This is a genomic window from Dactylosporangium darangshiense (assembly GCF_039537565.1).
Lineage (GTDB): Bacteria > Actinomycetota > Actinomycetes > Mycobacteriales > Micromonosporaceae > Dactylosporangium > Dactylosporangium darangshiense.
This window is the reverse complement of the sequence record NZ_BAABAT010000027.1, coordinates 1-55,985: the sequence shown is the minus strand read 5'-3', so window position 1 is coordinate 55,985 and position 55,985 is coordinate 1. Positions and strand designations below refer to the sequence as shown.

Here is a 55,985-nt window from a genome sequence, read left to right as displayed (position 1 = left end):
CGACCAGCGCGGCGCGGGTCTGCCGCTTCTTCTCCTCGCGCAAGCCCATGGCGCTATCCTACAGTACGGTGTAAATTTGCATCGTGATGCAAAAAGAGGTCGTCAGGGTCGAAGGGCTCCGGGTGCGCTACCCCGGCGCCGCGCGCGACGCGGTGGCCGGCATCGATCTCGCGGTGGCCGCCGGCGAGGTCTTCGGGCTGCTCGGGCCCAACGGCGCGGGCAAGTCCACCACCCAGCGGGTGCTGACCGGGCAGCACCGGGAGTACACCGGCGGCGTGCAGGTGCTCGGCAGGCCCGTCGCCGACTGGGGACGGGACCTCTACGAGCGGATCGGCGTCGGATTCGAGCTGCCGGCGTACTTCCCGAGGCTCACCGCCCGCGAGAACCTCGCCGCGTTCGGCGCGCTGCACCGCCGCCCGACGGACCGCCCGGAGCGCACGCTCGCCGCGGTCGGGCTCGCCGACGCCGCCGACCGGCGCGCCGCCACGTTCTCCAAGGGCATGAAGATGCGGCTGAACCTGGCCCGCGCCATCCTGCACCGCCCCGACGTGCTCTTCCTCGACGAGCCGACGTCCGGCCTGGACCCGGCCAACGCCGCCGACGTGCGCGCGGTGATCCGCGCGCAGGCCGACGCGGGCCGGACCGTCCTGCTCACCACCCACGACATGCCGGCCGTCGAGGAGCTCTGCGGCCGGGTCGCGTTCATGCGCGACGGCGCCGTCGTGGCCGTCGACACCCCGCGCAACCTCCGGCTCGCCCACGGCCGCCGCACCGTCGTCGTCGAGCACGCCGAGGACGGCCGGCTGCTGCGTACCGAGTTCCCGGCCGCCGACGACCCGGCACTGCTCGCGCTGCTCGCCACCGGGCGGGTGCAGACGGTCCACACGCGCGAGGCGGCCCTGGCCGACGTGTTCATCGCGGTGACCGGGGCGGCATCGTGACCGCCCTGCTCGCCCTGGAGCTGCGCCTGCAGTGGCGCCAGCGCGTCCCGGCCGCACTGCTGGGCCTCGCGGTCTGCTGGTCGGTCCCGCTCGCCCTGCTGCCGGCGGCGCCCGCCCGGGCCGTCTCGCCGTACCTGCTGTTCGTCGAGGTCATGACCGCCGGCACGCTCTTCGCCGGCGCGCTCACCGTCACCGACCGGTCCACGGGCGCCGCCGCCGCGCTCGGCGTCAGCCCCGCGCGGCCGTGGCAGCGGGTCGCGGCGCGGATGGCGCCGCTGGTGCTGCTCGCCGTGGCCGGCGCGGTGCCGGTCCTGCTCGCCGGCCGCCGCGCCGAGCAGCTCGGCGTCGCGCTGCCCGCGGTCGCCCTGTCCGCCGCGCTGCTGCTCGCCGTCGCGGCCGCGGTCGCCGCCCGCCGCGACGAGTTCGTCGGCTTCATGGCCGCGCTGCCGCTGCCGATGGCCGCGCTGTTCGCGGTGCCCCTCGCGACGTCGGCGGGGCTGCTGGGCGGCCCGCTGTGGTACGCCGTGCCGACCACCGGCGCCCTCGCCCTCCTGCGCGGCGAGTCCCCGTACCCGGCCGTGCTCGTCCTGGCCTACCTGGCGCTGTGGGCGCTCGCCGCCGTCGTCTTCGCCGCCCGCCGCCTGCGCGGCAAGGACGCCGCGCCCGGCCGGCCGGCGGCACGGGCCCGCCCGCTGCCGGCCCGCCCGCGCTGGCTCGTGTTCCCCCGCGCGGACCTGCGCAACGTGACCCGCGACTCGATGCTGGCGGCCGTGGCGCTGAGCCCGCTGCTGCTGGCCCTGGGACTGCGCCTCGGGTTCGCGCCGCTGGCCGCGTGGCTGCGGCACCACCGCGGCGTCGACCTCGCGCCGTACGCGCCGGCGCTGGCCATCGTCGCCGTCGCCGTGCACGTGCCGGTCGCCTTCGGCATGACCGGCGCGCTCGTCGTCCTCGACGACCTCGAGGACGGCACCCTCGCCGTCGTGCGGACGTCGCCGCTGGGCGTGCGGCGCTACCTCGCCTACCGGCTGACCGCCGTCGCGCTCCTGGCCGCCGCCGGCCTCGCGGTAGCCGCGCCGCTGTCCGGTCTGGTACGCGCCTCAGCCGCCGGCTCGCTCGTGCTGGCCGCCGCGCTCGCCCCGCTGGTGACGCTCGCGACCCTGGCGGTGGCCCGCACCCGCGTCCAGGGCGCCACCGCCGACAAGGCCCTCGCGCTCCCGCTCTACCTGCCGGTCGCGGCATGGTGGCTCGCCGGCCCGCCCGCCTGGCCCCTGGCCGCGCTCCCGACCTTCTGGATCGTCCGCGCCTGGTCCGGTCCCGATCCGGCACACCTGCTGCTCGGCGCGGCCTGCCTCGCGGCCTGGACGATCCCGTTCGCGGGCCGCGTGATGCGCCGACTCGCGTAGGTACAGAATGGTGCCATGACGGCATGGCGTGACGTCGAGCAGGCGGAGCCGGAGTTCGCGGCCCGGGTGCAGGCCCTGTTCGACGCACACCGGCACAAGACGATCGCGACCCTGCGCGCCGACGGCGCGCCGCGCATCTCGGGCATCGAGGTCGTCTTCGAGTCCGGCGAGCTCGTCTTCGGCTCGATGCCCAACGCCCGCAAGGGCGCCGACCTGCGCCGCGACCCGCGCTTCGCGCTGCACAGCGCGACGGTCGACCCGATCGAGGGCGCCGAGTCGGGCTGGCCCGGCGAGGCCAAGATCGCCGGCCGCGCCCGGCCGGCCGGCGCGACCACCGAGGGCCCGGAGGGCGACCGCTTCCACGCCGACATCACCGAGGTCGTCCACACCCACCTCAACCCCGAGGCCACCCTCCTCGTCATCGAGTGGTGGACCCCCGCGACCGGCCTGCACCGCGCCGAGCGCGCGTAGGTCAGGTGGTCTGCAGCGATGCGCGGACGTGGCGGCGGGCGTCGTGGATGCGGGACTTCAGGGTGCCGACCGGCACGGTGAGATGCTCGGCGATCTCCTCGTAGGTCAGCTGGCACACGTCCCGCAGTACCAACGGCGCAACCAGCTCGGGGCGGTGCGCCTCCAGCTGCTCCAGCGCCTCGAGCAGGTCGAGCCGCGAGCCCGCGATCACACTCGTCGTGCGCGGGTCGGCGGCGTCGATCGGCAGGACCGCGGTCGGCCGCTCGTCGGCGCGGCGGCGCAGCGAACGGTAGGTCTGGCGCGCGCAGTTGGCCGTCACGGCGTACAGCCATGTGGAGAAACGCGACCGTCCGCCGAAACCGCCGATGTTGCGGGCCACCTGCAGCAGCGTGTCCTGGCACGCCTCCTCGGCGTCCTGCAGGCACGGCAGGAACCGCAGGCACTGGCGCAGCACCTGAGGGCCGATCCGGGCCAGCAGCGCGTCGAGCGCGTTGGCGTCGCCCGACGCGGCGCGGCCGGCGAGCTCCTCGAGGTCAAGATCGTCCGGCATGGTTGGGGTCCCCGTTCATCTTCAATGTGTGGGCCATAATACGGGCGTGCCAGTACCGGAGAAGATCGGCCGATATCGCGTGGTGCGGCGCATCGGCTCCGGCGCGTTCGCCACCGTGTGGCTCGGCGCCGACGACGCGCTGGACGCGTTCGTGGCGATCAAGGTGCTGGCTGACAACTGGTCGTACCATCCGGACCTGCGCGAGCGGTTCGAGCAGGAGGCCCGGATCATGCGGCGCACCGACTCGACCCTGCTGGTGCGGGTGCTCGACGTCGGCGAACTGCCCGACGGCCGGCCGTATCTCGTGATGCCGTACGCCGCCGGCGGCACCCTCGCCGACCGGCTCGCCGAGGGGCCGCTGCCGGTGCGCGAGGCGCTGCTGGTGGCGACCGACATCGCCGGCGCCGTCGCGGTGCTGCACGAGGCCGGGGTGCTGCACCGCGACCTCAAGCCGTCCAACGTGCTGTTCCAGCCGGGCGGCGAGCGCGACCGGGTCCTCGTCGCCGACCTCGGCCTGGCCAAGGCGCTGGCCAACGCGTCCGGGTTCACCATCGCCGCCGGCACGCCCGGGTACATGCCGCCCGAGCAGGCCTCGATCGGCGGCGGGCTGGACGCCCGCGCGGACGTGTACGCGGTCGGCGCGACGCTGTACCACATGCTCACCGGCCGCCCGCCCGAGCGCACGCTGGCCCGCCCGTCCCGGCTGCGCCCGGGCGTTCCGTCCACAGTGGATAATGTGGTACGCCGGGCGCTGCACCACGACCCCAGGCAGCGCTGGGCGTCCGCCGAGGCGCTGATCGAGCAGCTGCGTCGGGCGACCGCGGCCATGGAGCAGGTCCACCACCGCGCCCGATCCCGCCGCCGGCTCCTGCGGATCGCCGGCGCCGCCGTCGCGCTCGCCGCCGTCCTGGCCGCCGGCGCCTCCGCCGTGCTGCCCCGCTCGGGCTGGGTGCGCGTGCGCGACAACACCGGCGCCATCTCCGTCGCCGTGCCGCCGCGCTGGGCCGGCCAGCTGCGCGACGCCGGCTGGAACCCGGCGGCGCTCGGCCTGCCTGCGGGCCACGAGCCCGGCCTCGTCGTCGCGCCGGACCTGGCCCGCTGGACCGACCCGGCCAGCGCCATGCCCGGCGTCTTCGCCGGTGCGAGCCGCGCGCTGCTGCCCGGCAACCCGGACCCCGCGCTGCCCGGCCACGCCACGTGCGTCCGGCGGCCGGACCGCACGGTGGACGTGGCCGGGACCCCCGCCCTGGTGCGACGGTGGACGTCGTGCGGCGCCGCGGTCTCCTACAGCGAGGTGGTGTTCGCGGTGCCGCAGCGTTTCGGGGTGTACATCCAGATCAAGCAGGTCGGCGCCTCCGACGTCACCGACGACGTCCTGGCCGGCGTGCGCCTGTCCGGCTCCTACTCGTAGCAGTCCTGGTTCTGCAGCTGCAGCGTCAGCTCGGTGACCACGCCGTTGCGCAGGAAGATGCGGTACACCGTCTTGTGGTCCCCGCCCGGCGCGAACACCCCGCCGCGGCCGTTGTTCTGGTCCCCGTCGGTCGGCTCCCACTCGGGGTAGATCCTGTGCATGTCGGCGGCGGACGTGCCCACGTGCACGCCCTCCGGCGTCTTGATGCTGCTGTTGTACGCGTCGATGGTCGCGATACCGCGGGCCGCCGACAGGTGCACATACCCCTTGCCGCTCGGCGCGTCGCGCAGGTTGCCCAGCTTGCAGCCCGAGGCGGGGGTGCTGTCGAACGGCACGACCATCCCGGTCGCGTTGGCCTGCTGCCGGTTCATCCCGAGCTTGAGCGACCCGAAGCCGAGCGGCCCCAGCACGAGCGAACCGCCGGCGGTGTTGGTGGTGGTCGCGGTGGACGGCGACAGCGCCGTCCCCGGCGACGTGGGCGTGACGGTGGTCGGCGCACTGGCCGTCACCTCGGGCGACCCGGCCGGCGCCGCGTCGCCGCTGTGCACCTGCACCGGCTTCGGCCCGCACGCGGCGAGCAGCAGGACGGTCGAGACGGTCGTCGTGAGGGTCAGGGCCTTGGGCATTGCACGCATTATGGCTCCCCGGAAGTTCGGTTGGCTTGGTGACGTACCGTTCGATGCACCCTCGGCAAGGTTGGTTCGCCGCGCAGAGTCGCCAATCCGTCACGCACCCCGACAACTTGCAGGCCACCCACGAGCGTCGGCGGGCGCCGGGGCGGTAGCCGGAGCGGGTGGGCCGATAGTGCGGCGGCACGGGCCGAACGGGGTTCGCGGCGCGCCGGAGTCGGCACGGGGACGGTGACTTCCGCCGATACCGCGGCATTCCATCGACTTCCTACGCTGGTTGGCGGGTGCGGTTCGCCGAGTCTGCGGGGAGTGCCGTGCATTTCATCATCCATCTGCTGCTGAACCTGTTCCTGATCGTCGGTTCCTTCGTCCCCTTCCTGCTTTCCGCGCTGCTCATCATCTATCGCACCCGCAGCATCGTGGAGCGGATGATCCGTGGGCTGGCGCTGTTCGCCGGGACGCTCACGGCGGTGGGGGTCGATGCCGCGGGCATCAGCGTCGCGCGGTTCACGGTCGACACGCTGGCCACCACCGGGTTCGCCGGGTTCGCGGTCAAGGCGTTCGTCGCGGTCGTCGTGGTGGCGGCCGGCTACGGTGTCGGCAAGTACCTCATCACGAAGCTGCGCACGAGCCGGAACATCGCCATCCGCGGCATGATCTTCATCGGGATGATCGTGCACATCGAGCTGCTCGAGATCTACGTGGACGCGGTGCGGCGCAACGGGTTCACGATCGGGTCGGGCGCGATTCCCAACGCGGGGTTCATGGTCGGGCTCATCGCCTACGTCGTGCTCAACTACGACCCGCAGAACCCGCAGGAGCGCGTCTCGGCCGTGCTGCGTGACGTGTGGCGAAACCGGTCCGGCGCCGACCCGTACCCAGGGCCCGTCCCGCCGCCGAGGCCGCGCCACGCGCCCCGCGACGACCAGCCGCCGCCCGCCGATCCCGGCTACCACGGGCCGTACACCGACCACTTCCCCGAGCAGCGGTGACCGGGCGATGGGCCTGATCCGCCTGCAGGTCGTCTGCCCGTACTGCGACGCCCGGCTGCTGCTCAACGACTGCCCGATCGTGGCGACGAACTACGAGGTGCCGGCCGGCTCGTTCAGCGCCGGCAAGGACCAGCCGGTGCCGCGGCCGGTCTCCGGGCGCGAGCCCCATGGCGTGCTCGCCGGGCGCCCGGTCCTGTGGCGGCCGGCGCCGCCGCGGCCCGCGCCCCAGAAGGCGGCGCCCAGCCTGATGCAGGAGCTGCGCGACATCGTGACGGGCACCGGCGTCGAGGAGGATTACGACCGGTACGAGCGGGAGCACCCCGTCTCCGACTACGCCGTGTACGAGGACCTGCCGGCCCGCGCCTGCAAGCAGTGCGGCGAGCCGTTGCCCGATGAGATCGGCTCGCGGCGGGTGTTCACCATCGGCGTCGTCGGCACCACCGGCGCCGGCAAGACGCACTTCATCGCCGCGCTGATCGAGGACGGCTTCCACCGCCAGCGGCTGCGCGACTGGGGCGTCGAGGAGTTCGTGCCCGACGAGAACTCGGCCGAGCGGTTCCGCGCGTCCTACCAGTCGTTCTTCACCGAGCGCAAGGCGCTGGGCGCCACCAACCCCAGTGCGGAGACCGACGTCCGGCTGCGCCCGATGATCATCAAGGCGCGCTTCCGCGGCGGGCCGCCGGTGCTGCTGCTCATCCACGACATCGCCGGCGAGACGCTGATGTACCAGCGCAGCCGCGCGCGGTACGCGCCGTTCCTCTCGCGCGCGTCCGGCCTGATCTTCCTCATCGACCCGTTGATGATCGAGCCGATCCGCAGCCGCCTGCCCGGCGAGTTCGACATCGGCCGCCACGTCAACCAGGCCGACCTCGTCAACGCCTGCCTGGCCGACCTGCGCCGCCAGCAGCGCGACCCGCACCGGGTGCCGGTCGCGATCGCGATGTCGAAGTCCGACCTCATCGAGGAGGCCCTGCCCGGCGTCGACGTCGGCTTCCGCCGCCCGCCGAGCGCGGACCGGCGCCTGGCCGAGCAGGAGATGGCCCGCATCGACGGCGAGGTGCGCAACCTGCTGCGGTGGGCCAACGCCAACGACCTGCTCGCCGTCGCCGCCCAGCTCGGACACGAGGTACCGCTGAGCTTCCACGCGGTCGCCCCGATCGGCTACACCCCGCGCGAGGTCCCCGGCAGGCCCGACGACCGCGTGGTCGAATCGATCGCCTCGCTGCGCTGCCTCGACCCGCTCATCGCCGTGCTGCGCAACCTGCGGATCGCCCCGCCCGAACCGCGATGATCGAGCAGTTCTGGTACACGCGCCCCGCCGGCCGCGGCGGTACCCCCGGCTTCCAGATCGTGGCGGCGTCGCCCGGCCTGCGCGACCGCCACAGCTCGACCGTCGCCACGGCGCTGCGCCTGTGCCGCTACGACCCGCCCGCCGACCCCGACCCCGGCGCCGAGCCCCCGCCGTCGTTCGGCTGGGTCGACGCCGACGGCCTGCGTTACTGCTTCCGGCGCGTGCCCGCGGGCGTGGACGAGTACGGCCGCCCCGGCAACCTCGCCGCGCACATCCTCGTCGCACCGCGCGAGCTGCTGCCCGCCGCCGAGCTCGCGGCCCGCTTCGCCTCGCCGTGGTGGTGGCGGGGGAGCGCGGTGACGACCGCGGAGCTTCCCTGCCTGTCCGGCCTGGCATCGGTACCGCGCAAAGACCCACCCGAACCCGCCGGCCTGCTGCCCCCGTTCCTCGACGCGATCCTCGGCCGCGGCCCGCGCACCCTCGTGGCGGTGCCGTCCGCACCGCAGGTCGTGGCCGGCCTGGTCGCCGCCGTCGAGCGGCGCTTCGCGGGCCTCATGGACGAGTTCGCCGTCTCCACGTACGAGGGCCCGGACACGGCCCTGTGGTTTGACATCGTCGGCGCGGTGAAGCCCCCGCCCGGCGCCCTGCTCGTCACGCCCGGCGGCGACGCGCGCACCGCCGCACCGGTCGCCCGGGCGCGCACCCTGATCCTCGCCCCTGCCCCGCGCGCGCTGGCCCTGGCGTCCCGGGCGGCCGGCATCGGCACGCCGGAGGCCGACGTGAGGCCGCTCGCCGCGTTCATCGGCGGCTACGACGACCTGATCCACGGCGCCCGCCCCGGCGACGACGTGCTGGCCGCGCTGCTGGGCCGCCCGGCCGTGGTCGACGCGACGCTGCAGGAGTTCCCGGCGGTCCGCGCGGAGCTGGCCCTCGCCCTGGTACGCGGCGCGGCCGAGCCGGTCGCGGCGGCCGTGCGATCCGGCGCCGGCGCGCCGGCCCTCGAGGCGGTGGGCACCGCGATCGCCGACGCCCTGACCGGCAACGAAACCGCCGCGCCGGGGCGATGGGACCCCGTGCTGGCGCGGCTGCCCGGGCTGAGCGCGGTGCTGGCCGCCGCCTGCGAGCGCGCACTGCTCGATCGGCTGGCCGGGGAGCCCGCGCTCGTGGAGGCCGCCGGCCCTCGCGCTCGGCTCGCATTGCTGCACCGGGCCGCGGGCGATGGGCTGCGGCCGTTCGACTCCGCCGTGCGCGGCCTGCTCGACGGGCTGGGCACCGACTGGCCGACGGTGGCCGACGACTCGCGGTTCGCCTCCGAGTGGCGCGGGCAGGTGCTTGCGGCCGCGCTCGGCTCCGGACGGGCGGCACCCGCGGACGTGGCGGCGCGCCTGGTGCGCCTCCCCGAGCTCGTTCCGCACGCAGTCGGGCACCTCGCCGGCGCCGGCCGGCTGCGGGCCGTCGTCGTGGCCGTGGCGCCGGATGCGCGGGCGCGGTTCGTGTTTGACGCGGCCCGCGCGCTGCCGCCGGCGGGGCGCACCGAGCTGATCGGGTGGTACGCCGCGGAGCAGCTCACCGGCGACGCCCGCCTGCGGTTCCTGGTCGCGGGGCGCAGCGCGCGGCTGCTGCACCGGGCGGACGAGCCGATCGGGCGCGCCGTCCGTGCGGCGGTCGCCGGGCGGCTGGCCCGCGACCTCGACGCGGGCGCGCTGCCGCGGACGGCGACCGAGGCCGAGGACCTGCTCGCCTGGTGCGCCGACGCGGAGTCCGCGGCCTGGCTGGCGGTGCTGCGCCTGGACCGCGCCGCGCCGGCCTCGGTGCCGGAGCTGCGCGACGCCGTCGCGCGGGCGGGGCACATCGGCGAGCCGGGTGCGCGGGACGTCGCGCTGCGCTGCGCGGCCCTGTACTTCGTCGCCCGGCGGCCCGCGCCGGCGCTGTTCGGACCGGCGGCCGCCGTGCTGCGCGAGGACGCGCTGGTGGCCGCGTGCGCGACGGTGCTGCGGGCGACCGGCGACGAGGCGGGCGCCCGCAGCCTGCTGCGCCACCTGCTCCGCCGCGCCGTCGACGGGGAGGCGGGGGAGGACCCCGCCGTGCGGGCGCTCGCGCAGGAGCTGTCCGCGGAGGTACAGGAGAAGCTCGAGCGCGAAGCCCGAGCCCTCGGCCCCGAAGCGCTGCGCTGGTGGCACGGCCACGTCCGGCCCGGCCTCTTCGAGAGCTTCCGCCGCTGGCTCGGGGGCGACTGAGGTCAGGCCAGGTCGTAGCGCGACGCCAGGCCGTGGCGCAGCAGCGCGAAGGCGTCGTTCGCGGCCTCGACCGCGGCCGGGTAGCGTGCGTCGGCCGTGACCCCGGCGGCCAGGTGCCGGCGGTTGTCGTCGGCGAGCGCCCGGTGCGCGGCGTAGATCTGGTACGCGGCGAGGCGGGCCGTCCCGTCGTCCGGCAGGGCCTCGGCCAGCGCCTGCTCGGCCCGGGTCTGGTAGAGCAGCAGCCGCGCCTGCAAGGTGGGCACCGACAGCACCATCTGCACGAACGCGATGGTCTGCGGGCGGTCGTCCAGCCCGGTGATCGGGTCGCGCCGGTCCAGGCCGTCCAGGAAGTGCCGCCGCAGCGCGGTCAGGGGGCCGGTGCCGGCCGGGCGGGAGCGCACGGTCAGCGCGAGCTCGTCCTGGTGGTCGCTGAACGCGCCGATGACCAGGTCCTCCTTGCTCGCGAAGTACTTGAACAGGGTCCGCTTGGACACCTCGGCCTTGGCGGCGATCTCGTTGACGCTCACGGCGTCGTAGCCGGAGTCGAGGAACAGGCGCGTCGCCGCGTCCTGGATCGCCTGCTGGATGCGCAGCCGCTGGCGCTGCCGAAGACCGAGCTCCTCCGTCACAGCCGCTACGGTACACCCGGTTGAAATGTATACCGAGTTTACCTAAGCTTGGGGTCATGCCCGACTACACCAAGGGAACGGTCCGCTCGCTCGACGGGACCGAGATCGGCTACCGGCACTACGGCGGCAAGGGGCCCGGCGTCGTGCTCGTCCACGGCGGGATGAAGGCCGCACAGCACTTCGCGCGGCTCGCCCGCGCGCTCGCCGACGGCTTCGGCGTCTACGTCCCCGACCGCCGGGGGCGCGGCATGAGCGGCCCGCACGGCGCCGATTTCGCGGTACAACGCGAGGTCGAGGACCTGCGGGCGCTCCTCGCCGCCACGGAGGCCCGGTTCGTCTTCGGGCTGAGCTCCGGCGCACTCGTGAGCCTGCGGACCGCCCTGTCGACACCGCAGGTCGAACGGCTCGCCCTCTACGAGCCGCCGCTGTCGGTCGGCGGGTCGACGCCGATGGCGTGGGTGCCGCGGTACGAGCGGGAGCTCGACACCGGCAACCGCGCCGCCGCGCTCGTGACCGCGCTCAAGGGCCTCGGCACCGAGCCCGTCTTCGCGCGGGTGCCCCGGGCGGTGCTGACCCCCGTCATCGCGCTCGGCCTGCGCGTGCAGGGCGGCGCCCGGCCCGACGAGGCGAGCATCGCCGAGCTGGTGCCGACCGAGCGCTACGACATGCGAATCGTCGCCGAGATGGCCGACACCGCGCCCGACTACGCCCGGCTGCCGGCGCGCGTGCTGCTGCTCGGCGGCACCCGCGGGCCCGGCTTCCTCGCCCGCGCCCTCGACGAGCTCGAGCGGGTGCTGCCGCACGCCGAGCGCCGGACGCTGCCGGGCCTCACGCACGAGGGCCCGGAGGACGACGGGCGACCGCTCGAGGTCGCCGGGGTCCTGCGCGACTTCTACACCGCGGCGTGACCCCCGGCCCGCTCACCGCGGGCCGGGGGCGGGGTCAACGGGCGGGCAGGGAGCGCGGCAGGCCGAACGACGGCAGGACGCCGTTCTCGAAGCGCGTCAGCGCGCAGATCCGCTCGCCGGCCAGGGTGAGCACGTAGAGGCCGGTGCCGTGGCTGATGCCCGACGGGGTGCGCAGGTAGGCGCCGAACGCCGGCTGGCCGTTCGCCCGCGTCGGGACGAGGTCGAAGCGGCGGCCCGCGCCGAAGATGTTGCCGCAGAAGCGGATCACCACGTCGCGGCCCTCGTACTCGAACGGCATCGGCGGCATCGCCATGAACGCGTCGTCGGTGAGCAGCCCGACGAGGGCGTCGAGGTCGGCGGACTCCCACGCCCGCACGAACCGGGCGACGATCGCGTCCTCGGCCGGCGAGCCGGGAGCGGGCGCCGGCTCGCCGCCCGGCGCCGGGCGGCGCTCCTGCAGCGCGGCCCGCGCCCGCTTCAGCGCGCTCTTCACCGACTCGACGCTCGAGTCGAGCATCCCCGCCACCTCGCTCGCGTGGAAGCCGAGGACGTCGCGCAGGATGAGCACCGCCAGCTGGCGAGGGGGCAGGAGCTGCAGGGCGGTCACGAACGCGAGCGAGACCGACTCGGACCGCTCGTACAGGGCCTCCGGGCCGAGCGGCGCGACGCCGTCGAGGAGGGTGTCGGGGATCGGCTCGACCCAGAAGGCCTCGCCGAGCCGGGTCGGCTCCGGCGGTACCACATTGGGCACATCCCACTGCTTGGCCTGGCGCCGGCCGGCCGAACGGCGCGCGTTGAGGCAACGGTTGGTGGCGATCCGGTAGAGCCAGGTGCGCAGCGACGCCCGGCCCTCGAAGCCGGCGAAGCCCTGCCAGGCGGCCAGCAGCGTGTCCTGCAGGGCGTCCTCGGCGTCCTGGAACGAGCCCAGCATGCGATAGCAGTGCACCTGCAGCTCGCGGCGGTGCGGCTCGGTCAGCGCCCGGAACGCCTCGCCGTCACCGGCCCGCGCCCGCGCGATCAGTTCGGCGGTCATCTCCATGCCCAGTATGGACACCGGCCGGGCCGAAAAGGGGTCGCCCGGCCGCCGCCCCTTTTCGCGGCGCCGCGGTGCCTGCACCACCGGCAACCGATGGCACGACGAATGGGAGATGCCCGGTGGGCACGATCGTGATCACGACGAACACCACCCTGGACGGCGTGGTGCAGGACCCCGACGGCGAGGAGGGTTTCCGGCTGGGAGGCTGGTTCGGCCGGTACGGCGGTGCCGACCTCGAGGCGTGGGCGAAGCTCGAGACGGAGGAGGCGCTGGGCGCCGCGGCCCTGCTGGTCGGCCGGCGCAGCGACGCGTGGTTCGGCAAGCGGTGGAACGGCCGCGAAGGGGCGTGGGCGCAGCGGCTCAACGCCATGCCGAAGTACGTCGTCTCCGCCACCCTCGCCGACCCCGTCTGGGCCAACTCGACGGTCCTGCGCGGCGACGTCGCCGAGGAGGTCGCCCGGCTCAAGCGCGAGATCGACGGCGAGATCCTCGTCTACGCCAGCTACCGGCTGTGCCGCGCGCTGCTGTCGCTGGACCTCGTCGACGAACTGCGCCTCGTCATCTTCCCGGTGGTGCTCGGCGCCGGCGAGCGCCTGTTCGGTGAGGCGTCGCAACCCACGGCGTTGAGCCTGGTCGGCACCCGCCCGGTCGGCGACGGGCTCACGCTGCTGACGTATCGCCCGGCGTAACTTCGGGCCGGCACGGGGCGTACAGGATCGACAGCGGTCCGTACCATCGGGGGTGTGCGCAAGGGGGTCTGGATCGTCGGGGTGGTGTCCGGGGCGCTGCTCGCCGGCGCTCTGGCCTGGCTCCAGTTGTGGGTTGAGCCCCACATCGACGACGGCACCCTGACAGGCTGGCGGCGGGTGGTGCTGCATGCGTCGTACCACCCGCTGTTCTGGATCGCGTTCGGCCTGCACGGCTGGGTCCCCGGGTGCGAGCGGGCGTTCCGGGTGCGGCCCGGCCGTTTCGTCGTGCCCGCCGCGCCGCGGCTGCGCTCGCTGATGGTGGCGGTCGCGGTCGCGGCGTGGCTCTCCATCCCGGTGATGGTGGTGCACGCCCGCCGGACGATTCCCGAGTGGAACGATCGGTGGGTGGCCGGCGTGATGGCCGTGCTGGCGCTCGCCGTGACGGTCATCGCCGCGCGCGCCTGGTTCCGCACGATGGAGCTCACCCCGGACGGCCTCGTCGTGCGCGCGATCTTCCACGAGCCGCTGCGGGCCCGCTGGGACCGGGCATTCCCCGACCTGGTCGAGCAGGAGGGCCCCGCGCGCCTGTGGGGCGTGGCGCCCGACGTCATCACCGGCGCCATCAACGAGTACCACGACCACCCCGAGCGCCGCGTGGCCATCGGCACCGAGGCCGAGCACGCCCGCCTCCTCGCGGTGCTCGACGACCAGCTGCGAGCGGCGGCCTAGCCCCGCGCCCGCTGCTGGAGCGCCGCGAGGGCCTTGTCGGCGTGCACCGACATCCGGATCTCGCTCTTCACCACCGCCAGCACCCGCCGGTCGGTGTCGATGACGAACGTCATGCGCCGCGGCAGCCCGAACGAGCGGTTGATGCCGAACGTCGCCCGCACCTTGCCGTCGGCGTCGGACAGCAGCGGATAGCCCAGCGAGTGCTTCGACGAGAACTCGGCCTGCCGCTCGATCGCGTCCCCGCTGATCCCGACCGGCTGCCCACCGGCCGCGCGCAGCTCGCCGGCCATGTCCCGGAAGTGGCAGGCCTCCATGGTGCAGCCCGGGCTCAGCGCCGCCGGATAGAAGAACAGCACCACCGGCCCGCCCTCCAGCAGCCCGCTCAGCGACCGCTCGACCCCTTCGTCGTCGGCCAGCACGAAGTCCTCAACGATGTCGCCGACGTCCACGCCCGTCTCCTTAGCCGCTCCCCGACGCGCCCCGCACGATGAAGCGTACGCGCGCCGTTCGAGGGGTGCTGCTTCGCCGGTTACGGCACCGGGGGGTCGGGGTGGGCCGCGTGGAAGGCGGTGGCCTCCGCTTCGGGGATCAGGTTGTTGTCGGCCAGCCAGTCGACGGCGTGGCGTAGGGCCCGGGTGTTGCGCAACGCGTTCCAGGCGGTGAGCACGTCCGCGCGCTCCCGGTGCACCGCGTTGCCGAAGAGGCGGAACGGGCCCCGGCCGTCCAGCGCCCGCGCCAGCCGGCGCCGCGCGCCGTCGTCGGTCAGGCGGGCGGCGAAGTCGGCCATGTCGCGGTACCAGACGCGGGACGGGATCGGGTCGATCGGGAACAGGCCCCGCTCGTCCAGCTCCTCCTCGTCCGCGGCGTCGCCCCGGCCGTCGAGGCCGAGCTCCGGGGTCCAGAACGCGATCTCGCCGGTCGCCGGGTCGATCAGCCAGCGGTGGTCGTCGTAGCCGCCCTGGTCCTGCAGGGCGGTGGTGAGCTCGTCGAGGTCGATGCCGGCGAGGGCGAGCACGGCTACTCGTGCGCTGTGCCCAGGGCGGTCTGGATCGCCTTGACCAGGACCGCGACGACCAGCGCGACCGACGGGCGGATCGAGGACTCCTCCATGCTCACCGAGCCGGTGAAGCCGGCGGTGTCGCCGATCTGCTGGAGGCGGTGGTGCGCGGCGGCCACGTCGGGGCCGGTCAGGCCCAGGGCCGGCTCCATGCGGACCGCGGCGACCAGCGTGGCCAGCGCCGCGGTGCGCTCGTCGGGGTCCGTGTCGCCGCCGATGAGGGCCTTGCTCAGGCGCTCGCGGACCTCGGCCTCGACCGACGGGTCGATCGTCGGGTACCGGTGCAGGTGGATGAAGCCCATCGTGGTCTCGTCGACGTCGCAGATCACGCCGCGGGCGCACAGGTCGGCCAGGACGCGGTCGCGCAGGCCGTGGCGCAGGCGCTGCAGCCACGAGTCGGGCGAGTGCGGCGTGTCGGCGGCCACCCGCGCCAGGACCTCGTCGGCGATCGGCTCGCCGGTCGGGGTCGAGTTGATGGCGGCGATCGTCCCGCCGACGTACACGAGCCGGCCGGCCAAGGCCAGTTCCACCAGCACGGCGGCGGCCATGCCCAGATCGAGACCGATGGTGGAGCCGGTGGCTCGGCCCGACTCGTCATCGTAGGCCAGCAGGAGTAACTCCTCGGCCAGAGCAACGGAACCCATGGCCAAGAAACTAGTACCTGCGGGGCGGATCCCGTACCCCCGAGCAGGCACACTAACGCACGACCACCATCTTGCCGCCGGCCTCGCCGGCCTCCATGATCCGGTGGGCCTCGCGGATCTCGTCGAAGCCGAAGACCCGCGACGGGTGCGCGCGCAGGCGGCCCGCGGCCATGTCGGCGGCGATCTCCTGCAGCGGGACGTCGGAGAGCGGGAAGCCCGGGCGGCCGAAGACGAAGCTGCCGAAGAACGTCAGGTACACGCCGCTGGCCATCTGCAGCAGCGGGTTGAAGTCGTGGATCGGCGCGAGGCCGCCGAGCCAGCCGGCCAGGCACGCCCGGCCGCCGCGGCGCAGCGTGTCCAGCGAGTCGAGGATGGTGCTGTTGCCGACCAGGTCGAGCACCGCGTCCAGGCTCTTGGCCTCCGGGATGCGCACGGACAGGTCCGCCGACTCGAGCTCGACGCGCTCGGCGCCGAGCTCCTCCAGCATCGCCCGGCGGTCGCGGCGGCGGGTGGTGGCGATGACCCGGGCGCCGGCGTTGACCGCGAGGTTGATGGCGGCCTGGCCGAACGAGGACGTGCCGCCGCGGATGAGCAGCGTCTGGCCGGCCTCGATCTCCAGGTTGCGGAACAGGCACGTCCACGCCGTCGCGTAGGTCTCCGGTATCGCGGCGAGGTCGGCCCACGGCAGGTCGGACTCGATCAGCGCGACGTTGGAGACGGGCGCCCGGGTGTACTCCGCATAGCTGCCGTTGATCGTGCGCCCGAGCCCGCCCATGAGGGCCGCGACCTTCGCCCCGACCGGGAACTCACCGCCGGGGCAGGACTTCACGAGCCCGACGCACTCGATGCCGCTGACCTTGGCGGCCTCGGCCCACTCGCCCCGGCGCATGTGCATCTCGGCGTGGTTGAGCCCGAATGCCTTGACCTCGATGACGACGTGCCCCTCCAGGGGCTCCGGCTCCGGCAGGTCCTGGTACACCAGGGCCTCCGGGCCGCCGAACCGCTCGATCACGATGGCGCGCATCGCGACCGGCTGCCCGGCGGCGTCCGGGCTAAACGCTGTGTGTTACCAGCGGTACGTGTCCTGGCCGGCCAGCGTGCGTTCGCGGGTGGGCAGTTCGTCCTCGAAAGAGGACGGCGGCGAGTCGTACGAGGACTGGGAGTCGCGGTACGGGGTGAGGCCGAGGCCCTCCGTGCCCAGCGGCCGGTCGTCGTCGAGCTTCGACCCGCCCGGCTCCTCCGCGTCCGGCCGCGGCCAGGCGCGCCACCGCTGCGCGCTCGCCGCCGCGACGAGCAGCAGCACGCCGAGCACCATGGCGACCCCGGAGCGTAGCGGCGCCGAGAGGTCGAGCTTGTGGCCGGCCACGTAGAAGTCGTCCGGCAGAAGACGGGTCACCCGCGCCGGAGCGACGAGCAACAGGGCATAGCTCAGCGTGTACACCACGCCGATCGCGACCGCGCCCAGCGGCGAGATGCGCAGCGTGGCGAGCAGGCCCAGCAGCAGGCCGGCCACGGCGAGCAGCAGCGCCGGCTTGACGAAGCTGCTCGCGTGCAGGGTGTCGCCGAAGGCGCCGTCCGAGCGCACCTGGCCGAGCGCCAGGAGGACCCAGGCCAGTGGAGCGACGAAAACCGCGACGATGAGGGTTCGAATGTGCCGCATGCCCGGAACCTACTGATAGTGGCGCCCGTCACCAAGCGATCTATACAACTCCTAAGAAAAGGCGCGAGTGATCGCATTGCGCGCCGTATGGCTGTCCGATATGAGGCGGCGAATTTGACAGCCGGTCGCCGGGGTTCGCACACTGCGGATGCAGATCGATCTCCCAGGTGGGGTCGGGGGGATCTCCCGAGGTGGGGTCGGGAATGAGGCCGCCGTGCTCGAGCCGTCTGTTGTGCTGCGCGGCGACGTCGAACGAGGAATCGTCGAGGTCGTCGTCGCCGGCCCGTGGACCGGCCGCGTCCGGATCGACCTCGCGGCCGCGGTGCGCAAGGCCCTCGCCGAGCAACCGCGGGCGCTGCTGCTGAACCTGGCGGCGATCGAGGACGCGGACCCGGCGGTGCTGGGCGCCGTCCTGCTGGCCGAACGGCGCGGCGCCGCCGCCGAGCCGCCCGTGCCGGTCCTCGTGGTGGCCGCCGAAGCCGACCGCAGCCAGCTGCAGTCGACCGGCGTGGCGCTGCGCGTGCCCGTCTACGGGGCCGCGGCCGCGGCGCACGCCGACCTCGACCGCCGTTCGCCCCCGCTGGGCCGCGTCGCCCTGCGCCTGCAGCCGACCGTGCTCGGGCCGTCGGCGGCGCGGACGTTCGTCGGGGACACCGTCCTGGCCTGGGACCTCGCGCCGCTGCTCCGGGCGGCGCGGCTGATCGTGTCGGAGCTGGCGACCAACGCGGTCGAGCACGCCCGGACGCCGTTCACGGTCACCGCGTCGCGCCGCGGGACCATGCTGCACCTGGCCGTCGAGGACGCCGAGCCCACCCTCCCGGCCGTCATCGAGGTGACCGCCCGCCGCGAGGCGCCGCTGGAGATCCGCGGCAACGGGCTGCGGATCGTCGCCGGCACGGCCACCGCGTGGGGCGCCACGCGGACCGACGCCGGCAAGGTCGTCTGGGCGACGCTGCGCACCGGATCGTTGCCGTAGGGCATCGAAAGCGGCTATTACTACCGGTGGTGACGTCGCGTCTGCACGGCGCCCGGGAGGGAGGTGACGGCGCATGGGCTCGATCGATCGCGCCGGATCGGACGACGCGACCTCGGTGCTGCGCGCCAAGCTCACCGTGCCGGAGGTGGTGCCGCGCGCCCTGCCCCGCCGCGAGCTGCACGACGAGCTGTGGAGCCTCACCGACCTGCCGGTCGCGATGATCACCGGACCGGCCGGCACCGGCAAGACCCAGCTCGTGGCCGCCTGGGCCGGCGAGGCGGGCAGCGGCGACCCGGTCGCCTGGCTGACCCTCGACCGCGACGACGGCCGGCAGCCGGACCGGCTGTGGCGGCACCTGCTCGCCGCCCTGCGCGGCGCCGGCGTCGTCCTGCCGGCCCGGCTGACGAGCGGCGCGCCCGCGGATCACCGCACCGCGATGGACGTCGCCGCGGCGCTGGCCCGCTGGGACCGGCCGCTGCTGCTGGTCCTGGACAACGCCACCTGGCTGGGCCCGGAGCTCTACGCCGAGGTCGACTACGTGGTGCGCCACGCCGAGTGCCTGCGGCTGCTGCTCGTCGGCCGGCGCCGGCCCCGTTTCCCGGTGCACCGCTACCGCCTCACCGACGAGCTCGGCGAGCTGCCGCCGCAGGACCTGCTGCTCGACGCCGAACAGACCCGCGAGCTGCTCGCCCTGCACGACGTCGGCGTCACCGACGGCGAGCTCGCCGACGTGATGCGCCAGACCCGCGGCTGGATCGCCGGTGCCCGGCTGTGCGCGCTGGCGATGGAGGCCACGCCCGGCGCCGGGGTGCCCAACCTGACCGAGCACCCGCACGTCGCCGAGTACTTCACCGGCGAGATCGCCGACGCGCTCACCGAGCCGCAGCGGGCCCTGATGGCCGGCGTCGCGCTGCTGGACGCGTTCACGCCGCAGCTGGCCGCGGCCGCGGGCGGGCGCGACCCCGACCCCGACGTGCTCGACGAGCTCGCCGAGGCCGGCGCGTTCCTGGAGCGCACCGGCGGGGACGGGCCGGGCGGGGCGGGCGGGTCGGTGTACCGGATGCATCCGCTCTTCGCCGCGATGCTGCGCGACCGCCTCGCGCCGCCGCCGCCGCAGGCGCGGGCCGTGCGGCTGCGGGCCGCGCGCTTCCTCGCCGCGGCCGGCGACGTGCCCGGCGCCGTCGCGCAGGCGGCTGAGGCCGGAGCCTGGGACCAGGCCGCCCGGATCGTGGTCGACGACCTCGCGGCGGGCGAGCTGATCCTCGACGGCCCCGAGGGGCGCCTCGCCGGCCTGCTGTCCGCCGCGCCGGACGAGCCGGCCACGCCGGAAGGCGTCGTCGTCGCCGCGGCCCTTGCCCTGGCCCGCGGCGACCACGCCACCGCCGAGCGGTTCATGGCCCGCGCCGGTGCGGGGCCGGCCGGCCTCGGCGCGTTCGCCGGCGTGGACAACCCGGTCGCCCTGGCGCTGTCGGCGTGCCTGGTGCAGCAGTCCCTCGCGTACTTCACCGCCGACCTCGACCGCCTCGCCGCCACCGCCGACGCGGCCGCCCGGCTGCTCGAGCGGGCCGACCGGCAGCGGCGGGCGGCCCGCCCGGAGCTGCGGGTGTTCGTCCTGTCCGGCCGGGCGACCGCGGCGCTGTGCGCCGGCCGGCTGGCCGAGGCGGCGGAGCTGTTCGCCGAGGCCGCCCTGGCCGCGGCCGGGCACCGCTGCAACGCCCTGCTCGTGTACTGCGCCGAGCACCTCGCCTTCGCCGAGGCGCACCGGGGCAGGCTGCGGGTCGCCTACGACGCCGCCCGGCGCGCCCTGGCACTGGCCGAGACCACCCCCGCCGTCCCCGGCAAGCTCGACCACCCGGTCCGCCCGCACGTCGCCGACGCCACCCTCGCCTGGGTCGCCGCCGAGTGGTACGACATCCACACCGCCTGGCAGTACCTGCGCTCGGCCGAGGAGGGCCTCGAGGCGTTCGCCGGCCAGCCGCAGCGCGACACCTTCGCCGACACCCTCGCCCTCGTCCGCGCCCGGCTGCTGCGCGCCGGCGGCGAGCTGCCCGCCGCCCTGTCGGCGGTGCGGCGCGCGCCGACCGGCCGGCACCCGCGCCCGTGGATCCGCAGCCAGCTGGCCCTCACCGAGCTGCGCCTGCTCATCGCGATGGGCCGCCACCAGGAGGTGCGCGACGCCCTCGACCACCTCGACCCGGACCTGCCCGAGGTCGAGCTGCTCGGCGGCGTGGCACAGCTCGCCGGCGGCGACCCGGACCGCGCGATCGAGTGCGCCGACCGGGTGCTGGCCCGCTTCGACCTGCCCGTCGGCGTCGTCGTCGATGCGTGGCTGCTGCTCGCCGCCGGCGTGGCCCGCCAGGGCGACGACGAGCGCGCGGCGGAGGCGCTGCGCACCGCCGTGGAGTTCATGGCCGAGGAGGGCGGCGTCCGGGCGGTCTACGAGTCCGACGTCATCCTGCGCCGGCTGCTGCGCGAGCAGGACATGCCGCACCTCGCGGTCGAGCATCGAGCGGATCCCAATCGAGGGGATCCGGAAGGTGTACCCGCACTGAGCGCCCGCCAGGCCGACGTGCTGCGCCGGCTGGCCGCGCGCATCCCCGTCGGGGAGATCGCCGCCGAGCTGAACGTCTCCGTCACCACGGTGCGCACCCACATCCGCGGCATCCTGCGCGCGCTGGAGGTCGACGAGCCGGCCGACGCGATCCGCCGGGCGGGCGAGCTCGGCCTGCTCTGAGCGGGCCGCCTCAGCCGACGCCCTGGCAGGGGTTGGCGTCGATGCGGCACGCGGTCGGGGTCGCATCCAGCAGGGCGGCTCCGCTGACGCGGAACGACACGGTGACCGACGCGGCCGGGCCCACCTTGGCCGTGTCGGCGGTCGGGATGAACGTCCACACGGCGCCGTCGCGGGTCACCGTGGCGCCGGAGACGTCGGTGACGCTCAGCGAGTTGCGCGGCAGGGTCAGCGTGACGGTCCAGCCACTCGCCGCCGCAGCGCCCGGGTTGGCGACCGTGATCGTGGCCGAGTAGCCGGCGAGGCCGCCGTCGGCGCCGCGGGCGAAGCGGGCGGTGAGGGGTACCGGCGCGGCGGTTTTCACGGGCGCGGACGACGCGCTGCGCGACGGCGCGGCCGACGACGGCGGCGCGGCCGCCGACCCCATCTGCTGCGAGATCGCGCCCGGGTGCCCGGCCGACGTCGGGCCGGCGGCGGCGACCTGCGGCGCGCCCGCGGCCGGCTCGGGCACCGCCGGCGGCCACAGGAACCCCGCGACGAGCGCGCCCGTGCCCGCAACGGTGACCGCCACCGTGGCGAGGGCGCCGCCGCCCAGCCCGGCCCGGCGCAGCGCGCCGACGCCCGCGGTGCAGGCGTCGAGCAGGGCCACCGGCGTGCTGCGCCGCGTCACAGGGCACGCAGCCCGGTGAGCACCTTGCCCAGCAGCTGCTCCGACGGCGCGTCGGCGTAGCGCCCGGGCCCGACGGCGAGCAGCCCGGCGCCCTGCAGGTCGGACACGAGCACCCGGGCCGTGCTCAGCGGCAGCGCGAGGTGCGCGGCGACCTCGGCCAGGGAGACGGGCCGCGCGCACAGCCGCAGGATCTCCGACTGCTCGGGCGTGAGGTCCTCCAGCCCGGTCGCCGACGGCCCGGCCGTGACGAGCGCGGCCACGTCGAGCCGGCCGGCGTCGCGCGCGACCCGCCCGCGCGTCACCGCGAAGAGCCGCACGACGGGCCCGGCGTCGTCGTCGTACCAGACCTCGTCGGCCAGGTCGTGCGCCCCGGTCACCGCTCGTCACCGCTGCCCGCCCGCCGCGGGCCCGGGCCCAGGGCGCGCGCGGCGCGCTCGGCCGTCTCGGTGACCGGCCCGTTGACCTCGGCGGGGTCGGGCGCGCCGGTGAAGGCCACGGCGAGCAGCGCGTCCCGGCCGGCCGGCTCGATGGCCAGCAGCACGTGCTCCATCTCCACGATCAACCGCAGGGTGGTGCCCCCGCACAGCTGCTCGCCGGCCGCCACCGCGAGGGCGTGCAACCCGGACGCGGTGGCCGCCACGACCTCGCCCGTCTCGGCGCTCACCGCACCGGAGGCGACGAGCGACAGCCCGTCCGCACTCGTCAGCACGGCCAGCTCGGCGGCGGGCACCCGCTCGACGAGGTCGTCGAGCATCCGGTGCAGTTCGTTCGCCGGGGCCAGCGCCGGCTGGGTCATGGGGTCGTCCTCTCCTACGGTTGCGGTGAATCGTCCACAGTGGACCGTTGCGCCGGTATCTCCGCCGTCTCGCGCTCGTCCGTGCCCGGCGCGCCGCGCCCGCGGGCGGCGAGGCGATCGCGGAACCGGGCGGTGCGGTCCACCGGCGCCCGCGGCCCGCCGCGCCGCGCGAAGCCGGCGGCCGACGCCGGCACCGTTCCCGGCACCCGCACCGGCAGGCCCCCGGCGTGCTCCCCGGACGGCTCGAGGTCCGGCGCAACGTCGTCGGCCAGCTCCTCGCTCGCCACGATGAGCGCGACGGGGATCCGCACGCGCGCCACGATGCCGCCGCGGGGCGCCGGCTCGAGCTCGACCTCGATGTCGTGCGCGCGGGCGAGGCGGCCGGCCAGGCGCAGCCCGACGCGCGGGGTCTCGCCGGGCGCGGGCGGGCGGTACGGCCGGGCGAGCGCGTCCCGGGCCGCCGCGAGGTCCCGCGCCGTCATGCCCGGGCCGCGGTCCTGGACCGTGACCGTGTACGCGGTCAGCCCCATCTCCCCGCCCACCCACACGGTCGCGTCGCCGGTGGTGGCGCGGGTGGCGTTGTCGACGAGCTCGGTCAGCAGGTGGGTGACGGCCCCGACGGCCGGCCCGGCGAGGGCGCCCGCGTCGACGGCCGCGACCATCACGACGACGTGCCGCTCGACCGACGCCGCGGCCGCGCGGGCCACGTCCACGAGCGGCACCGGCCGCCGCCACCGTCTTCCCGGCTCGAGCCCGGCGAGCAGGATCGCCCGCTCGGCGTGCCGGCGCAGCTGCGTGGCGAGGTGGTCGGCCCGGAACAGGGCGGCCAGCTCGCCGGGGTCGCGGTCGCGCCGCTGCAGGTCGTCGAGCACGGCCAGCTGGCGGTGCAGCAGCGCCTGGCTGCGTTGCGCGAGCCGGACCAGCACCGCGTCGTCCGCCGGTTCCCCGCCGCCGGCGATGGCGGGCCGGCGGCCGAACATGCGGTGCAGCAGGAGGACCGCGACCAGCCCGAGCCCGGCGAACAGGCCGGCCAGGGCGATGGTCCAGGCGCCGGGCCCGGCATCGGCATCGGCCTGTGCGCGTGCCGCCGCGGTGGTCGCCGCCTGTCCCTCTGACAGCGCGGGGTCGACGGCCCCTCGCCACGCCGCGGCGTCGACCGCCGCGTCGCCGCGCAGCAGCCCGTCCTCCGCCGCGACGAGCGCCACATCGAGGAGATCGGGCGCCCCACCCGCACGGCCGGGCGCGGCGCCGGCGGGCGCGTCCGGTGCTGCGATGGTGCGCAGCTGCCGACGGGCGCCGACGAGCTGCGCGAACGCCGCGCGGTCCGCCTCGCCGAGCCCGGCCTGATCGCGCGCCGTACCGGGCCTTCCAGACTTGTCCGAAATTTCAGCAAACGCGCCGGACACCAGGGCGTCCTCCCGCGCGAGCATCTCGTCGGCCCGCGCCAGCTCGGCCGGCCCGCGCGGCAACGTCCCGTCGCCCGCGTCGAGCCCGGCCCCGCCCAGGCGGAAACCGGCCTCGCCCAGCCGGAGGCCGGCGTCGATCGCGTCGTCGTAAACCGCCATGGCCCGCGCGCGCTCGAGAGACCCGCCGTCGACCGCGCCGCGGGTCGCGGGCAGCGCCGCGACCCGGTCCAGCAGGCGGTCGGCGTCGGCCAGAGCGCTCGGCCCGCTCCAGGTGACCCGGAGCCGCCCGGCCGAGCGGCGCAGCGAGGCCGCCAGCTCGTCGGTGCGGGCCCGCTGCGCGAGCAGGCCGGCGCGGTCGCCGGGGCCGGCGAGGGCGATCGCGGTGAGCCGCCGCTCCTCCTGCAGCGCGATGACGACCGGCTGGGCCGGCTCGACGAGGTCCACGGTGGTCGCCCGATCCTGGAAGGCGGTCAGCGCGGCCCGGCCGCCGTGGTAGGCGCCGAAGGCCCAGAGGGCGAGCAGGAGCAGCGCCGGGGCGTACCGTCGCAGGATGATCACGGCGTGGACTCCTCGCCGGTCAGGACGCGCAGGTTGGCCAGGAGCTCGGCGCGGGTGGCGCAGCCCAGGCGCTGGCGCATCCGGGCCATGTGGTGCTCGACGGTCTTCGCGGCGATGAACAGGCGGTCGCCGATCTCGCGGTACGTCAGGCCGTCCAGCACCAGCCGCGCCACCTCCAGCTCGCGGTCGCTGAGCACCGCCTCGGTGGCGCCGGGCGGGCGAGGGGCGGGCTCGGCGGGCCGGGCCGGGGCGCGCCCCTGCAGGGTGCGGGCGCACTCCAGCAGCGCGGTCATCGCGCGGCGGTCGGTGGTGCGGATCGCGGCCTGGCCGGCCAGGCGCGCGGCGTCCCAGCGGAATCCGGCGTCGTGCAGGCCGCGCGCGGCCGACTCGACCGCCGTGGGGTCGACGCGGCCGTTGAGGACCTCGAGCCAGCTCGCCGCCGCGGTGGCCGCCGCCGAGGCGTAGGCGCTGTGGCCGCCGTGCGCGGCGAGCGCGGTGACGTGGCGGGCCGCGACCGCGGGCTGCTCGGCGATGACGGCGGCGTGCAGGGCGCTCCAGTGCAGCGGTACCGCCCACAGTGGAGGCTCGGCGAGCGCCGCGAGGAGCAGGTCGGCCTCGCGCAGGTGCGTGGCGAGCCAGCGCTGCTGCCCCAGCCGGGCCGCGGCGATGGCGAACTCGCCGAGCGGGAGCATGGTGAACAGGTCGACGGGGTGGCGTACCAGTGCCTCGCAGGCGGCCGGCCAGGCGCGGTGCAGCCCGACGAGGTCGCTGCGGCGGCGGGCCAGGCCGATGCCGAGCGCGGCGGCGAAGACCAGGTCGCGCGCCTCCGGGCGGCCCTTGCCGGCCGTGGCGGCGGTGAGCCGGGCCTCGGCCGCGGCGAGGTCGCCGCGCACCAGGTCCAGCCACGCCCGCAGCAGCGCGTGACGGCGCGACAGCAGCGCGCCGCCGACCCGCGCGGCGGCCGCCCGGTCCAGGACCGACTCGCCGATGTCCAGCTCGCCGCAGTGCAGGGCGACGAGGCCGGCCAGGGCCGCGGGGCTGTCCGGCAGCGCCACGCCGGGGCCCGCCGACTCCAGCAGCGCCGCCGCCTGCACGAGCGTCGACAGGGCGCCGGTCGCCGCCCCGTTCACGGACGCCTGCACGCCGCGGGCCATGAGCCCGGCGGCGCCGGTGAGCAGCGTCGGCGGCCCGTCGCCGGGCGTCTGGCGCAGCGCGGCGTCGGCCTCGGCGGCCCGGCCGACGCCCAGCAGGCCGATCGCGGCGAACGCGGGGGAGGGGCCGTGGCGGGACCAGCGGTACAGCTCGGCGGAGCGGGCCAGCTGCCCGCGGTGCGCGATCACCGTCGCGGCCAGCAGCGCCCCTTCGGCCCGCTCGGGTGAGTCCGGCGTGGCCACGACCTGGTCGGCGAGGCGCAGCGCGGTGTCGAGGTCGCCGGCGAGCGCCGCCGCCCGGGCCTGGCGCACCTGGGTCGGGCGCCCGGCGGCGGCCGCGGCGGCGAACAGCTCGGCGGCCAGGGCCGGCTCGCCGTCGAACGCCTCCTCGGCCGCGGTCTCCAGCGCAGCGGCCATCCCGGCGCCCCCGGAGCGGTCGAGGCCGCCCGGCCCGGCCGCGAGCAGCGACCGGACGAGGGGCAGCACGGGCCCGCGCCGGTCCAGCTGCAGCTCGGTCAGGCGCCGCCACACGGCGACGCGTTCGGCGGCGGGCGTCAGGGCGGCGAGGGCCTGCCGGGCGATCGGCACCAGCTGCCCGTCGCGGCCTACGAGGCCGGTCGCGCGGGCCGCGGCGAGGACCTCGCCGACGCGGTCGGCCCCGCCGCCGAGCAGCGCTTCGAGGAGGTCGATGCGCAGGCCGAGCCCGGCGTCGGCGGCCAGCAGCGCGCGGCGCACGTCGGGGTCGAGCTCGTCGAGCTCGGCGGTGAAGGCGGCCAGCGCCGCCGCCGGCACCTCGGCCGGGCCGCCGGCGCCGGCACCGAAGCCTCGCCGCGCGGCGGGCGCGAGGGCGGCGGCCAGCCGGGCCACGTACGCCGGCACGCCCGCCGTCTGCGCCAGCACGAACGCGGCGACCTCGGGCGGCGCGGGCGCGTCCCACACCGACGCGAGGCAGGCGCGCACCTGTTCGGGCCCGAACGGCGTCAGCGTGACCGGCGGCGCGACCCGCGGCAGCGCCTCGGCGAGCTCGAGCAGCGCGCCCGGGCGCGGCCACGGCCGGTAGGCGAGCACGAGCCGCGGCCGGCCCGCACGCACCCGGTCGCGCAGCGCGTGCAGCCGGTCCGGGTCGAGCAGGTGGGCGTCGTCGACGAGCAGCACCGCGTCGTCGTCCGGCTCGCCGTCGCCCTGCCACGGCGTGCGCACCGGCACGCCGGCGGCTACGAGGGCCTCGCCCAGCTCGCGCAGCAGGGCCGTCTTGCCGTGCCCGCCCGGCGCCCGCACCTGCGCGCAGACCACGCGGCGCGGGTCGGCGGCGGCGGCCTCGACGACCGACTCGAGCAGCCGGCGGGCGGCCGGGCCGAGCACGAGCCGCCGCGCCGCCGTCGTCACCCCGGTCACGACCCGACCCGGTGCATCGAGGCGCGGCGGGCGACCAGGGCGGCGCCGCGGGCGGCGGTCGACTGGGGTTCGTCGTCGCGCAGGATCGGCAGCGCCAGCCGCTCCGTGATCATCTCGGCGACCAGCGGGGTGGCGGCCGCGCCGCCCACGAGCAGGACCGCGGCCGGTTCCTGCTCGCCCTCCTCGACCAGGCGAACCAGGCTCTCCACGGTGCCGCGCAGTATCGGGCGGGCCATCGCCGAAAGCTCCGCGCGGGTGACCGGCAGGGCGCGGCCGGCGTCCGGGGCCCACCACGGCAGCGGTACCTCGGCCTCGTCCTGCTCCGACAGCCGCTCCCGGGCCCCGGTGCAGTCGCGGCGCAGCAGCACGGCGACCGGCCCTGAGTCGGCGTCCGGCGGCGGTTCGCTCACGGCGCGGCCGATCGCGGCCCGCACGTGGGCGACGAGGGCGTCGTCGAGGTCGGCGCCGCCGACCGCGTGCTCCTCGTGCGCGAGCACCTCCACGGGACCCCGGGCCGGGCGGCGCACCAGGAACGTCGTGCAGGCGCTCCCGCCCAGGTCGCAGCCGGCCAGCAGCGCGGCCGAGGCGGCGCAGGCCTCGGCGGCCGCGGCGGGCCCGGGCAGCAGCACCACGTCGTCGAGGCCGATCTCGCGCAGCGCCTCGAACAGCGCGCCGAGCCGGTGCGGCCCCCAGCCGGCCGGGTGGGTCAGCGCCACCTGCTCGCACGCCTCGCCCTCCTGCTCGCGCAGCCGGTCGACGACGAGCCGGACCAGGGCGGCGAGGAGGTCCTGCGGCCGGTACGAGCGGCCGTCGACGACCATCGGCACGTCGTCGCCGATGCGCCGCACGAAGCCGCGCAGGATGCGGCCGGTGCCGGCGGCCTCGTCGGCGCGCACCCCGTCGCCGGTGTGCAGGGCGCCGGTCGGCGACAGCTCGATCAGCGAGGCGGCCGACGGCGAGCGGGCGCCCAGCCGGACGGTCAGTGGCCCGGTCCATGCGGAGCCGTCGCGCCGGCAGACCGCGGCGGAGGTGAAGCTTTCGCCGATGTCTACTCCCAGGGCGTACGGCATGATTGCGTTCCTCGATGCGCTGTGCAATTCACCGGACCGTTCGTACCAGAACCGGTATCGACAATCTCCCCTAGATATGGGTCCCGGCGCAAATTCCCCTAATGCCCCTAACCGCAGCTGGGGGGCCATCCCCCAAGGAGTCGTCCGGTTACTGGGAGCTATCCCCGATTCGCACGGGCAGCACCCGGACCTACCGTCGGCGGCGGCGCTGGACGAAGGCATCCAGGCCCGCTTATGTTGATGGCAAGCTGCGAGGAGAACCGTTCATGAGCTCCCCGACCCTGCACGACTTCGTGCTCAACCTGCTCACCGACCCGGCCGCGCGTACGGCGTTCGAGATCGACCCGCAGGGCGTCCTGGTCGACGCCGGGCTGGGCGACATCACCGAGGCCGACGTGCAGGAGGTCATCCCGCTGGTGATGGACTACGCCCCGGTCGCCGACCTGCCGGGCCTCGCGGGGCTGCCGGTCGTCGACGACGCCGCGGGCGGGATCGACGGCGACGTGACCGGCGCGGTGCGCCAGCTGCAGGACCTCACCCAGTTCGCCGTCGTCGGCCACGGCAGCGGCTCGGACTACACGGTCACCGCGGCCACGGCGGCCGGCGTGTCGGCCACCGTCGGCGGCGGGCTGCCGCTCGCACCGGCCGGCCTGCCGATGCTGGGCGTCGGGGGCGGCCTGGGCAACGGGCTCGACCTGTCGCTGCTGGCCGACCCCGGTGACACCCTCGACTCGGTGGACCCGGCGGCCGGCGCACTCGACCCGGTGCTGCACGCGGCCGACCCGGTGCTGCACACCGCGGACCCGGTCGTGGGCACCGCCGACCCCGTCCTGCACGCCGCCGACCCGGTGCTGGGCGTCGCGGACCCGGTGCTCGGCGCCGCCGACCCGGTCCTGCACACGGCCGACCCGGTGCTCGGCACCGCGACCGGCCTGGCACCGGTCTCCGGCACCGTCGACTCGCTGGGCCTGGGCGGACTGACCGGGATCGGCACGGACCCGCACGCCGTTACGCAGACCGCGACCGACACCGTGCAGCACACGGTCTCCGGGGTCACCGGTTCGACGCCCGCCGGGCACGACGCCGGCGCCGACCACGGCGGCCTGCTCGACCACCTGCTGCACTGACCTGGAGAAGCCGCACCTTGATGGACATCTGGGAGGCCGGGCTCGCCACGCAACCGCGCCCGGCTTCTCCCCGCACACCGCAGCCGCGCTGGCTGGACCTGCTGGAGCGGACCACCGGGATCTGCGCCGCCCACGAGCGGCCCGACCTGGTCCGCTGGCTGGGCCGCCGGCGCGCCCGGCTGCTCGACCCGCAGCTGCGCGTGATGGTCGTCGGCGAGGCGGGGCGGGGCAAGAGCCAGCTCATCAACGCGCTGCTCGGCGCCGCCGTCTGCCCGGTCGGCGACGACGCCCGGCGGCGCGTGACGACCGTCGTGCAGCACGCGTCGGCCCCGTCCGCGCATCTGGTACACGGCCGGGCCCCCGCCGCCGAACAGGACGACCCCGCCGAGGACCGCCGCGCCGTGCCGGTCGAGGGCCTCGCCGAGCGCCTCGACGGCGGCGAGCCCGGCGACGTGCTCTACGCCGAGATCGGCCTGCCCCGCGCGCTGCTGTCCGACGGGCTCGCGCTCATCGAGGCGACCGGCGTGGACTGGTCCGACCCGGCGCCCGCGGTGGCCGGGATCGGCTCGATGACCCGCGCCGACACGGTGCTGTTCGTGACCGAGGCGGCCCGCGAGCTCACCGCCACCGAGCTGGGGCTGCTGGTGCGGCTCGGGCGGACGTACCCGGGCATGGCCGTCGCGCTCACCAAGACCGACCTCGCGCCCGACTGGCGCCGCGTGCTGGACCGCAACCGCCGCCTGCTCGAGGAGGCGGGCGTGCCGGTCCTGCTCGTCGGGCTCTCCGCGACCCTGCGGCTGCACGCGGCCCGCACCGGCGACCGGGCCCTCAACGCGGAGTCCGGGTTCGCGCACCTGGTGGCCCACCTGCGCCGGACCGCGGCCGGCAAGAGCGAGCGCCTCGCGCCGGCGGCCGCCGGCCTCGTCAGCCGCTCGGCGCTGGAGGACCTCGCCGCGGCCCTGCGCGAGGAGCAGTCCGCGCGCACCGGCAACGGCTCCGCCGACGCGATGTCGCGGCTGCACGAGGCCCAGCGCGGCCTCGAGGAGCTGCGCCGGTGCACCGCCCGCTGGCAGTACGCCCTCGCCGACGAGGTCGCCGACCTGGTCTCCGACGTCGAGTACGACCTGCGCGAGCGGACCCGCACGGTGCTGCGCCGCGCCGAGGAGAGCCTGGGCGAGGCCGACCCGGCCCGGACCTGGCGCTCATTCACCGAGTGGCTGGACGGCTCGCTGCGCGACGCCGCCGAGGCGAGCTTCGCCCAGCTCGCCGACCGCCTCGACGGCCTGGCCGAGCGCATCGCCGAGGAGCTGCCGCCCGGCACGGCCGCCTACCTTCCCCGGTGGACGTCGGCGCGGCTGCGCGACGCCCCCGAGCGCATCGAGGGGCTCGACCGGCCGGCGCTGGAGAAGCTGTCGCTGAGCCAGAAGGTGTTCACCGGCCTGCGCGGCTCCTACGGCGGCGTGCTCATGTTCGGCCTCGCCACGGGCCTGGCCGGCCTGCCGCTGATCAACCCGGTCTCGCTCGGCGCGGGCGCGCTGTTCGCCGGCAAGAGCATCCGCGACGAGGGCCGCACGGCCCGCTCGCGCCGCCAGGCCACCGCGAAGCTCGCCGTGCAGCGCCACGTCGACGACGTCTTCGCCCGGCTCAACAAGGACGCCAAGGACGCGATCCGGCAGGCGCAGCGGGCGCTGCGCGGGCACTTCACCGAGCTGAGCGAGCAGCTGCAGCAGGAGATCGTCGAGTCGGCCCGCCACGCACGGCAGGCCGTCGACGACGACGCCGCGGTGCGCGAGCACCGGGCCCGCCACATCCAGCGCGAACTGGCGCAGCTCGCCGGCCTCTACCGCCAGGCGACCGCGCTGAGCGCCGTGCGGCCCGCCCTGGTCCCCGCGCAGCCGGCGCCGTCGGCATGAGGCCCGGCGCGGACCTGCTCGAGTCGGTTCGGGCGCTCATGGGCGAGGCGCTCTACGCGTACCGCGACAGCCCCCGCGCCGCGAACTGGCTGCGCGAGCACCTCGAGCGCGTCGACGGCCCGCTGCGCCTGGCGGTCACCGGCCCCGAGGGCGCCGGCAAGTCGACGCTCGTCAACGTCCTTGTCGGCGAGGACGTCGCGCCCGTGCGCGCCGGTCTTTCCGGCCTCGGCGGGCGCCCGCTCGTCTGGTACCAGGACGGGCCCGCACCCCGCGTCACGGTCTACCCGACGCAGGGCCCCGCGCACGAGCTCACCGCCGCACGCTCCGGCGACGGCCTGCGCCTGGACCCGGGCGGCCCGCCGCCGCCGGACGCCGCCGAGGTCGTCGTCGAGCTCCCGGTCCGCGCGCTGCGCCACGCCCAGCTCGCCGACACCCCGCCCGTCCGCCTGGGCCGCTCGGCCCCGGACGACGTCGCGCTGGCCCGCCGGGTGCTGCGCGACGCCGACGCGGTGCTGTACCTCACCCGCCACGTCGACGACGCCGCCCAGCGCTTCCTGCGCCTGTCCCGCCAGGGCGCGGTGGCCGCGGCCGCACCGGTCGCCGTGCTCACCGTGCTGTCCCGCGCCGACGAGGTGACCGGCGGCGGCATCGGCGCGCTCGTCGAGGCCAAGCAGATCGCCCGCCGGCACCGCCGCGACCCCGCGACCGGCCCGCTGTCGCACCACGTCGTCGCCGTCTCGCCCCGGCTGGCCCGCGCCGCCGCAACGCTCACCGCGCCGGAGCACGCGGCGCTGGCGGCCATCGCCGCGCTGCCGAGGGCGGACCTCGAGCCGCACCTGCTCTCCGCCGACCGCTTCATCGCGCCCGAGTTCCCGGCCCCGGTCGACCCGGCCGCCCGCCGCGCGCTGCTGGACCGCCTGGGCGTGCCCGGCGTCCGGCTGTGCGTGACCCTGGTGCGCACCGGCGAGGCCACCCGCGAGCGGCTCAGCGCGTCGCTGTCCCGCCGCGGCGGCCTGACCGACCTGCGCGAGTCGGTCCGCGAGCTGTTCCTGGACCGCCGCGGCGCGCTCAAGGCCCGCTCGGCGCTCGTCGCGCTGGAGTTCATGCTGCGCGCCGAGCCGCTGCCGGGCGCCGAGTACCTCCTCGCCGAGCTGGAGCGGATCGTCGCCGGCGCGCACGAGTTCCGGGAGCTGCGCCTGCTCGCCGCCCTGCGCGCCGGCCGGGTCAGCCTGCCCGCGCCGCTGTCGGCCGAGGCCCGCCGCCTCGCCGGCGCCGACGGCACCACACCCGCCGCCCGCCTGGCGGTGCCCGACGACCAGCCGGCGGAGGACCTGTGGCCGGCCGCGCAGGAGGCGCTGCGCCGGTGGCGCCCGGCCGCCGAGGACGTCGCCCTGACCGAGGCGCAGCGCCGCGCCGCCGCCGTGGTGGTCCGCAGCTGCGAGGGCCTGCTCGACGCGGCGTCGCGCCCGAACGGATGGTGACGCGGCGAGCGGGCCGGGGTTGGATGGTGGCGTGACCGACACCTGGTCTGCGTTCCTGGCCGGCACGTTCACCGAGCGGCTGCGGATGGTCGGGGACGACCGCCACGCGGCCGAGCTGCGCGAGCGGCTCGGGCCCGACGCCTTCGCCCAGTACCAGGGGTTCGCGGCGGGCCTGGACGAGGGCCATCTCGGCGACGTGGCCACCAACCTGGTGTTCGTGCCCGGCGTGATGGGCAGCCTGCTGTCCAGCGACGGCTACGGCGGCGTGTGGTGGCTCGACATCCGCTCCCGCAACCACATCAACGACCTGCGCCTGGCGCCCGGCGGCCGCGGCGACGCCGACCCGCGCGCCCGCATCAAGCCCTTCGCGGTGGACCTGAGCTACGAGGGCTTCTTCGCCGGCGTCCACGCCACGACGACGCTGCGGCACGAGGCGTTCGCCTACGACTGGCGCAAGTCCCTCGCCGAGAGCACCGGGCGCTTCGCCGAGCGGGTCACGCGGATCAGCGACGACCTCGGCGGCCGCCCGGTGCACGTGGTCGCGCACAGCATGGGCGGCCTGATGGTCCGCACCGCGCTCGCCGCACACCCGCAGCTCTGGTCGCGCATCGACCGGATCGTCTTCGTCGGCACGCCGCACTACGGCGCGCCCGTGATCGCCGGGTACCTCAAGAACCACCTGTGGGGCTGGGACGCCCTCGCGCTGCTCGGCCGCTACCTGGACCGCGACACGTTCCGCTCGCTGTGGGGCGTGCTCGGCCTGCTGCCCGCACCCGCCGGCGTGTACCCGGGCACGCGCGACGCCGCGGACCACCCGTGCGCGAACTTCGACCTCTACGACGCGAGCGCCTGGCACCTCGGGCTCGACCTCGAGGCGGAACACCGGCTGCAGGGGGCGCTGGACGCCGCGCGGGCGCAGCACGAGGAGCTGTACCGGGCCCACCTGGACCTGGACCAGGAGCGCCGCGACCGGATGGCGGTCATCGCCGGTGTGGGCTACCGGACGTTGTTCCGCACGGCGTACAAGCCCGCCTTCGGGTTCGGCTGGGAGCACATGGACCGGGTGACGAGCCGCCGGCCCGGCGACCCGCATCGCGACGGCGACGGCCGGGTGCCGCTCGCGTCGGCGCGCCTGGAGTACGTCGCCGAGACCCGCTACGTCCGCGGCGAGCACGGGCGCCTGCCGAGCATCCCCGCCGTGTACGACGACGCCTTCCGGTTCCTGGCCGGCAAGCCGATGCAACTGCCGCGGACACCGCAGGAGGCTCTCGCCGGTCACCTGGGCGGCGACGGTACCGCGGATGCGGCCGACGGTGACGACCCCGGCTACCTGGACCTCTCCGCGCCCGACCTCGACGCGCTGGACGAGGCCCTGGAAAACGGCCGGTTCCCGAGCTTCCGGCAGGTCCGGCTGCTGTAGTCACCGCAACGCCGTCATCCGTTGGTGCCATAGGCCGCGAACGATGACTGACGTAGGTTACCGATATGCGTCAGGGCAGGCCGGGCGGGCCGGTGCAAACGCTGTCGATGATCGCGCTGCTGCTGGCCGTGCTGATGTTCACGAGCGGCTGCTTCGTCACGCCGTCGTTCATCGTGTTCTCGCCGCTCATCGCCATCGGCGCCGCGCTGTTCTACCTTGCGGTGGGCGTCATCCGGCTGTCCAAGTTCGCGTACAACATGACGTGGTCCGACCTGGGCCGGATGCTGCGGCGGGCGGCGGTCGCCGTGGGCGGCGTGCCCGCGCTCGCCGTGCGGATGTCGCGGCGCGTGGCGGAGGCCGGGTTCTCGGGCGTGTTGCGCGCGGTGGGGCTCTTCCTGCTCGCCGTCGTCGGGATCGCCGTCGGGGTGCCGCTGATCTACGCGATCGCGGTGGTCCTGCTGGTGCTGGTCGAGATCCCGATCTGGATCGCGTTGCTCATCGCGCTCATCGTCTCGAAGGGCAGCCCCGCCGTCACCCGCGTGATCTCGGCGATGGTGCCTTCCCTCGCGCGACGGATCCTGCGCACCGACGACGAGCACAAACGGCACGACGCCATCGACGTGCAGTTCATCAACTTCTGGATTCCCGAGCTGCAGGGCCGGCCGGACGAGCCGCTCGTGGTCGACCAGCAGTACCTCGGCATGCTCCAGGTCGGCGCCCTGCGCCCCGACAACGTCGCGACCGGCGACACCGCCATCCCGCGCGACGACATCCCCGCCGGAGGGCTCGCGACCGAGTGGATTCTCTGGTCGACCACGATGCGGCTCACGCGCGGCGACGACCCGTCCGTCGAGTTCGACGTCGCCGAGGCGGGCGCGGACACCCAGTGGATGGCCCGCTTCTGCCTGCACATCCCGCACAAGGGCGAGTCCGAGGACCGCAACCTGGTGCTCACGCCCCTGGTCGAGGGCGAGGCCCGCATCGACGGCCTGGTCCGCGTCGCCGGCGACGCCTACCGGGAGTTCACGGTGCGGCTGCGCGTCGCCGGATCGTCCACTGAGGACGACGTGGAGGACGAGGACGCCGAGGAGGAAGCGACCGTGGTCGCCACCGAGCTGCTCGTCGTGCCCGCGCGCGACCTCGCGCCGAAGCCGGGCCACGAGTGGCAGCGGTCCTCCAACAAGCTGCAGATCCTGTTCCTGGGCTCGATGGCCCAGCTGCAGAGCGAGGAGCTCGGCCCCGACGAGGCGGAGAGCTGGCGCCCCGACATCGCCGGCATCGAGTCGATCATCGCCCGCGCCCGCGACGCCGCGGATGCCTTCCGCAGCCGGTACCACCAGGAGCTGGACGACATCACCGTCGAGGCGCTCGCGCAGCGGCTCGAGGGGTTCCGTCCCACGGAGCACTGGGACCGGGCCGGATCGACTCCCGCGGACGGCGCCGAGCAGCGGTGGGAGGGGATGGCCCGCAGCCAGGAGCTCGCCCGCCTCGCCTACGAGGGGTACGCGCTCTACCGGGCGATCTTCCCCGACGACAGCCGGCTCGCGGAGGTGATCGGGCTGCTCGAGCCCGGCGACCGGCTCGACCTTACGTGGCAGAAGAACGGCGGCTCGTGGGTGTCGCACGTGCCCTGGACCCTGCTGTACGGCGCGGAGCCGCCGCGGCCGGGCGAGCCGGTCGACGCCACCGAGTTCTTCGGCCTGCGGTACCGGATCGCCTATCGGGCGTACAGCATGGGCGTGCGCTCCCGCGGCATCGTCAACGGGGCGACGAAGGCGCACCTGATGTACTGGGGCGGCCGCGAAGGCGACGAGACCTGGGCGGCGTCGCGCGAGCACGCGGCGGCGCTCGCCCGCTGGCACCCGCTCGTGCTGCCGACCGAGACCCCGGGCAAGGCCGAGCTGCAGCGGTTCCTGTACGACCCCACGCCCAACCCGGTCGGCCTGCTGTACTTCTACTGCCAGTGCAACACCGGCGACGGCTCCGACCCGGTGCTGCGCTTCGGCAGCACCAACGACCCGGACGACACGCTCGGCCTGATGGACCTCGGCACCCGCCAGCTGCCCGACCAGCCCCTGGTCTTCGCCAACGCCTGCGACACCGTGTCCGGCGAGCCGTACACCCCGAACCGCCTCGAACGCCTCTTCTTCGACCGCAAGTGCCGCGCCTTCATCGGCACGGAATGCAAGGTGCCGATCCGCTTCGCGGCACGCTTCGCCGACGTCTTCTTCACGTTCCTGTACGACCCCGCGTACGCCCCCATCCCCGCCGGCGAGGCGCTGGTCCAGGCCCGCCGCTACTTCTGGACGGAGTACCGCAACATCGGCGGCCTCTTCTACAGCTACGTGAACGACTACCACGTGTCCTACGAGGCTGCGCGCCGCCGATGAGCGCCCTGCGCACCAAGCAGATCGCCGGCATCCGCTACTTCGACTCCTTCCCCGGCGCCGCCGTCGGCGAGACCCCGATCGTGCTCATCCACAGCCCCGGCAGCTCGCTCGACTTCTGGACCGCCGTCGCCCCGGCGCTGCGCCGCCAGCGCCGCACGGTCGCGCTGGACCTGCCCGGCTTCGGCGGCACCCCGCGCCCGCCGGGCCGCCTGGACCTCGCGTCGCTGAGCGCTGGCGTCGGCACGTTGCTCGACGCCATCGGCGTCCGCAACGCCGTCGTCGCCGGCTTCTCGCTCGGCGGCGCCGTGGCCCTGCGGACGGCCGCCGACCGCCCGGACCTGGTCCGCGGCGTCGCCCTGGTGTCCGGCTGCCTGTTCTCGGCGCGGCGCATGGCGGAGCGCCCCTTCGGCGCCCTGACGAACCCTCGGCAGGCGTTCGCGCTGGGCCTGCAGTTCCTGGAGAGCCTCATCCCGATCGCCGAGGCCACGAAGCACGCCCTGCTGCGCAGCAAGGCGGTCCGCGTCCTGCTCTTCTCGCCCTTCGTGGCCCGCCCGGCCGCCCTGAACCCGGACCGGGTCCGCGACGCCGTCTCACACGTCAACGCCGTGTACACCGCCCGCCTGGTCCGGTTGATGCTGAGCTCGCGCCGGACACGGTTCGAGGACCTCATGCGAGAGGTACAGCAGCCGGCCGCCCTGATCTGGGGCGCCGACGACCCGATGATGACCGCCACCGACGCGCAGCGCGCCGAGGAGCTGCTGAACGTCGTGCTGCGCACGGAGCTCCCGGACTGCGGCCACTGGCCGATGCTGGAGCAGCCGGACCGCGTCGTCGGCTTCCTGATCCGCTACGCCCGGCACCTGGAACAGTCAGGGAGTCGAGAGCGCCTCGGTGGGTGAGAGCCGGGCGGCCCGGACCGCGGGGTAGGGACCGGCCGTCGGCGGCTCCCGGCATCTTGCTGGTGGAGGCACAACCGATCGGTGAGACGGCGCTGAGCGGCGTCTGCGAGGCGGTCATCGTCACCTGACCGCGCCGGGCAGGGCGTCGAGTGCGGCGCGCAGCTGGGCGCGGCCGCTGATGCCGAGCTTCGGGTAGATGCGGTACAGGTGCGAGCTCACCGTCCGGTGCGACAGGAACAGCCGCTGGCCGATCTCGCGGTTGCTCAGCCCCGCCGCGGCCAGCATCGCCGTCTGCAGCTCCTGCGCGGTCAGCCGCTCGCCCGAGCGCACGGGAAGGCCGGCGCTCTCCTCGCCCGCCGCGCGCAGCTCGTCGCGGGCCAGGCGGCCCCAGGCGTGCGCGCCGAGGGCGTCGAAGGCGTCGCGGGCGGTGCGCAGGGGGACGCGCGACTCGAGGATGCGCCGGCGGCGGCGCAGCCACGCGCCGTACGCCAGGTGCAGCCGCGCGCGGTGCACCGGCCAGCCGGCGAGGTCCATGGCGAATGCGTCCTCGAACGCCGGGCCGGCGTCCTCGTCGGCGGCGAGGACCGCGGCGGCGTAGGCGAGGCAGCGGTGCAGCATCGGCGACGGGAACCGTTGCGCGCGCTCGCGGGCCCGGGCGAGGACCTCGGCGGCCTCGGGCCGGCGGCCGGCGCGGGCGGCGGCGTCGGCGAGGTCCGGCAGCGCCCAGCCGGACAGGTCGAGGTGGTGCGCCGGGTCGGCCGGGTCGAAGACGCGCAGCAGGATGTCGAGGGCCTCGTCGTGGCGGCCGGCCGCGTTCGCCGCGACGCCGCGGGCGTGCTGTGCGGCCTCGGCGGCGAAGCGCACGCCGGCGACGAGCGGGCTGGCGAGTACCGCATCCGCCAGCCGCATCGCCGCGTCACTGTTGCCGCTCATGGCCTCGTGCAGCGCCCGCCCGGCGCGCGCGGCAACGGCCCAGAAGTGCTCCCCGGTCTCCTCGGCGAGGGCCTCGGCCTCCTCGGCGCCGGCCCGCACCGCCGGCCACGAGCCGAGCCACAGCCGGATGAAGCCGGCGGCGGACAGGGTGCGCGCCAGCGGCGCGGCCCGGCCCTGCGCTCGGTAGCCGGCGGCGACGGTGGCCAGGTACGACGACGCGGTGACGAAGTCGCCGAGGACCAGCGCCGCCTCGCCGAGGTGCCGCATGCCGTCGACGTCGCTGCGGTCGGGCACCAGCGCGGGCAGCTGGCGCAGGATGCCTGGGCCGAGCGCGTCCGGCTGCGCGTATGCCGCGACCGCCAGGGCCCGCGGGTCGTCGCCGGCGAGGCCGAGCTTGCCCAGCACCCGGGTCACCTGCGCGCCGACCTCGGGCGGCAGGCCGGCCCACCAGCAGCGCGACGCGGCCCGCGAGCACAGCGCCGCGGCAAGGTCGGTGGCGCCGGCGGCGTGCGCGTCGAGGGCGAGGTCGCACAGCGCCTCGATCCGGCCCGTGTCGCGCACGTCGCCGGGGTCGACGACGTCGCGGACGAGGGCGAGCCGGGCGCGGTCGGCGGCGTCGCCGTGCGCCGGGTCGGTCTTCGCGATCAGCCGGGCGGCGACCCGCCGGTCGTGCAGCTGCGCGGCCAGGTCGGCGGCGCGCAGCAGCAGCGACGAGCGGCGGGCCGGGTCGCCGGTGAGGTCCGCGGCCCGGTCGAGGCCGGTGACGGCCGCACCGAGCGCGCCGCGCTCGACCGCCCGGGCGGCCGCCGCCTCCAGCTCCCCGCTGACGGCCTCGTCGGGCCGAGCGCGGCGGCGCTGCGGTGCCACGCCCAGCGGTCCTGCTCGCCGGCCATGGCCTCGGCGAGCAAGGCGTGGATGGTGAGCCGGGCCATGTCGCCGACCGAGCGGTACACCGCCGAGCGCACCAGCGGGTGGCGGAACCGCAGCCGCTGCGCGTGGACCTGCATCAGCCCGGCGTCGATGGCCGGCTGGATCGCGGCCGCGGTCACCTCGTCGCCGGTCAGCGCGCCGGCGACCGACAGCAGCGTCGGCAGCGGGCATGCGGCGTCGGCGGAGTACACGGCCATCACCGCCCGCGTCGCGGCCGGCAGCTGCGCGAACCGGTCGCCGAACGCGGTCTCGAGGCGCTCGTTGAGTGGCAGCAGCTCCGGCAGGTCCGCGTCGGCGCCGGCGGCGATGAGCCGGGGCAGCTCGACGAGCGCGAGCGGGTTGCCGCCCGCCTCGGCGAGGATCCGCTCCCGCAGACCGGGCGCCAGGCCGGGCGCGTGGTCGCGCAGCACGCGGCGCGCCGCGTCGTCGTCGAGCTCGTCGAGGTACAGCCGGCTCAGACCGGTCCGCGCGAGGACCCCGGTGTGCTGGGCGCGGACCGCCAGCAGCGCCGCGATCGGCTCGACCCGCAGCCGCCGGGCCACGAAGACGAGCACGTCGAGGGTCTCCGGGTCCAGCCAGTGCGCGTCCTCGGCGAGGATCAGCAGCGGCGCGCGGGCGGCGCGCTCGCCGAGCAGCTCCAGCACCGCGAGCCCGACGCAGAAAAGGTCCGGCCGCGCGTCCTGGTCGCCGAGGCCGAACGCGCCGCGCAGCGTGCGCCGCAGCGGCGGCGTCAGCGCATCGAGGTCGCCCAGCAGCGGGGCGAGGAGCTGGTGCAGCCCGGCGAACGGCAGCGCCGCCTCGGCCTGCGCGCCGTTGGTCTGCAGGACCGCCATGCCGGCCTCGGCGGCGGCGTGCCGGGCCGCGGCGAGCAGCATCGTCTTGCCGATCCCCGCGTGGCCGCGCACCACCAGCGCGCCGCCGCGGGACGCGCGCGCATCGCTCAGCAGGTCGGCCACCGCGGCGAGCTCGCGATCGCGGCCGTGCATCACCGGCATCAGCACCACACGAGGACGGTCGCACCGCCGGGGCGGCCGCAGTGTGTTGCAGGCGCACGGTTCTGCCGCCTGCGTGCACGGCCGCGCTCAGGCACGCAGCTGCCGGGGCGTGACGCCGTAGGCGGCGCGGAACTTGCTGGTGAAGAAGCTCGGGTTGGTGAAGCCCCAGGCCCGCGCGACGGCGGCGATGGACGTGTAGCGCCGCCGCGAGGAGACGAGGTCGGCGCGGGCGCCCTGCAGCCGCTGCTCGATGATCGACTGTTCCAGGCTCTGCCCCATCGCCTCGTACAGCTTGTAGAGCGCCCGCACGGAGACGGCGTTGGCCGCGGCGATCCGCGCCGGCGTGAGGTCCGGGTCGCGCAGGTTGTCGCGCACGTACGCCTGGACCCGCGCCTGCAGCGAGGAGTGCATGGCATCGCGCAGCCGGGCACCGTCGCCCGCGGCGGACACGACGAGCGCCCGCATCAGCTCTGCCGACGCCGCGCCGACCTCCTGCGCCGCGCCGCTCGCCGCGATCGTCTCCGCCTGCGCCGTCACCCGCGCCACATGGTCGCGGACGAGGTCGTAGAGCGGGCTGCCGCGCAGCTCCCGCGCCGCGGCGTGGATCATGTCCCGCGGCAGCCCGAGGTGGTCGACGTCGACGTGCACGGCGTAGGAGGCGCCGGTGCCCTTCCAGCCGTACACGTACGGCACCGACAGGTCCACCAGGATGAGGTCGCGCGGCCCGAACAGCCGCTCCTCCCGCGCCCACGCCATGTGGTTGTCGGTGCGCATCGGCAGCGCCAGCACGACCGACGTCTCCGTCGAGCCCCGCGCGATCCGCGGCGTGCGGTTCAGCGTCGTGCCGGTCGCGTCGATGTTGAACACCTTCGCCGCACCGAGGTCCGTCACGCTCATCGTCGCCCGGATCGCGCCCGGGTCCTCGAACTCGGCCACGCTCGAGGAGCAGTTGAAGCTGACGGTGGCCTGGAAGGCCTCGGCCCGCTCGCCCGCGGGCAGGTCATGCGTATCGAGCACCAGCATGTCGGCAATGTAAGGGCCGCGGCCGCGCCGCTGTGGGTCTGTGCGTGCACGTCCGGGTCCCGCTGTGCACGCTTTGCGATCTATCCTGGGTTCGGGCCCGGCAGCCGGACGGAGGCGCGACAACCATGGCCGTGCTCCTCGACACCACCGCACTGCCCTGGCACCAGCGCGCCGACGCCGTCTGCGCCACCCTGGCCACGGCCCTGACCCCGGCCAGCGTCGCGGCGACGGCCGGCACCCGCTCCCGCATCAGCCGCTGGGACCTGGGCCCGGGCGCCGACCTGCTGCACCACGTCTCGGGCGGGCACCGCCTGACCCGCACGGGCAAGCATCTGCGCTCCGACAACCCCGAGCGCATCTCCCTGGGCCTGCCGCGCACCGGTTCCGTGCGCCTCAAGCACCGCGACCTGCCCTACGGCGACCGGATCGGCGAACTGCAGCTCGTCGACCTGACCTCGCCCTACGACTTCCTGGTCGCCGGCCCGTCGGACCTGCAGGCCGTCGTCGTCGACTACGCGCAGCTCGGCCTCAGCGTCGACGCGGTCCGCTCGGCCATTCCGCGCCTGCCGGGCAGCCCGCTGTACCGGATGACGCTGCGCCACCTCCGCGGACTGCCCGAGGTCATCGACGCGCTGCCGCCGGGCCCCGCACTGTCCATGCTCGGCTCGTCGACGACGGACCTGATCCGCGCCCTGATCGCCTCCAGCGTCGCCCGGCAGGGCGAGTGGACGGTCGAGGCGGTCAACGGCACCCTCTTCCTGCGCCTGACCGCCTTCATCCGCGAGCACCAGCGCGACCCGGACCTCAGCGCCGCCCGGCTGGCGTCGGCGCACGCGGTCTCGGTGCGCGCGGTGTACGCCGCCTTCGCCCAGCAGGGCGAGCAGCTCGCGGAGTGGGTCATGCGCGGCCGCCTGGAGGGCGCGCGCAAGGACCTCGCCCGCATGCCGGCCAGCGCCGGCTCGGTCGCCAAGGCCGCACACGCCTGGGGCTTCAAGGACGCCCGGCACTTCGCCCGCCGCTTCCGCGCCGCCTACGAGCTCAGCCCCAGCGAGTGGCAGCGCCTGACCGCCACCCGCCAGGGCTGACGGTCCTCACTTCGCGGGCGGGTTCTCGTCGGTCCAGCCGGCGCTCACCACGAGGGTGTAGCCGAGCATCTTCCCCTCGTGCCACGACTCCTCGGCCAGGGCCCGCCCGGTCTGCGGGTCGATGATGAGCCGGGTTTCGGACCAGCCCGCGTCCCCCTGCCGCCGGTACACGACCGCGGTCCCCGTGCGCCCCGACCGGTCCGTGGCCGGCCCCGCAACGGCGACGCCGTCGATCCCGGCCAGGACGCGGAACGCGGCGGCGCGCACCGCGGGCGGCGCGGGCAGGTCCAGCACCAGCTGCTCGGCCGCATCGAACAGCGACTTCTCCCCGTAGCGGCGCACCAGCTCGCCCCGCAGCGCGCCCGCCTCCGTCGGCAGGCCGGCGAGATCGGCCGCGGTCACCGGCCGGCCCGCGAGCATGAACCCGGCGTTCGCCGGCAACGCCCGCGTGAACTGCCCGCCCGGCGCCTTCTCGATCGTCACGTCGCCGTCGCGCCAGCTGGTAGGCGCGCCCGCCGCGCGCCACGCGGCCTCGTCGACCGGGTCCGCGCCCAGGTAACGCCCGACGCTCACCCCGCCGCCGGCGGCCGCGCGCCAGTCGTCCATGGCCATGCGGATCGTCACGTCGTACGCCGCCAGGTGCCGCGTCTCGCCCGTCTCCGTCTGCGTGCGCCAGTAGCGTCCCGTCGCGGGCGGCTCGGCCAGTGCCCGCTCGGCGGCGAGCAGCAGCAGGTTGCCGATCGGCGCGGCGGATGAGCCCGCGACCGGCGGCGGTGGCACGGGCTGCGTGGGGTTCTCGCCGCCCGTGGTCAGGACCGCCAGCGCCACGCCGGCGGCCGCGACGGCGGCGGTGGCGGCGCCCAGCGCCAGGCCGCGGGGCCGCCGCGCGCGGGGACGGGCCAGGGCTTGCAGCGCCGGCAGGTCGGGCAGCGGCGGCACCCGCGACGGGTCGAGGCGGTGCGGGCGCGCCTCGGCGAGCGTGCGCAACACGTCACGCTTGGTCATCGGCTGTACTCCTTCGAAGCGGTCGGCAGCGGTGCGTGACGGTCGGTTTCCAGGGCGTGACCGAGCCGCTTGCGGGCCCGGTGCAGCCGCACGAAGAACGTTGCGGTGGAGCAGCCGACGACCCGGGCCGCGTCCCGCGCCGACAGGCCGTGCCAGGCCAGCAGCGTGAGCAGCTCGCGGTCGGAGTCGGACAGGGCGGCCAGGGCGGCCAGGGTCGCGGCCCGCTCGGCGACGCCGTCGGCGACGTCGGCGCCGGCCTCGTCGACCCACGCGCGCAGCTCGGCGGCGAGGCTCGCCTGCCGCGCCGCGTCGCGGTACTTCTCGCGCGCCACGTTGCGGGCCACCCCGAGCAGCCACGGCAGCGCCGCGCCGGGCAGGTCCGCGAAGCGCCGCCACGCGACCAGGAAGGTCTCGCTGGCCACGTCCTCGGCGGCGTCGCGACCGGCCCGGGTCACCGCATACGCGTAGACCTGCCCGTAGTGCGCCGCATACAGCGCCGCGAACCGCGCCGCCGGGTCGTCTCGTGCTGTCACTGGCCGCTCCTTGCCGGGGAAAGTACGCCGTCACCAGGTAATGCGCGAAGGTCCGGACTTTTTACATGGCTCGGGTCCGTGCAACTGACGACCGTTGTTCCCACCAGACACCGGTCGGCGCTGGCGCGCCTCCCTGCCACGTCCGTAGTGCCAAGGGCACATCGATGTACCCGTTGCTATATTGTGTGACGCACACTATCGTATGACGCATGCTCGACGATGAACTCATCTCGGCCCACCTCCAGGAGCTGCGCCGCGGCACGGTCGTGCTGGCGTGCCTGCTGATCCTCGAGCGGCCCAACTACGGCTACGCGCTGCTCGACCGGCTCGAGCGCGGCGGGTTCGCCGTCGACGCCAACACGCTGTATCCGCTGCTGCGCCGGCTCGAGAAACAGGGGCTGCTCACCAGCGACTGGAACACCGAGGAGTCCCGGCCCCGCAAGTTCTACAAGACCAGCGACGACGGCCTCGCCCTCGCCGAGGCCCTGCGCCGCGACTGGCACCAGCTCGACGGTTCGTTCAAGGCCCTGCACGCCCAGCCCGCAGACCCCGAGTGAAGGACCCGGCCATGACGCTCACCCTGACCGACCGCTACGTCGACGCCACCCTGCGCCGCCTGCCGGGCCGGCAGCGCCCCGACATCGAGCAGGAGCTGCGCACCTCCATCGCCGACGCCATCGAGGACCGCGTCGAGGCCGGCGCCGCACCCGAGGACGCCGAGCGCGCCGTGCTCACCGAGCTCGGCGACCCGGCCCGGCTCGCCGCCGGCTACGCCGACCGGCCGCTGCACCTCGTCGGCCCCGCCGCCTACCTCGACTACACGCGCCTGCTCACCACACTGCTCGCCACCGTCGTGCCGGCCGTGGCCGCGTACGTCGGGCTCATGCGCGCCCTGTCCGGCGACGCCACCGCCGCCGGCATCGCCGCCGCCACCGCGGGCGCGGCGATCACGACCGCGGTGCACGTGGCGTTCTGGACCACGCTCGTCTTCGCCGCGATCGAGCGCCTGCCCGGCCGCCGCGCCCGCGTCGCCCGGCCCTGGAGCCCGGCGGCGCTGCCGGACCGGCCGAGCCGCCGGGCCCGCTACGCCGAGCTCGTCACCGAGACGCTGCTGCTCATCCTGATCTCGACGTTCATCCTGCTCTCGCCCTACGTCAGCCCGCTGTCCGGCGCGCACGGCGACCCGATCCCGCTGTTCGCGCCGTGGCTGTGGGACAGCGGCGTGGTGTACCTCTTCATCGCCCTGGCCGTCGCGAACCTCGCCGTGTCGTTCGCGAAGTACTACCTGCGCTGGAGCGTCGCCCGCGCCCTGACCGGCGCCCTCGTGCAGATCGCCGGCGCCCTCACGCTCGTCTGGCTCGCCGTCAGCGACCGCATCCTCAACCCGGAGTTCGCCACCGCGGCCGGCTGGGGGAGCGACGTCACGCACTGGACCAACGCCGGCCTCGTCATCGCCGGCGCGATCACGCTCGTGCACACGGTCCTCGAGGCCGTGACCCTCTCGCGCCGCCGATAGAAGGGAAGTACGACACCATGAAGGCCATCGTCCAGGACCGCTACGGCCCGCCCGAACTGCTGCGCTACGCCGAGGTCGAGCGCCCGGCCCCGGCCGGGGGCGAGGTCCTCGTGCGGGTCCGCGCCGCCGCCCTCAACCACGGCGACCGCGTCGACCTGCGCGGCAACCCCTCCATCGCCCGCCTCGCCCTGGGCGTGCGCCGGCCGCGGATCCCGATCCTGGGCCGCGCCGTCGCCGGCACCGTCGAGGCCGCCGGCACCGGCGTCACCGCCCTGCGCCCCGGCGACGAGGTGTTCGGCGAGACCGTCAAGCGCGGCTTCGCCGAGTACGTCGCAGTCCCCGCCACCGACCTGGCGGTCAAGCCGGCCGGGCTGACGTTCGAGCAGGCCGCCACGCTGCCGGTCGCCGCCACCACGGCCCTGCAGGCGCTGCGCCTGGCCGGCGCCGACGGCGGCGCGTCCCGGCGGGTCCTCGTCAACGGCGCATCCGGCGGCGTCGGCACGTTCGCCGTCCAGCTCGCCGCCCACTTCGGCCACGAGGTGACGGCGGTGTGCAGCGCGCGCAACGCCGAGCGGGCGACCGCGCTCGGCGCCGCCCGCGTGGTCGACTACGCCCGCGAGGACGTGACCCGCGGGACGGACCGCTTCGACGTCGTCGTCGACCTCGCCGGCGGCCACCCCCTCGCCGCGATGCGTCGCGTGCTCACCGCCGGCGGCGTCTACATCGCCTCGACCGGCAACGGCGGCCCGGTCCTCGGCCCGGTGCCGCGGCTGCTGGCCGTGCTCACGAGCGCACCGCTGCGCGGCGGCCGCCTGCGCGTGCTGACCAATCGGCGCAGCGCCGAGGACCTCGCGACCCTGGCCGCGCTGGTCGAGGCGGGCCGGCTCACGCCCTACGTGGAGCGGACCCGCCCGCTGAGCGAGACCGCGGACGCGCTGCGCGTCCTCGAAACCGAGCACGCCCGCGGCAAGACGGTCCTCATCGTCGCCTGATCCGTCAGTACGGCTGCCCGCACACCTTCCAGGCGTTGCCCTCCTTGACCATCGGGAACGCGTGCTCGGCGGCGAAGCCGCTGTCCAGCGTCAGGCGCATCGACACCGTCGCGCTCGCACCGCCGGGACGGCCCACCACGCTGACGCCGGCCACCGAATGGCTGCGAATCTTCGGCTGCTGCCGCACTCGGTCGGCGAAGGCCGTCGCCGTGTACTGCTCGCGTGTGTCGCCGCACAGCAGCCCGTAGGCCCCGTCGACGTCGTCCTGCTCGAGGCGGGTCACGAAGGTGACGGCGGCATCCTGGGCGGGCCCGATGGAGTCGCCGATGTTACGGAAGAGGAAGAAGCCGCCCACTACGACGGCGCCACAGCACAGCACGAGCACCGAGCCGACGACGATCAACACCGTGCGCAGGGTGTTGCTCTTCGGGGGCTGCGGGACCTGATACCCGTATGCCACACCCTCACGATAGGACCGCCGCGCACGCCCAGCAGTCCCGTGACATCGACGTCCGTGATCGTTTCCATGGGCTTCCACGCCCGGGCCCGGCGCGACCTGCACAAAGCGGCCGCCGGCGCCCGGCGGCGTTGACACCCGTCCCGGCCCTGCCCGACGCCGGTTCCCTGCCCACCAACGCCAAGCTGCCCGATCCGTTCCAGCGGATCGACGGCTCCCGCATCACCGCGAAGTCCGACTGGCGCTGCCGGCGCGAGGAGGTCAAGAAGCTGGCGGAGAAGTTCGTGTACGGCGAGAAGCCCGGCAAGCCCCAGACCGTCACCGGCACCGTCTCCCGCACCGGCATCACGGTCAACGTGTCGCACAACGGCCGCAGCTCCAGCTTCACGGCGAGCGTCGACCTGCCCAGCGGCACCGGCCCGTTCCCCGCCGTGGTCGTCCTCGGCGGCTTCGGCGCCGACACGGCGAGCATCAAGGCCGCGGGCGTCGCGGTCATCAGCTACGACCCCTACGCCGTGGGCAAGGAGGGCACGCCCCGCAACAACAAGCAGGGCGCCTTCTACAGCATCTACGGCAACACCAGCAGCACCGGCCTGCTGGCCGCCTGGGCGTGGGGCGTGAGCCGCATCATCGACGTCGTCGCGCAGTCCGGCGGCGGCATCCTGCGCGCCGACGCGATGGGCGTCACCGGCTGCTCCCGCTTCGGCAAGGGCGCGTTCGTGGTCGGCGCGTTCGACCAGCGCATCGCGCTCACCATGCCGATCGAGTCCGGCAGCGCCGGCGTGCCCATCTTCCGCGGCATCCCCGGCGAGGGCGCGCAGAGCCTCAGCAGCGCCTACGGCGAGCAGCCGTGGCTCGGCGACGCGTTCAGCTCGTTCACGTCCAGCCCGGCCCGCCTGCCGGTCGACACGCACGAGATGGTCGCCATGGTGGCGCCGCGCGGGCTGTTCATCATGGACAACCCGCACATCGCCAACCTGGGCCCGCGTTCGGCCAGCGTCGCGGCGCTGGGCGGCGCCGAGGTGTACAAGGCGCTGGGCGCCGGCGAGAACATCACGTACTGGTCGGACATCCAGGACGGCACGCACTGCGCCAACCGGCCCGAGTGGCGCACCCCGCTGCAGCAGAACATCCGCAAGTTCCTGCTCGGCACCGGCAACGACCCGGGCAGCTTCCACGTCTCGAGCAACGCCAGCGGCAACCTCGCCGACTGGCGGGACTGGACCACTCCCATGCTGGGCGGCGGAACCTCAACTCCGCCCTCGTCCCAGCCGCCTTCCTCCCAGCCGCCCTCGTCCCAGCCCCCGTCGTCCCCGCCGCCGTCGAGCTCGGCGCCGCCTGTGCCGGGCGGTTGCTCGGCGACGGTCTCGCTCAACCAGTGGACGGGCGGCTTCGTGGCCACGTTCCGGGTCACCGCGGGCTCGGCGCCGATCAGCGGCTGGACCGTCTCGGCGACGCTGCCGGCCGGCGCCGTCATCACCAACGCCTGGAACGCCAACCGCAGCGGCAACTCCGGCGCGGTGCAGTTCACCAACGTCGCCTACAACGGCACCGTCCCCGCGGGCCAGTACACCGAGTTCGGCTTCCAGGGCACCGGAACCGGCACCGGCATGACACCCACCTGCTCGTCCCGCTGAACCGCGACCGGCCGGCCGTCCTTCTACAGGCGGCCGGCCACCGCCGTGCGCAGCTCCGGCAGGCGGTCGTGCAGCAGGCCCGGGCACTGGGTGTTGTTGAAGTCCTTGTGCCCGTAGATCTCCGTCGGCGGGATCGCGTACTGCTGGCAGGTGAACGCGCAGAAGGCCACCAGGCTGTTCCACAGCGCGGCCGGCGGCTGCTCGGTGAGGTAGGTCCCCTCGTTCTCGATCCCGATCGCCTGGTCGTTCTGGCCGACGCAGTGCGCCCCCTGCACCATGGTCTGCCCGTGCAGCAGCGCATAGAGGCTGCCGTTGCGGCCCTCGGTCAGCCAGCCGCCGCGGCTGTTGGTGAAGTGCTGGCCGCTGTCGACCCAGCCGTTGCCGTCCATGTGCAGGTCCTGGATGTCGCGCGAGTTCTGGAACGCGTGCGCCTGCGAGTAGTCGGTCGAGTTCGCCAGGGCCGTGTGATGCACGATGATCTTGTTTGGCCGGTGCTGGTCGATGGTGAGCGCGCCGGACGGCGGTCGCGCGCCCCAAGCGCCGCAGCTGGCGATCGAGACCTGTTCGACGGACGCCGAGGCGGGGGAGCTCGCGGCGAGCCCGGCGGCCGCGCCGCCGAGCAGGACCGCGCCGCGCAGGACGCCACGGCGGCTGAGACGAGCCATGGAAGCCTCCTGTGGGACCGAGGTTGCTAATTTTCCGGTACGACCAACGCCGGTGAACTTCCTACAGCGGCGCACACTACACCTGCTCAACTCGCGGTGTCCATCGACAGGTCTCGATCAATTGTGATCTCGAAGCTTTCCTTAAACTTCGATGTGCGCCTATTGAAAGTTTCCCACGAGTGTGCGCTAATCGGCGAAGCTCTTTACCAAAGGAGCCCATTCCCGGCGGCAACACCCGCAAAGGAGACGCACCGTGTCCCAACGACGACTCGGCGCACTGGCGGCGCTGTCCGTGGCGGCCACCCTGGTCGCCGCGCTGCTCACCGGCAGCCCCGCATCGGCGGCCACCGTCACCTACGGCCAGGACGTGTCCGGCTACCAGGGCAACGTCAACTGGCAGGCTCAGTGGAACGCCGGCTCGCGGTTCGCGTACATCAAGGCGACCGAGGGCACGTACTACACCAACCCGTACTTCGCCCAGCAGTACAACGGCTCGTACAACATCGGGATGATCCGCGGCTCGTACCACTTCGCGATCCCCAACGGCGGCGGCGGCGCGGCCCAGGCCGACTACTTCATCGCGCACGGCGGCGGCTGGTCCAAGGACGGCAAGACCCTGCCCGGCGCGCTGGACATCGAGTACAACCCCTACGGCGCGACCTGCTACGGCCTGTCCCAGTCGTCGATGGTCAGCTGGATCCGCGCGTTCCTCAACCAGTACCACACCCGCACCGGCCGCTGGGCCACCATCTACACCACGACGGACTGGTGGGTGACCTGCACCGGCAACTACAGCGGCTTCTGGGCCAACTCTCCACTATGGATCGCCCGGTACAGCAGCGCACCCGGCACCCTGCCGGCCGGCGCGCCGACGTGGTCGTTCTGGCAGTACTCCAGCAGCGGCCCCTTCGCCGGCGACTCCAACCAGTGGAACGGCGCCCTCGACCGCCTGAAGGTCCTCGCCTGCAACGGCGCCTGCTGACCTGACGCCCGCGCACCCATTGCGCACCCCCACGGTCCGGAAGGCCTTACGCGTCAAGGCCTTCCGGGCCGCCCCCGCTCCCCGAGACGGTACCGCCGCCGAGCCGGCGGCGCCGTGACCGCCACCACGGTCGTGACGACCAGCACCGCCAGCAGCGCCGCCCACCGATGGTGCACGACGGCCCACGTCGGGCCCGCCGTGCCGGCCGGGACGCGCATCGGCGGGCGCAGCGGCGCGACCACCACCGCGAGCGCGACGGCCAGGGCGGCGGGCGCGGCGACCGGCCCGCCGATGCCCCGGGCGGTGAAGCGGACCGCGACCGCGGCGGCGGCAAGGCTCAGCGCGGCGACGGCGGCGGCCTCGACGCTCAACCCCACCAGCGGCAGGCCCGCCGGCCCAGGCGCCGCGTACACGGCGGTGACCGCGGCCGCCCACCACGCCGCGAACGCGACCAGCGCGGCCGCGGCGCGCACGGCGGCGCCCCGCCAGGCCGGCACCGGCACGGCGACGAGGGTGGGCCGCGCCGGGTCGTCGAACGCGAACGCCAGGCCTGTCGCCGCGCACAACGCCGCGAGGCGCAGCAGGTCGCCGAGGTCGTCGGCCTCGAGACGGGCGCCGAACAGCGCGGGCCCGGCCGCGATGAGCAGCCCGGCCACGGCCGCGCCGACGACCGGCCCGAGCCGCATCGCCCGCAGCGTCGGCGGCACCAGCGTCAGCCCGCGCATACCGGACGTTCCTCGACCGGCGGCAGCGGCGGGACGGGCACCCCGAGCAGGGCGCCGAAGCGCTCGACCGATGTCGCCGGGTCCGCGAGCTCCGCCCAGTTCGCCCGGACCAGCGCCTCGGCCTCGGCGGCCGGGCGGGTCAGCAGCGCCAGGGCGGGCGCCGCCACGCGGTCCGGAACGGCGATCGTGGTCAGCAGGCTGAAGTCGCTGAACACGATCGCGCCGCTCGAGTCCTCGTCCACCCGGCGCAGCCCGGCCGCGGTGCCCGGCGTCGCGTGGCCGACGAGCCAGATCAGCAGTGCGCCCTGTGCGCCGCACGTGAGGCGGGCGCTGCTGTGGGACACCCCGCTCACCACGCGGTAGGCCACCGCGGCGGCGAGCGTCGCCGCGTCCACGTCGGAACCCCAGGCGGTGCCGGCCATGACCGCCTCCGGGAAGCCGGCGTCGGCGTCGGCGCGCCGCCAGCCGTCGACGCGGTCCACCTCCGACTCGGGGTCGGCGGAGAAGCCGGCGCGGCCGGGGCCGTCGGCCCAGACCCGCTGGCGCACGACCAGCGGCGGCCCGGTGACCGCCGGCGCGGCGCGCAGCACGCCGCGCACCACCTCGTCCCAGGCCGCGATCCAGGGCGTGAACTCGTCGAAGGCGCAGTATCGCACGTCGCCGAGCGTCCGGCACGTCGACAGCGGCGCCGGGTCGCGCGTTACGTCGGCCCGCAGGCGCTGCAGCGCGGGGTCGCCGCGGAACTGGGCGGCGCCGGCCGCGGCGGTGAGCGCGACGGCGGCGAGCAGCGGCACGACGACGCGGCGGGCGCCGGAGCGGGCGATCGCGGCGAGCGCCACGACGACGAGGATGCCGCCGAGGTACACCAGGTGCCGCCCCGACGGCCGGTCCACCAGCCCGGCCGGCAGCGCGAACCCGCGGTCGTCGATCATGATCGGCAGCGCCTGGCGCCACCACGCCGGGCCCTCCACGCCGGCGACGAGGCCGGCGAACATCACGACGGCGAAGACGACGAGCGCGACCGGCGCCGCCACCGCGCTGCGCCACAGCCGGGCCAGCAGCACCCCGACGGCGCCGAAGAGCGCGACGACGGCGGGCACGACGGCGGCGTCGGCCAGGTCCGGCACCCCGACGGCGCCGGGCCGCAGGGCGAGCGCCACGAGGCGGGCGGCGACGAGCACGGCGACGACGCCGGCGTACGGCAGCAGGGCGAGCAGGGAGGCCAAGGTGCGCCACGGCGGCAGGAGGACGAGCGTGTCGAAGAGCTCGTCGGCGTTGTGCCGGTGCGCGCGCAGCGCCGCGAGGTGCGCGGTCACCATCGCTCCGCCGCCGAGCGCGAACAGGCCCAGCACCTGCAGGTCGACGGCCGCGTCCGCCAGCACCGGGAACCGGTTGGCGGTGCCGGTGGCCAGGTCGTAGACCCAGGGCGAGACGAACAGCAGCAGCGCGGCGACGGTGAGCGGGTGGCGCAGGAACCGGGCGGCCTCCACCCGGGCGAGGGCGAGTGCGGCCCGCCCGTTCCCGCCGGCCCGGCCGGCGGTGTGCACGGGCGCCGTCAGCAGGTCAGCCACGGTCGCCCCCGGCGGGCGTGTCGACGAGCGTGAGGTACCCGTCCTCGATCGTCGGGTCGAGCAGCTCGGCGCCGGCTGGCGGGTCGCCGATGTGGCGGTACGAGCCGTTCCCGGTGCGCCAGGAGGCCAGGGCGCCCGCCTCGCGGCCGGCGCCGGTCCACACCCGGCCCGCGGCGAGGGCGGCGAGCCCGGCCGGCGGCCCGGCGAAGCGGACCCGGCCGCGGTCGATGACGACGACCTCGCGGCACAGCGACATGACGTCCTCGGTCTGGTGCGTGGACAGCAGCACCACGCGCCGCTCGCCGAGCTCGGCGAACAGCTCCCGGAACCGCATCCGCTGCTGCGGGTCGAGCCCGACGGTCGGCTCGTCGAGGATGAGCAGCCCCGGGTCGCCGACGAGCGCGGCGGCGAGCGCGACCCGCTGGCGCATGCCGCCGGAGAGGGTGCGGATGCGGCTGCGGCGGTGCTCGTCGAGCCCGACGTCGCCCAGCACCCGGCGCACCTCGGCGTGGCGGGCCCGGCGGTCGGTGAGCTCCTTGAGGATCGCCACGTAGTCGACGAACTCGAAGGCGGTGAAGCCGGTGTGGAAGCCAGGGTCCTGCGGCAGGTACCCGAGGCGGCGCCGCACGGCGAGGCGGCCGGGCCCGGTCAGCGGGTCGTGGCCGAGCACCCGCAGCGTTCCGGCGTCGGGCGTCGCGGCGGTGGCGAGGATGCGCAGCAGCGTCGTCTTGCCGGCGCCGTTCGGGCCGAGCAGGCCGGTGACGCCGGCGCCGAACGTGAGCGACACGTCGTCGAGGGCGGTCTTGCGGCCGTACCGCAGCGTCAGGCCGCTGGCTCGGACCGCAAGTCCGGTCGCGGGCTCGGCCGTGTCGATGCTCATCGGGCGCTCCTGTCCGGGTGGGTTTCGTTGCTCGGGGCTCGGGTGTGTTGTCGTGCCGTGCGCGGCAGCGCGCGGGCGGGGTCGAACGCGCGGGCCCGCCAGGCCAGGACGGCGACGGCCGCGGCCGCGGCGGCGGCGCTGGTGGCCTGCCCCGCGGCGGTGAACGGCGCGCCGGCGGCGGCCGCGAGCAGCGCCGCCCAGCCGGCGGCGACGACCGCGGTCGCCGGCACGATGCCGAGCCGGTTGGACAGCACCAGCGCCAGCACGGTCAGGGCGAGCGACGGCAGGAACCAGCCGGCCGCGGCGGGGCCCGGCCCGGGCACGGCGAGGCCGGCCAGGGCGCACAGCGCCGCGTTGACGGCGACGACGGCGACCACCCGCAGGAGCAGCAGCCGCAGCGCGCCGATCGGGGCGACGAGCGCCACCTCGTGCGTCGGGTCGAGGCCCGGCCCGAACGACACCGCGACGCCGAGCAGCGGCACCAGCGGCGCCGCGGCCAGGAACACGACCGGCGCGACGGCGCTCGCCAGGGCCGCGGTGAGCGCGAGCGTCAGCGCGACCGCGGCGAGCCACGACAGGCGCAGCGCCGGCGTGGCGGCCAGCAGCCGGGCGATGTGCCCCGGCGCGCCGGCCCAGGCCAGCAGCCGCTCGACCGGCCCGGGCACGGGCGCGTCGAGGGCGGCGTCGAGCCCGGCCCAGCCGTCGTCGAGCAACGCGGGCTCGGAGGCGACGGCCACGGCGGTGAGCCGGTCGCGGCAGGCGGCGCAGGCGGCGAGGTGGGACTCGACCGACCACAGCAGCGGCGGCGCGCACCGCCCGGCGGCGTACCGGCGCAGGTCGTCGTCGGGCGCGTGCCACGCGCCGGGTGCGGTGCTCATGTCAGCTCCTGCCGAAGTTGCCGGCGGGCCCGCATCGCCCGCGTCTTGACCGTGCCGGGCGGGATGCGCAGCAGCGCCGCGGCCTCGGCGGTGGTGAGCCCGTCCAGGACGGTGGCCTGCACGACGGCGCGCAGCTCGGGGGAGAGGCGCGCGATCGCGCCGGCCAGGTCGCCGTGCTCGACCCCGGCGAGGACCTGCTCCTCGGCCGAGGGTTCCTCCCGCCCGCGGAACCGGGCCAGGAGCCGGGCGAGCCGCTCCCGGGCGCCGTGCCCGCGCGCGGCGTCGACGAGCCGGCGCGAGCCGATGCGCCACAGCCAGCCGGCGACGTCGCCGTCGTCGCGGTACCGCGCGGCGCCGCGCCACACGTCCAGGAACGTGTCCTGCACGATGTCGTCGACGAGGGCCGGGTCGGCGCAGCGGTACCGCAGCCGCATGGCCAGCCAGGCACCGTGGCGCCGGTAGAACGCCTCGAACGCCGCCCGGTCGCCGGCGGCCGCCAGCGCGAGCAGGTCGCGGTCCTCCGAGCTGTCCGTCACACCTCATCATCGGATCGGCCCGCCGATTCGGTTCGCTGTTTTTTGGCTCGCTGCGCTCGCGGTGGGGGAGCTCCGCTCCACCCACACCCCCTCAAGATCTGCGGCGCCGTGCTCGGAGGCGCGAGTGGGTGCCGTGCTCGGAGGCGCGAGTGGGTGCTGTTCCGAGGCGCTGCCGCTGATCCGTCGACGTCTGGTCAGGGCTCGAAGGGCAGGTCCTCGAGGGACGTGCGGCCGACCAGCTCGCGCACGGCGTCGCCGCGCCCGGTGCCGAGGCCGTGCCGTGTCACGTTTCGAACGGCAGGTCCTCGAGGGACGTGCGGCCGACCAGTTCGCGCACGGCGTCGCCGCGCCCGGTGCCGAGGCCGTGCCGTGTCACGTTGAGCGCGCCGGCGGCCGCGCCGGTGCGGATCGCGTCCTCGATGAGCCCGCCGTTGGCGAGCACCGCCGCCACGCCGGCGCTCATCGAGTCCCCGGCGCCGCGGTGGTCGACGACCTCGAGCCGCGGGGGATGCACGGCGGCGACGCGGTTGTGCAGCACCGCGATCGCCGGTTCGCCGGCCCGGCTGACGAGCACCGTCCCGGCCCCTTCGTCGAGCATCGCCCGCCCCGCCCGCACGAGCGCCCCGACGCTGTCGTCGGCGGCCCGGCCGTCGGCGAGCAGCTCCTCATGGCTGACCTTCACGAAAGCGGGCCGCCCTTCGAGGACGGCCTCGAGCGGCCCGCCGGACAGGTCGGCCACCACCGTGCCGCCGTGGGTGCGCAGGTCGACGGCGAGCCGCCGGTACACGTCGGCCTCGATCACGCTCTCGTCGGCCGGCCCGCTGAGCACGCACACGTCGGCCTGCAGCCCTTCGATGAGCGCTGTGTTGTAGAGCTCGTCCACGTCGTGCCGGTTCAGCGTCGGCCCGGCCTGCTGCGCGATCTCGTCGCGTTCGCCGCGGCGGCGGTCGTGCACATACCACCCGCTGTCGGCCGCCAGGCTGACCGCCCGCAGCCGCACCGCCGGGTGGAGCCGGCTGATCTGCCCTTCGAGGACGTCGCCGATCTCCCCGCCGACGCCCGCGCACAGGGTGACCTCACAGCCGAGCGAGGCGATCATTCGCGCCTGCCACACCCCCTGCCCGCCGGCGTGGACGTGCAGCTCCTGCCCGGCCGTGCGCTGCTCGATCGTCACGGTCAACACGGGTGCCGGGGCGAAGACCATCACCTTGCCGCTCATACCGGCTATTTGCCCACTTCCGCCCCTTGACACCCTCGGCCGTGGATCCCCGCCGAGCCCCTGCAACCCGGCCTCTGCAACCCCGCGCCGCGCCCCGCGCACCCCGCGCCGCGCCCCGCGCACCCAGCGTTGCGCCCCGCGCCCCGCGCCCGCGCCGCGCGCC

At 75.6% G+C, this 55,985-nt stretch carries 53 protein-coding genes (1 of these 53 running past the window's edge); 24 read left to right on the top strand and 29 right to left on the bottom strand.

Annotation, left to right across the window (positions count from 1 at the left end; translation table 11 throughout):
- A protein-coding gene (locus ABD901_RS36905; protein ID WP_345134348.1) for a TetR/AcrR family transcriptional regulator crosses the window boundary here: on the bottom strand, window positions 1-49 show its start. The gene continues 518 nt to the left of window position 1, outside the view; only the first 49 of its 567 coding nucleotides appear in the window; the start codon lies at window positions 47-49; its stop codon lies beyond the left edge, outside the window.
- A gap of 37 nt (window positions 50-86) precedes the next feature.
- Between ABD901_RS36905 and ABD901_RS36900 the strand changes: the two genes are divergently transcribed.
- Genes ABD901_RS36900 through ABD901_RS36890 form a run of 3 tightly spaced genes read left to right on the top strand, consistent with a single transcriptional unit; the run spans window position 87 to window position 2,815 of the window.
- Window positions 87-941, top strand: coding sequence for an ABC transporter ATP-binding protein (locus ABD901_RS36900; protein WP_345134516.1), 855 nt, complete (start codon window positions 87-89; stop codon window positions 939-941).
- Entirely contained in the window at window positions 938-2,344 is a 1,407-nt protein-coding gene (locus tag ABD901_RS36895; protein ID WP_345134346.1) for a hypothetical protein, read from the top strand. The genes ABD901_RS36900 and ABD901_RS36895 overlap by 4 nt, the downstream gene beginning before the upstream one ends.
- A gap of 15 nt (window positions 2,345-2,359) precedes the next feature.
- A complete protein-coding gene (locus ABD901_RS36890) occupies window positions 2,360-2,815 on the top strand; it encodes a pyridoxamine 5'-phosphate oxidase family protein (RefSeq protein WP_345134345.1) in 456 nt (151 codons plus the stop codon).
- A 1-nt stretch (window position 2,816) separates the two neighbouring features.
- Here ABD901_RS36890 and ABD901_RS36885 read toward each other — a convergent pair whose 3' ends face one another.
- Window positions 2,817-3,365 (bottom strand): RNA polymerase sigma factor, encoded by a 549-nt coding sequence (locus ABD901_RS36885; RefSeq protein WP_345134344.1) that lies wholly within the window; start codon window positions 3,363-3,365, stop codon window positions 2,817-2,819.
- Between the two features lie 46 nt (window positions 3,366-3,411).
- Here ABD901_RS36885 and ABD901_RS36880 point away from each other — a divergent pair, with 46 nt between their 5' ends.
- Entirely contained in the window at window positions 3,412-4,776 is a 1,365-nt protein-coding gene (locus ABD901_RS36880; RefSeq protein ID WP_345134343.1) for a serine/threonine-protein kinase, read from the top strand.
- Here ABD901_RS36880 and ABD901_RS36875 read toward each other — a convergent pair.
- Window positions 4,767-5,402 (bottom strand): hypothetical protein, encoded by a 636-nt coding sequence (locus ABD901_RS36875; protein ID WP_345134341.1) that lies wholly within the window; start codon window positions 5,400-5,402, stop codon window positions 4,767-4,769. The two genes, ABD901_RS36880 and ABD901_RS36875, sit on opposite strands and share 10 nt — an antisense overlap.
- A gap of 317 nt (window positions 5,403-5,719) precedes the next feature.
- On the opposite strand from ABD901_RS36875, the gene ABD901_RS36870 reads away from it, so the two are divergent.
- From ABD901_RS36870 to ABD901_RS36860, 3 genes are read left to right on the top strand one after another with little or no spacing between them, the layout of a single operon-like run.
- Entirely contained in the window at window positions 5,720-6,397 is a 678-nt protein-coding gene (locus ABD901_RS36870) for a hypothetical protein (protein WP_345134339.1), read from the top strand.
- Window positions 6,398-6,404: 7 nt separating this feature from the next.
- A complete protein-coding gene (locus tag ABD901_RS36865) occupies window positions 6,405-7,688 on the top strand; it encodes a TRAFAC clade GTPase domain-containing protein (RefSeq protein WP_345134337.1) in 1,284 nt (427 codons plus the stop codon).
- A complete protein-coding gene (locus ABD901_RS36860) occupies window positions 7,685-9,925 on the top strand; it encodes a GAP1-N2 domain-containing protein (protein WP_345134335.1) in 2,241 nt (746 codons plus the stop codon). Before ABD901_RS36865 ends, ABD901_RS36860 begins: the two co-directional genes overlap by 4 nt.
- 2 nt (window positions 9,926-9,927) lie before the next feature.
- Here the strand turns inward: ABD901_RS36860 and ABD901_RS36855 are convergent, their stop codons facing one another.
- Window positions 9,928-10,554, bottom strand: a complete 627-nt coding sequence (locus tag ABD901_RS36855) for a TetR/AcrR family transcriptional regulator (RefSeq protein WP_345134333.1) — start codon at window positions 10,552-10,554, stop codon at window positions 9,928-9,930.
- Between the two features lie 56 nt (window positions 10,555-10,610).
- On the opposite strand from ABD901_RS36855, the gene ABD901_RS36850 reads away from it, so the two are divergent.
- Window positions 10,611-11,462, top strand: a complete 852-nt coding sequence (locus ABD901_RS36850; RefSeq protein ID WP_345134331.1) for an alpha/beta fold hydrolase — start codon at window positions 10,611-10,613, stop codon at window positions 11,460-11,462.
- Window positions 11,463-11,496: 34 nt separating this feature from the next.
- Here ABD901_RS36850 and ABD901_RS36845 read toward each other — a convergent pair whose 3' ends face one another.
- Entirely contained in the window at window positions 11,497-12,495 is a 999-nt protein-coding gene (locus ABD901_RS36845; protein WP_345134329.1) for a sigma-70 family RNA polymerase sigma factor, read from the bottom strand.
- A gap of 122 nt (window positions 12,496-12,617) precedes the next feature.
- Here ABD901_RS36845 and ABD901_RS36840 point away from each other — a divergent pair, with 122 nt between their 5' ends.
- Both ABD901_RS36840 and ABD901_RS36835 read left to right on the top strand, forming a co-directional pair.
- The gene (locus tag ABD901_RS36840) at window positions 12,618-13,187 is read left to right on the top strand and encodes a dihydrofolate reductase family protein (protein ID WP_345134327.1); all 570 of its coding nucleotides are present in this window, start codon (window positions 12,618-12,620) and stop codon (window positions 13,185-13,187) included.
- A gap of 54 nt (window positions 13,188-13,241) precedes the next feature.
- On the top strand, window positions 13,242-13,916 hold the full coding sequence (locus ABD901_RS36835; RefSeq protein WP_345134325.1) for a hypothetical protein: 675 nt from the start codon (window positions 13,242-13,244) through the stop codon (window positions 13,914-13,916).
- On the opposite strand, the gene ABD901_RS36830 is transcribed toward ABD901_RS36835, so the two are convergent.
- From ABD901_RS36830 to ABD901_RS36810, 5 genes are all read right to left on the bottom strand, one after another.
- Window positions 13,913-14,365 carry a peroxiredoxin gene (locus ABD901_RS36830; RefSeq protein WP_345134323.1) on the bottom strand — a complete coding sequence of 151 codons (453 nt, stop codon included), beginning with the start codon at window positions 14,363-14,365 and terminating at the stop codon, window positions 13,913-13,915. The genes ABD901_RS36835 and ABD901_RS36830 overlap by 4 nt on opposite strands.
- 80 nt (window positions 14,366-14,445) lie before the next feature.
- The gene (locus ABD901_RS36825; RefSeq protein ID WP_345134321.1) at window positions 14,446-14,931 is read right to left on the bottom strand and encodes a hypothetical protein; all 486 of its coding nucleotides are present in this window, start codon (window positions 14,929-14,931) and stop codon (window positions 14,446-14,448) included.
- Window positions 14,932-14,933: 2 nt separating this feature from the next.
- Window positions 14,934-15,617, bottom strand: coding sequence for a GOLPH3/VPS74 family protein (locus ABD901_RS36820; RefSeq protein WP_345134319.1), 684 nt, complete (start codon window positions 15,615-15,617; stop codon window positions 14,934-14,936).
- A gap of 52 nt (window positions 15,618-15,669) precedes the next feature.
- Window positions 15,670-16,641, bottom strand: a complete 972-nt coding sequence (locus tag ABD901_RS36815) for a zinc-binding alcohol dehydrogenase family protein (protein WP_345134317.1) — start codon at window positions 16,639-16,641, stop codon at window positions 15,670-15,672.
- Window positions 16,642-16,683: 42 nt separating this feature from the next.
- Window positions 16,684-17,277 carry a hypothetical protein gene (locus ABD901_RS36810; RefSeq protein ID WP_345134315.1) on the bottom strand — a complete coding sequence of 198 codons (594 nt, stop codon included), beginning with the start codon at window positions 17,275-17,277 and terminating at the stop codon, window positions 16,684-16,686.
- Window positions 17,278-17,491: 214 nt separating this feature from the next.
- Here ABD901_RS36810 and ABD901_RS36805 point away from each other — a divergent pair, with 214 nt between their 5' ends.
- Together ABD901_RS36805 and ABD901_RS36800 are read left to right on the top strand one after the other, a co-directional pair.
- Window positions 17,492-18,253 carry an ATP-binding protein gene (locus tag ABD901_RS36805; RefSeq protein WP_345134313.1) on the top strand — a complete coding sequence of 254 codons (762 nt, stop codon included), beginning with the start codon at window positions 17,492-17,494 and terminating at the stop codon, window positions 18,251-18,253.
- Between the two features lie 73 nt (window positions 18,254-18,326).
- Complete coding sequence (locus ABD901_RS36800; protein WP_345134311.1) at window positions 18,327-20,987, top strand: winged helix-turn-helix domain-containing protein; 2,661 nt, start codon at window positions 18,327-18,329, stop codon at window positions 20,985-20,987.
- A gap of 10 nt (window positions 20,988-20,997) precedes the next feature.
- Here ABD901_RS36800 and ABD901_RS36795 read toward each other — a convergent pair whose 3' ends face one another.
- From ABD901_RS36795 to ABD901_RS36770, 6 genes are read right to left on the bottom strand one after another with little or no spacing between them, the layout of a single operon-like run.
- Window positions 20,998-21,654, bottom strand: a complete 657-nt coding sequence (locus tag ABD901_RS36795; RefSeq protein WP_345134308.1) for a cellulose binding domain-containing protein — start codon at window positions 21,652-21,654, stop codon at window positions 20,998-21,000.
- Window positions 21,651-22,031: a DUF742 domain-containing protein gene (locus tag ABD901_RS36790; protein ID WP_345134305.1), complete on the bottom strand. Its 381-nt coding sequence runs from the start codon at window positions 22,029-22,031 to the stop codon at window positions 21,651-21,653. The genes ABD901_RS36795 and ABD901_RS36790 overlap by 4 nt, the downstream gene beginning before the upstream one ends.
- Window positions 22,028-22,450: a roadblock/LC7 domain-containing protein gene (locus ABD901_RS36785; RefSeq protein ID WP_345134303.1), complete on the bottom strand. Its 423-nt coding sequence runs from the start codon at window positions 22,448-22,450 to the stop codon at window positions 22,028-22,030. The genes ABD901_RS36790 and ABD901_RS36785 overlap by 4 nt, the downstream gene beginning before the upstream one ends.
- A 14-nt stretch (window positions 22,451-22,464) precedes the next feature.
- Window positions 22,465-24,414: a sensor histidine kinase gene (locus tag ABD901_RS36780; protein WP_345134301.1), complete on the bottom strand. Its 1,950-nt coding sequence runs from the start codon at window positions 24,412-24,414 to the stop codon at window positions 22,465-22,467.
- Window positions 24,411-26,960: a helix-turn-helix transcriptional regulator gene (locus ABD901_RS36775; RefSeq protein WP_345134299.1), complete on the bottom strand. Its 2,550-nt coding sequence runs from the start codon at window positions 26,958-26,960 to the stop codon at window positions 24,411-24,413. Before ABD901_RS36775 ends, ABD901_RS36780 begins: the two co-directional genes overlap by 4 nt.
- Complete coding sequence (locus ABD901_RS36770) at window positions 26,957-28,030, bottom strand: DUF7159 family protein (RefSeq protein WP_345134297.1); 1,074 nt, start codon at window positions 28,028-28,030, stop codon at window positions 26,957-26,959. Before ABD901_RS36770 ends, ABD901_RS36775 begins: the two co-directional genes overlap by 4 nt.
- 266 nt (window positions 28,031-28,296) lie before the next feature.
- Between ABD901_RS36770 and ABD901_RS36765 the strand changes: the two genes are divergently transcribed.
- From ABD901_RS36765 to ABD901_RS36740, 6 genes are all read left to right on the top strand, one after another.
- Window positions 28,297-29,157 (top strand): IniB N-terminal domain-containing protein, encoded by an 861-nt coding sequence (locus ABD901_RS36765; RefSeq protein ID WP_345134295.1) that lies wholly within the window; start codon window positions 28,297-28,299, stop codon window positions 29,155-29,157.
- Between the two features lie 20 nt (window positions 29,158-29,177).
- Entirely contained in the window at window positions 29,178-31,070 is a 1,893-nt protein-coding gene (locus ABD901_RS36760) for a dynamin family protein (protein WP_345134293.1), read from the top strand.
- Entirely contained in the window at window positions 31,067-32,551 is a 1,485-nt protein-coding gene (locus ABD901_RS36755; protein ID WP_345134290.1) for a hypothetical protein, read from the top strand. Before ABD901_RS36760 ends, ABD901_RS36755 begins: the two co-directional genes overlap by 4 nt.
- 31 nt (window positions 32,552-32,582) lie before the next feature.
- Window positions 32,583-33,971: an alpha/beta hydrolase gene (locus ABD901_RS36750; RefSeq protein ID WP_345134288.1), complete on the top strand. Its 1,389-nt coding sequence runs from the start codon at window positions 32,583-32,585 to the stop codon at window positions 33,969-33,971.
- Window positions 33,972-34,036: 65 nt separating this feature from the next.
- Window positions 34,037-36,361: a hypothetical protein gene (locus ABD901_RS36745; RefSeq protein ID WP_345134285.1), complete on the top strand. Its 2,325-nt coding sequence runs from the start codon at window positions 34,037-34,039 to the stop codon at window positions 36,359-36,361.
- Window positions 36,358-37,260, top strand: coding sequence for an alpha/beta fold hydrolase (locus tag ABD901_RS36740; RefSeq protein WP_345134283.1), 903 nt, complete (start codon window positions 36,358-36,360; stop codon window positions 37,258-37,260). Before ABD901_RS36745 ends, ABD901_RS36740 begins: the two co-directional genes overlap by 4 nt.
- 120 nt (window positions 37,261-37,380) lie before the next feature.
- Here ABD901_RS36740 and ABD901_RS36735 read toward each other — a convergent pair whose 3' ends face one another.
- The 3 genes from ABD901_RS36735 to ABD901_RS36725 all read right to left on the bottom strand — a co-directional run bounded on the left by ABD901_RS36735 (window position 37,381) and on the right by ABD901_RS36725 (window position 41,141).
- Complete coding sequence (locus ABD901_RS36735; protein WP_345134514.1) at window positions 37,381-37,794, bottom strand: helix-turn-helix transcriptional regulator; 414 nt, start codon at window positions 37,792-37,794, stop codon at window positions 37,381-37,383.
- Window positions 37,795-38,837: 1,043 nt separating this feature from the next.
- The gene (locus ABD901_RS36730; protein ID WP_345134512.1) at window positions 38,838-40,118 is read right to left on the bottom strand and encodes an AAA family ATPase; all 1,281 of its coding nucleotides are present in this window, start codon (window positions 40,116-40,118) and stop codon (window positions 38,838-38,840) included.
- Window positions 40,119-40,205: 87 nt separating this feature from the next.
- Window positions 40,206-41,141, bottom strand: a complete 936-nt coding sequence (locus tag ABD901_RS36725) for a helix-turn-helix domain-containing protein (RefSeq protein ID WP_345134281.1) — start codon at window positions 41,139-41,141, stop codon at window positions 40,206-40,208.
- 125 nt (window positions 41,142-41,266) lie between these two features.
- On the opposite strand from ABD901_RS36725, the gene ABD901_RS36720 reads away from it, so the two are divergent.
- Window positions 41,267-42,226: a helix-turn-helix transcriptional regulator gene (locus tag ABD901_RS36720; protein ID WP_345134279.1), complete on the top strand. Its 960-nt coding sequence runs from the start codon at window positions 41,267-41,269 to the stop codon at window positions 42,224-42,226.
- A 6-nt stretch (window positions 42,227-42,232) separates the two neighbouring features.
- On the opposite strand, the gene ABD901_RS36715 is transcribed toward ABD901_RS36720, so the two are convergent.
- A complete protein-coding gene (locus tag ABD901_RS36715) occupies window positions 42,233-43,231 on the bottom strand; it encodes a CU044_5270 family protein (protein WP_345134278.1) in 999 nt (332 codons plus the stop codon).
- Window positions 43,228-43,764, bottom strand: coding sequence for an RNA polymerase sigma factor (locus ABD901_RS36710; protein WP_345134277.1), 537 nt, complete (start codon window positions 43,762-43,764; stop codon window positions 43,228-43,230). Before ABD901_RS36710 ends, ABD901_RS36715 begins: the two co-directional genes overlap by 4 nt.
- 209 nt (window positions 43,765-43,973) lie before the next feature.
- On the opposite strand from ABD901_RS36710, the gene ABD901_RS36705 reads away from it, so the two are divergent.
- Genes ABD901_RS36705 through ABD901_RS36695 form a run of 3 tightly spaced genes read left to right on the top strand, consistent with a single transcriptional unit; the run spans window position 43,974 to window position 46,272 of the window.
- Complete coding sequence (locus ABD901_RS36705; protein WP_345134275.1) at window positions 43,974-44,321, top strand: PadR family transcriptional regulator; 348 nt, start codon at window positions 43,974-43,976, stop codon at window positions 44,319-44,321.
- An 11-nt stretch (window positions 44,322-44,332) separates the two neighbouring features.
- Window positions 44,333-45,280 (top strand): permease prefix domain 1-containing protein, encoded by a 948-nt coding sequence (locus ABD901_RS36700; RefSeq protein ID WP_345134273.1) that lies wholly within the window; start codon window positions 44,333-44,335, stop codon window positions 45,278-45,280.
- A 17-nt stretch (window positions 45,281-45,297) separates the two neighbouring features.
- Window positions 45,298-46,272, top strand: a complete 975-nt coding sequence (locus ABD901_RS36695) for an NAD(P)-dependent alcohol dehydrogenase (protein WP_345134271.1) — start codon at window positions 45,298-45,300, stop codon at window positions 46,270-46,272.
- 4 nt (window positions 46,273-46,276) lie between these two features.
- On the opposite strand, the gene ABD901_RS36690 is transcribed toward ABD901_RS36695, so the two are convergent.
- A complete protein-coding gene (locus tag ABD901_RS36690) occupies window positions 46,277-46,732 on the bottom strand; it encodes an Rv0361 family membrane protein (protein WP_345134269.1) in 456 nt (151 codons plus the stop codon).
- A 128-nt stretch (window positions 46,733-46,860) separates the two neighbouring features.
- On the opposite strand from ABD901_RS36690, the gene ABD901_RS36685 reads away from it, so the two are divergent.
- Window positions 46,861-48,366, top strand: coding sequence for a glucuronyl esterase domain-containing protein (locus ABD901_RS36685; protein WP_345134267.1), 1,506 nt, complete (start codon window positions 46,861-46,863; stop codon window positions 48,364-48,366).
- 23 nt (window positions 48,367-48,389) lie between these two features.
- Here the strand turns inward: ABD901_RS36685 and ABD901_RS36680 are convergent, their stop codons facing one another.
- Entirely contained in the window at window positions 48,390-49,031 is a 642-nt protein-coding gene (locus tag ABD901_RS36680; protein WP_345134265.1) for a peptidoglycan recognition protein family protein, read from the bottom strand.
- Between the two features lie 253 nt (window positions 49,032-49,284).
- Between ABD901_RS36680 and ABD901_RS36675 the strand changes: the two genes are divergently transcribed.
- Window positions 49,285-50,013: a lysozyme gene (locus ABD901_RS36675; protein WP_345134262.1), complete on the top strand. Its 729-nt coding sequence runs from the start codon at window positions 49,285-49,287 to the stop codon at window positions 50,011-50,013.
- 53 nt (window positions 50,014-50,066) lie between these two features.
- Here ABD901_RS36675 and ABD901_RS36670 read toward each other — a convergent pair whose 3' ends face one another.
- The 6 genes from ABD901_RS36670 to ABD901_RS36645 form a co-directional block, all read right to left on the bottom strand.
- Window positions 50,067-50,738, bottom strand: coding sequence for a hypothetical protein (locus tag ABD901_RS36670; protein ID WP_345134260.1), 672 nt, complete (start codon window positions 50,736-50,738; stop codon window positions 50,067-50,069).
- On the bottom strand, window positions 50,726-52,309 hold the full coding sequence (locus ABD901_RS36665) for a hypothetical protein (protein WP_345134258.1): 1,584 nt from the start codon (window positions 52,307-52,309) through the stop codon (window positions 50,726-50,728). Before ABD901_RS36665 ends, ABD901_RS36670 begins: the two co-directional genes overlap by 13 nt.
- Entirely contained in the window at window positions 52,302-53,189 is an 888-nt protein-coding gene (locus ABD901_RS36660) for an ABC transporter ATP-binding protein (protein WP_345134256.1), read from the bottom strand. Before ABD901_RS36660 ends, ABD901_RS36665 begins: the two co-directional genes overlap by 8 nt.
- Entirely contained in the window at window positions 53,186-54,067 is an 882-nt protein-coding gene (locus ABD901_RS36655) for a cupin domain-containing protein (RefSeq protein WP_345134255.1), read from the bottom strand. Before ABD901_RS36655 ends, ABD901_RS36660 begins: the two co-directional genes overlap by 4 nt.
- Window positions 54,064-54,603 (bottom strand): RNA polymerase sigma factor, encoded by a 540-nt coding sequence (locus tag ABD901_RS36650; RefSeq protein ID WP_345134254.1) that lies wholly within the window; start codon window positions 54,601-54,603, stop codon window positions 54,064-54,066. Before ABD901_RS36650 ends, ABD901_RS36655 begins: the two co-directional genes overlap by 4 nt.
- Before the next feature lie 283 nt (window positions 54,604-54,886).
- On the bottom strand, window positions 54,887-55,822 hold the full coding sequence (locus tag ABD901_RS36645) for a PfkB family carbohydrate kinase (RefSeq protein WP_345134252.1): 936 nt from the start codon (window positions 55,820-55,822) through the stop codon (window positions 54,887-54,889).
- Window positions 55,823-55,985: the final 163 nt, after the last annotated feature.

Excerpts from the sequence above, each read along its gene's own strand:
- ABD901_RS36655 (WP_345134255.1), bottom strand. The coding sequence starts at position 54,067 with ATGAGCACCGCACCCGGCGCGTGGCACGCGCCCGACGACGACCTGCGC.
- ABD901_RS36820 (WP_345134319.1), bottom strand. The coding sequence starts at position 15,617 with ATGGGTTCCGTTGCTCTGGCCGAGGAGTTACTCCTGCTGGCCTACGAT.
- ABD901_RS36735 (WP_345134514.1), bottom strand. The coding sequence starts at position 37,794 with ATGGACCTCGCCGGCTGGCCGGTGCACCGCGCGCGGCTGCACCTGGCG.
- ABD901_RS36670 (WP_345134260.1), bottom strand. The coding sequence starts at position 50,738 with ATGCGCGGGCTGACGCTGGTGCCGCCGACGCTGCGGGCGATGCGGCTC.
- ABD901_RS36695 (WP_345134271.1), top strand. The coding sequence starts at position 45,298 with ATGAAGGCCATCGTCCAGGACCGCTACGGCCCGCCCGAACTGCTGCGC.
- ABD901_RS36700 (WP_345134273.1), top strand. The coding sequence starts at position 44,333 with ATGACGCTCACCCTGACCGACCGCTACGTCGACGCCACCCTGCGCCGC.
- ABD901_RS36800 (WP_345134311.1), top strand. The coding sequence starts at position 18,327 with ATGGGCTCGATCGATCGCGCCGGATCGGACGACGCGACCTCGGTGCTG.
- ABD901_RS36645 (WP_345134252.1), bottom strand. The coding sequence starts at position 55,822 with ATGAGCGGCAAGGTGATGGTCTTCGCCCCGGCACCCGTGTTGACCGTG.
- ABD901_RS36740 (WP_345134283.1), top strand. The coding sequence starts at position 36,358 with ATGAGCGCCCTGCGCACCAAGCAGATCGCCGGCATCCGCTACTTCGAC.
- ABD901_RS36720 (WP_345134279.1), top strand. The coding sequence starts at position 41,267 with ATGGCCGTGCTCCTCGACACCACCGCACTGCCCTGGCACCAGCGCGCC.
- ABD901_RS36850 (WP_345134331.1), top strand. The coding sequence starts at position 10,611 with ATGCCCGACTACACCAAGGGAACGGTCCGCTCGCTCGACGGGACCGAG.
- ABD901_RS36770 (WP_345134297.1), bottom strand. The coding sequence starts at position 28,030 with ATGCCGTACGCCCTGGGAGTAGACATCGGCGAAAGCTTCACCTCCGCC.
- ABD901_RS36900 (WP_345134516.1), top strand. The coding sequence starts at position 87 with ATGCAAAAAGAGGTCGTCAGGGTCGAAGGGCTCCGGGTGCGCTACCCC.
- ABD901_RS36680 (WP_345134265.1), bottom strand. The coding sequence starts at position 49,031 with ATGGCTCGTCTCAGCCGCCGTGGCGTCCTGCGCGGCGCGGTCCTGCTC.
- ABD901_RS36845 (WP_345134329.1), bottom strand. The coding sequence starts at position 12,495 with ATGACCGCCGAACTGATCGCGCGGGCGCGGGCCGGTGACGGCGAGGCG.
- ABD901_RS36785 (WP_345134303.1), bottom strand. The coding sequence starts at position 22,450 with ATGACCCAGCCGGCGCTGGCCCCGGCGAACGAACTGCACCGGATGCTC.
- ABD901_RS36875 (WP_345134341.1), bottom strand. The coding sequence starts at position 5,402 with ATGCCCAAGGCCCTGACCCTCACGACGACCGTCTCGACCGTCCTGCTG.
- ABD901_RS36730 (WP_345134512.1), bottom strand. The coding sequence starts at position 40,118 with ATGCCGGTGATGCACGGCCGCGATCGCGAGCTCGCCGCGGTGGCCGAC.
- ABD901_RS36715 (WP_345134278.1), bottom strand. The coding sequence starts at position 43,231 with ATGACCAAGCGTGACGTGTTGCGCACGCTCGCCGAGGCGCGCCCGCAC.
- ABD901_RS36865 (WP_345134337.1), top strand. The coding sequence starts at position 6,405 with ATGGGCCTGATCCGCCTGCAGGTCGTCTGCCCGTACTGCGACGCCCGG.
- ABD901_RS36660 (WP_345134256.1), bottom strand. The coding sequence starts at position 53,189 with ATGAGCATCGACACGGCCGAGCCCGCGACCGGACTTGCGGTCCGAGCC.
- ABD901_RS36760 (WP_345134293.1), top strand. The coding sequence starts at position 29,178 with ATGGACATCTGGGAGGCCGGGCTCGCCACGCAACCGCGCCCGGCTTCT.
- ABD901_RS36890 (WP_345134345.1), top strand. The coding sequence starts at position 2,360 with ATGACGGCATGGCGTGACGTCGAGCAGGCGGAGCCGGAGTTCGCGGCC.
- ABD901_RS36725 (WP_345134281.1), bottom strand. The coding sequence starts at position 41,141 with ATGCTGGTGCTCGATACGCATGACCTGCCCGCGGGCGAGCGGGCCGAG.
- ABD901_RS36745 (WP_345134285.1), top strand. The coding sequence starts at position 34,037 with ATGCGTCAGGGCAGGCCGGGCGGGCCGGTGCAAACGCTGTCGATGATC.
- ABD901_RS36885 (WP_345134344.1), bottom strand. The coding sequence starts at position 3,365 with ATGCCGGACGATCTTGACCTCGAGGAGCTCGCCGGCCGCGCCGCGTCG.
- ABD901_RS36810 (WP_345134315.1), bottom strand. The coding sequence starts at position 17,277 with ATGCGGCACATTCGAACCCTCATCGTCGCGGTTTTCGTCGCTCCACTG.
- ABD901_RS36815 (WP_345134317.1), bottom strand. The coding sequence starts at position 16,641 with ATGCGCGCCATCGTGATCGAGCGGTTCGGCGGCCCGGAGGCCCTGGTG.
- ABD901_RS36705 (WP_345134275.1), top strand. The coding sequence starts at position 43,974 with ATGCTCGACGATGAACTCATCTCGGCCCACCTCCAGGAGCTGCGCCGC.
- ABD901_RS36860 (WP_345134335.1), top strand. The coding sequence starts at position 7,685 with ATGATCGAGCAGTTCTGGTACACGCGCCCCGCCGGCCGCGGCGGTACC.
- ABD901_RS36765 (WP_345134295.1), top strand. The coding sequence starts at position 28,297 with ATGAGCTCCCCGACCCTGCACGACTTCGTGCTCAACCTGCTCACCGAC.
- ABD901_RS36755 (WP_345134290.1), top strand. The coding sequence starts at position 31,067 with ATGAGGCCCGGCGCGGACCTGCTCGAGTCGGTTCGGGCGCTCATGGGC.